Below are 53,710 nucleotides of genomic sequence, written 5' to 3'. Positions count from 1 at the left end.
TTGCCGATCTGCATGCGGATGTCGACCTTGCCGAGCTCCGGCGGATCGAGGCGGATCTCGAGACGCTTGTCGCTGCGGGCGGCGGCGCTTTGCACGGCCGCGGCGACCTGCTCGGCCGGCGCGCCGCGGGCGGTATCGGCGGCGCCGGGACCCGTCGCGGCCGCGTCGTGCAGGCCGTCCGGACCCTTTCCGGGACCGAAGGTCGGGGCGGCGCCCGGGTTGGCGCCAGAGTTGTCGCCTGGATTGGTGGCGGCATCGATGGCCGATCCGTCGGCATCCCGGTCGCCGCCGTTCCGATCGGCCGCATCCCGGTGGGCATGGCCGGCCGGCTCGGCGAGGCCGGGGCCGGCCGCGATCCTGGTACCTGCGGCCTGCGGCGCGGCCGGATCGACCGCCCTGACGTCCGATCCCTGTTCGGCCGGGTCGGTGCCGGCTTCGAGCCCGTCCGCCATCTGATGCGCGGCCTTCGCCGCCGTCTTGCCAGTCGCCGCCCCGGCGTCCGCCGGAATGGACGTCGCGCCGGGGGACGTCCCGGACGCTTCCCGTGCGGCCGTCGTGCCGCCGCCCTTCGCGGCGCCGGAAGGCCCGGTCGCGGCGGGCGCCACGACCTCAGGCGGAGACGGCGCAGCGGCTTCCGAGGCCGAACCGGCGGTCGCGGAGGCGGGAATCGAGCCGTCCGCGCCGGGGCTGGCGGCCGTGACCGGAGCGCCGGACGCTGCGCCCCGGGCGGCACCCGGGGCGAGGCTGCGAACGGTGATGCGTCCCGCGCCGGGCGGCACGCCCGGTGTGGAGGCTGCCGCCGCCGGGGCGGCGGAGGGCGCCGGTCGGTCTCCTGCGGCGGCGGACGCATCCGCCCTGGCCGAAGCGCCGGACGGCGGCGCGATCCCGTCTGCCGGGGCCGCCGCCTCGTCGACGCCGAGCGCCGCCATCAGGGCGGCGAAACTGGCGGCCGGAACCGCAGCGCCGGTTCCCGGTGTCGATGCGGCATTGACGGCCGCGGCCGGGCCGGCGCCCCCGGGTCCCATACCGCCGGGGCCCGTGGCGCCGGGGCGGATCCCGACGGGGCTTGCGGCGCCGGCATCCGGACCGCCGGCAGGCTGTATCGCCGCTCCGCCGCCGGCCGCGTCGCCGGTCGCCGCGGAGGCGGCCATGGTCTTTCCGGCATCGGCGGTCGGCGCGGTCGCGGTTTCCGGCGAACTCCCCAGCCCGGCGACGAAGAGGATCGGAACGGGCGTCTGGGCCTGCAGGGCGGAGGCCATCAGGCCCGCCTGGGCGGCCGCGGCTGCCGCATCGAGGGTCGGATCGTCGCTGCCGCCGGGGCGGCGCCGGGCATTGGCGGGAAGCTGCGGCGCCGCGCCGCCCGCCTCGGCCGCGGCCTCCGGCGCGTTCAGCGAGGCCGCGAAATTCGCCATGAAATCAAGAAATAGACCATCCGCCGTCGCGCCGCCCGCGGCCAGGGCGGTGGCGGGCGTTCCGGTCTGGGCACCGGCGGGAAGGAGCGAGATCGCAGCCAAGTCGGGTCTCCTCGGCCCATTTCGGGCTCACTGACGCAAGGTCCGCTGCAAGCCCGGGGCCACCGTGCCGCCGGGCAATAAGCTCCTGTTCCGCCAATGCTTTATCTTCAGGGTACGCTGGCGCCGCCGGGCCGTCTCGCGGTCCGCCCCGGCAATTCGTGCCTGCGCAGGCAAGACCTGCCGCCCGGCCTCTTTCCGGCTGGTGCCGGGTTTGGCTATAGTCCGGCCGTTGCGGTCCAGCCCGGACCGCCCCACATCAGCTGCGGGCCGCCCACCCATCGGCAGGCCAGATCGCCCGTTCATTGGACAATGCGACCCGCAACCGGGCCGCCGGTCATCCGGCGCGCGGCGTGACGGGCGAGGAGGAGAGAGGACCGCCCATGTTTCCTGAGCTCGACCTGCCGGGTCGCCGGGAGGAGAACCGCGTCGTCGTCGCGATGTCGGGCGGGGTGGATTCCTCCGTGGTCGCGGGCCTTCTGAAACGGGCCGGCTACGACGTCGTCGGCGTGACGCTGCAGCTCTACGACCATGGCGAGGCCACCCACCGCAAGGGCTCCTGCTGCGCCGGCCAGGACATCCTGGACGCCCGCCGCGTCGCCGAGACGCTCGGCATTCCGCACTACGTGCTCGACTACGAGGAGCGCTTCCGCGCCGCCGTGATCGACAGCTTCGCCGAGAGCTACCTGCATGGCGAGACGCCGGTGCCCTGCGTTTCGTGCAACCAGACGGTCAAGTTCTCCGACCTGCTCGACACCGCCCGCAGTCTGGGTGCGGCCGCGCTGGCGACCGGCCACTATGTCGACAGCCGGGCGCTCGGCACCGGCCACCGCGCCCTGTACCGGCCGGTCGACGAGGATCGCGACCAGAGCTACTTCCTTTACGCCACCACGCAGGAGCAGCTCGACTTCGTGCGCTTCCCGCTCGGAAGTCTGACCAAGGCGGAGACGCGCGATCTCGCCCGCGCCTTCGGGCTCGCCGTGGCCGAGAAGCACGACAGCCAGGACATCTGCTTCGTGCCGTCGGGCCGCTATGCCGACGTGATCGAGCGGCTGAAGCCGGGGGCGGCCGAGCCGGGCGAGATCGTGCATGTCGACGGCCGCGTGCTCGGCCGGCATGCCGGCATCATCCGCTTCACCGTCGGCCAGCGCCGCGGCATCGGCGTTTCGGCCGGCGAACCGCTCTACGTGGTCCATCTCGATTCGGAAACGCGCCGGGTCGTGGTCGGGCCGCGCGAGGCTCTGATGACACGAGAGCTTCATCTTCGTCAGGTCAATTGGATCGGAGACGGTACGATCGAGGCGATTCCCGCCGCCGGCGTCGAGGTCTGGGCGAAGGTGCGATCGACCCGGCCGCCGCAGCCGGCCCTGCTCGCGCGGCGTGAAGGCGACCTCGTCGTCGAACTCGCCGACGGGGAGCATGGCGTCGCGCCCGGGCAGGCCTGCGTGTTCTACGATTCGGCGGATCGTGGGGCGCGCGTGCTCGGCGGCGGAACCATCGCGCGGGTGGCGCGTAGCAGCGTTGCAGCGGGTGTCGCTTCGGGCGATCGTCTCACCACCGGCACGGCAGCCGCGTGAAGGGCCCCTATCAGCGAGAAACGCATGTCCATCCAGAACAACCGAAACACGGCCGCTGCGAAGGCCGAGGCCGCCTACGACCCGTCGATGCTCAACGGCACACCTCGCCTCGATCAGTCTTCCGTCCTCGCCGCCTATGCGCGCTGGGCGCCCTTCTATGACTTCGTCTTCAGCCGGTCCTTCGGTTTCGGCCGGTTGTTCGGCCTCGCGCGCCGCAACGCGCTCGCCCATATCAATGCCCGCCAGGGCAGCCTTCTGGAGATCGGCGTCGGCACCGGCGTGGCGCTCGGCGACTATGCCCGCCATCTGCAGGTGACCGGCATCGATCTGTCGCCCGAAATGCTGCGCGTGGCGCGCAAGAAGGTGCGCGACGAGGGCCTGACCCATGTGGTCGACCTTCTGGAGATGGACGCCAGCCGCCTGACCTTCGCGGACGGAACCTTCGACACCGCCGCGACCATGTTCACCATCACGGTGGTGCCGCATCCGGAAGCCGTGATGGCCGAGATCGAGCGCGTACTGAAGCCCGGCGGCGAGGCCCTGATCGTGTCGCACTTCGCCTCGGAGCGCGGCTGGCGGCACGGGCTGGAAAAGATCATGACGCCGCTGACCAGCCGCCTCGGCTGGCGCCCGGACTTCCCCGTCGCCCGCCTGCTCGACCGCCCCGGGCTGCGCCATGTCGAGACCCGCTCGCTGGATCCCTTCGGCGTCTTCTCGATGGTCCGCCTGCAGCGCGTCTGAGGCCATCTGACGGCGGGTGCGGGGGGCTGAAGCCACCTGCGCCCGGCTTGGCGCCGACCCGCCCCGCAGCGCCCGCGCCAAACGAGGCGGATGCTCAGTTGTGGTCGCAGTTTCGGTCCTCGGACCGCGATCCACAGCCCGGCTGCGAAACGCCGCGCAGCCGGCTTGACACCCGCCGGGCCAGTTCCTTATATCCGCCCCGTCGGCTGGGTAGCTCAGATGGTTAGAGCGGAGGATTCATAACCCTCAGGTCGGCGGTTCGATCCCGCCCCCCGCCACCACTCCCCACTTCGAAAGTCCCCGCCGCCGCGCCTGCAGCATCGGATCAGATGGCGATCCGTGACGTCATGCGGGCCGGCTCTGCCGTTGCCCCCGCCTCCCTTCTGATGCTGGTGAACTTCCTGCTGGCCGATGTCCGGGACGGCCTCGGACCCTTTCTCGGCATCTTCCTGATCGGCAAGGGCTGGACCCCGGACAGGATCGGCCTGGTCATGTCGATCGGCGGCTTCGCCGGCATGATCGCGACCACACCGCTCGGCATTCTGGCCGACGCCACGAAGCCCAAGCGGGCGGTCGTGGTGATCTGCGCCGTGCTGGTCACCGTCGCGTCGCTGGCGATGCTGCTCGTGCCGAGCATCGCGGTCGTGACGGCCGCCCAGATCGCGACCGGCATCGCCGGCCTGACGCTCGGCATCGTCGGCCAGAGCGGTCTCGCCCATCAACTGGGGCGCAACGAGGCGGCCAATCACGGCGGAAACGTGCTGGCCGCCGTGCTGGCGGGCCTGTTCGGGGCCGCCTACGGCTTGACGGCGGTCTTCGTCCTGATGGCCGGCATGGCGATCGGTTCGATTCTGGCCACCCTGGCGATTCCGCCGGCCTCGATCTGGTCATGACCGTGCAGGGCATCGGCGCGTCGCTGAGCCCGGCGCTCGCCGGGGCCATCGCGGCGCGATACGGGTTTCCGGCCGCCTTCCCGACGCTCGGTGCCTTCGCCCTGATCGGCCGGGTGCTGTGGACGGTCGGCAGGGGCAACCAGCCGGCGACCCGGGCTTCACCAAGTGCCTGAGGCGTGGGTCCTCAGGCGTCGGGCCGCCCGGCGGAGAAGTCCCGCCGACGCCGCGTCACGCCGCCTGGGTGCGGGCAAGGAACTGCTCGATGTCGCGATTGAGGCGGCCGAGCTGTTCCTCGAGGCTCTGGCGGGCCGCCGACACGGCATGGGATGCGGCGTCGGTGGTCGCCATGGCGTCGCCGATCGTCGACATGCCGTCGGACAGGCGGCGCGTATTGGTCGCGGTCTCCTGGACGGTGCGCGCGATGTCGCCGGTCGCGGCGGACTGCTCCTCGACGGCGGCGGCCATCGAGGTCGAGATCTGGCTGATCTCGGCAATCGTCTTCTCGATCTCCTGGATGCGGACCGCATTCTCCTGGGTCGCCGCCTGGATCGCCGAGGCCCGGCTGGAGATCTCGGTGGTCGCGGTCGCCGTCTGTCCGGCCAGCGCCTTGACCTCCTGGGCGACGACCGCGAAGCCGCGGCCGGCCTCGCCGGCCCGGGCGGCCTCGATCGTCGCATTGAGGGCGAGCAGGTTGGTCTGGCCGGCGATGTTGGAGATCAGATCGACCACCTCGCCGATCTCGCGGGCACGCTCGGCCAGCCCGACCACCGCCTGGCTGATCGCCTTGGTGCTTTCGGTCGCATTGCGGGCGATCGTCGCCGTCCGCATCGACTGCGCGCTGATCTCGCCGATCGAGGCCGAGAGCTCTTCGGTGGCGGCGGCGCCGGCCTGGACATTCTCGGCCGTGCGCGCGGCGGTCGCGCCGAAATCGTCGACCTGCGAGCGGGTGCGTGCCGTGACCTCGCCGAGATCCTTGGCGCTGGCGCCAAGCTGCCGGTTGGCGGCGGCGGAAACCTCCAGCGTCCGCTGCACGGAGGTCGAGAATTCCGCCACGGCGGCAGAGAGCTGCTCGCCACGGCGCTGGCGATCGGCGATCAGCACGTCCTGGTAGACCGAGATGGCGAAATCCATGTCGAGCATGACGGCCGAATGCACCGCGCGCATCATCCGCGCCAGACGCTGCGGCCGGAACCGGTTGGCGGCGATCAGGACATCCGAGATCGCGTCCAGCACGAAGGCATAGCCGCCGATATACCAGCGCGGCTCCAGCCCGATGCGGTGGTGAACCAGACCGATGGTGCGGATGCCCTCGACGTAGCTTTGATCGAAGTCGCCGCTGAACAGGCGCTTCCAGTGACCGGACTGCAGCCCGACCAGGCGCGATTGCTGCGTGCCGACCATCGCGGCCAGCCGCGGTTCGGACTTCAAATGCCGATAGAAACCTTGAAGGATATCTTCCAGCCGGGGTTCAATCACCGACCAGGACGCGCGCATGTCCGCACGTTGCTGGGCGCCGATTCTCATAAACGCAAGGCGGGCGTCGAGATCATCGGCGTTCTGCATGACCATTGTCTCCGTATGACGCATCGGTAGCGTCGGCCGCTTTCTGAGAGCAATTTGATATTCGAATATTGATAAAATCCTAAAATGCAGTGGAACCACAAGGAGATGTGGTGTCTACAACGTTTCGGGATTGATTTTGAGGTCTTATATGTCCCTGCAACTTCAGTGAAATGTCAACTTCGGGTTCCCGTCTCCGAAATTTGTGTTCGTGGAAACACCGACATCGATAAATCGATTGAAATTATTCTTTGCGTGGCCATCTGAGTTGCAACTTTTGCTATATCTTGAATGCAGCGACAGAAAACTGGGTTCGTGCAGTCTAAAGTCCATCATGTGGATCGTTCGCGCAGTGCTTCCGCCATTCCTTCGGAACCCGGCCGGCGGCAGGAAATGCTTCGGGGAATCGCGGCGTTTGCTGCGCAGGGACTTGCCGGCGCGGCGGGGCCGCGGTCCGGCCATGCCGAATTCCCAGGCGTCATGGCGGACGCCTGCGGCCGAGGTCCGAGCGGGCGTGCGGCCGCCGCGATCGTCGGACGGCCGGAACCGTCTTCAGCCGGCGAGGGGCCCCGCACGAGACGGACTGATGCCGGCCGCAGCCAATGGGATTGATCGCCCGTAGGCTGGTCCGGTCGCGGCGGTCGACGCTTCGGGCCGACCCTCCGGGCGCCGGCGCGGGTCCGGAGGATCGGTGGCAGCGCTCAGACGATCCCGGCGATCCGGTCTTGGGCCGCCGGAACGCGGGCGCAGGCTGCGTCCCGCGTTCCGGCATGGCCGGCCATCAATGGCCCATATGCTTTTCGGTGCTGCCCTGGGCGCCGATCGCCTCGACCTGGAACTCGACCTGCACGGGGCCGGCCTTCTCGAAGACCAGTGTCGCCTTGACGGTCTCGCCCTGCTTGAGCGGGCGCTTCAACTCCATCAGCATCACGTGATAGCCGCCGGGCTTCAGTTCCACGGTCTTGCCCGGGGCGATCTCGAGCCCCTTGTCGAGGGCGCGCATCTTCATGATGCCGTCGATCACCGCCATCTCGTGGATTTCCACCCGGCCGGCAACCTCGGCGCTGCCGGCGACCAGCCGGTCGGAAGCCTTGCCGGCATTCTTGATCTTCATGAAGCCGCCGCCGACGGTCGCGCCGCCCGGCGTCGCCCGGGCCCAGGGATGGTCGATCTGCAGATCGCCGACCTTGAAGTCGTGCGCGAAGGCCGGCGCGGCGAAGAGCGTGGCGCCGATCAGGACGGCGAGGAAGGACTTGGTCATGACGGAACTCCTTGGGTCATGGGCAGTGGTGAGAGGCGCCGCGGGCGACAGGCCGTCCGCCGGCGGGTTGCCTTCGGTTACCGAAGGCCGGTGGCGGTGACGATGACGAGACTGACCAGTGCCGACGCGGCGCCGATCTCTGCGAACAGGATCACACCCGGATAGCCGAACTCGAGCGCCACGATCAGGAACAATTCGACCAGGATCGCCGCATAGCTGAGCAGCAGCTTCTCGGTCCTGCCGAACGGCTCGAAGGCCATGCGGGCGGAGGGCGGCTTCGGCGCGTCGCTGGCCGGGAGGGCCGGGCTGTCGGTTGCGATCATGCTCTCTCCTTCAGTCCAGGGGGGCCGCATGCCGCAGCGGACCGGGGCGCGGGGCAAGGGCTATGGGTGGGGTCAACGCGGCGTCTCCTCTGAAATCATGCGGCGTGGCCGAGTGTGGCGGGAATGCCTGTGCGACGCGGCGGTCGGGACTCGCGCGCCGACGGGGTCGGCAGCGCCGCCGCGGCCGCGATGCCGTAGCGATCGAGAATCTCGAACCGGGACTGATCCTGGATCAGGAGCAGACCCTCGCGCTGGAAAGAGGACAGGGTGCGGCTGACCGTCTCGATGACGAGGCCGAGCCAGTCCCCCAGATCCTGCCGGGTCAGCGGGCAGTGGAACGGGCCGTCGCCCACGCCGAGCACGGCCTGCAGCCGGATCAACCCGGAGGCGACGCGCTCGCGGGCGGATTTCCGGCCAAGCAGAAAGGCGTGGTCGCGCTGGCGCGAAAGGGCGCGGGTGGCCTGCTCGTAGAGCGCCATGGCGTCGTCGGCCGGCGCCGGCTCGGCACGCCGGGCGCGCAGGCGCACCCGCGTCACCGCCTCTGCGCCGCAGACATGGATCAGGCCGGAATCGAGCCCGATGGCGTCGCCGGGGCCGAGCAGATCGACGATTTGGCGGCGACCGTCGCCGAGCGACTTGGTCAGGGCGACGCAACCGGTCACGATCGTCGTGATGCCATGCTTCCGGTCGCCTTCGCCATGCAGGACGGTCCGGGGCGCGAATTCGCGGACGGGGCCGAGCCCCAGGACGCGACTGTCCCGAACGGCGTCCTCGCCGGTGCGGGCGGGCGACAGGGCCGAGGCGCCGATGACGTTCGGCGGCAGGCCTGCCAAGTCGGTTTCACGTTCTCGCAACATTTGTGTCTCTCGAAAGGGCGGCGCGCACGCGGCCGCCAGCGACAAGGGTCCCCCGAACAACGGGGACGGCTTCGGACGGAGGACCGAGGCCGGTCGGAGGACCGCGCTGGCGGTACGAGGCGACGCGGACCGGGAGCGACGGCGCGTCGGGGAGCGGGGCGGCGGGATGGGCGCCGCGGACGGGTGGGAAGCCAAGGCCGGCGATCGGCGGCAGGCCGGGTGCCGCGCTGAGCCGGCAGGCGTCGCAGAGCGTCCGGGCGGACTTGCCGGGGCTGTCCGGATCGCCGCACAGGGTCGGCACTGTCCCGTCCGGCAGGGCAAATTGCGCCCGCTCCGAGGCCGTAGCGATGTCGAACCTGGCCGGGTTGTGGCCGAAGCCGGCGAGCGTCGCCGCCAGCGCATAGGCGAGCAGGACCGTCCGGGCGAGCCAGGACGGAAGCGGGCCGCCGATGCGGAGGGGGGCACGTCGCGATGCCGTCATGGCGGCCCCCGCAGGGCATCGGTGCCGCGCGGCATGGCGCGCAGGGCGGCAACGGTCGTGAAGCCGTCGGCGGCCGCGGTCAGGCGGGCCTCGACGCCGTAGACGGCGGCGATCATGGCAGCATCGATGACCGATGCCGGCGTGCCGGCTGCGAAGACCCGGCCATGCGTCAGCACGACGGCATGGTCGGCGTAGCGCAGCGCCGCGTTGAGATCGTGAATGGTCACGACCGTGGTCAGGCCGCGCCGACGGGTCTCGCGCCGGACGAGGTCGAGCAGTTCGAGCTGGTTGCGCAGGTCGAGCGCGCTGGTCGGCTCGTCGAGCAGGATCACCGCCGGTTCGCGGGCCAAAACTTGGGCAAGCTGGACGAGTTGGCGCTGCCCGCCGCTCAGCGTCCCGAACAGGCGCCCGGCGTGATCGGCCATGCCGACCGACCCGAGCGCGGCGGCAACGGCGGCGAGGTCGGCCTCGCCGACCCGGTATCCGATCCGTCCGATCCGTCCGAGCAGCACCACTTCGAGCACGGTGAGCACCGGTCGTACCGCGAAATCCTGCGGCATGTAGCCGACGGCATGGTCGCCGGGGCGCGGGCCGCCGTCGAAGGTGATCCGTCCGGAATGGGGGATCAGGCCGGCGACGGCGCGCATCAGCGTGCTCTTGCCGGACCCGTTCGGGCCGAGCAGGGCGGTCACCTCGCCGGGCGCGGCCATCGCCGATACCGCGTTCAGCACCGGTGCGCCGCCGAGATGGACCGTGAGAGCCTGCGTGGCGATCCTCACCAATAGGCCCTCCGGGTGCCGACGACGAGCCACAGGAAGAAGGGCACGCCGACCAGGGCGGTGACGATCCCGATCGGGAAGATGGCGCCCGGCATGACCGTCTTGCTGGCGATCGAGGCGGCCGACAGCAGCAGCGCGCCGAACAGGGCGGAGGCCGGCAGCAGGTAGCGCTGGTCCTCGCCGATCAGCATGCGTGCGGCATGCGGGGCGACCAGGCCGACGAAGCCGATCGTGCCGACGAAGGCGACCGCGACCGCCGTCAGGAGCGAGACCAGGGCCAGAATGCGCAGCCGCAGCCCATCGACCCGGACGCCGAGCGCGCGCGCCCGCTCGTCGCCGAGCTTCAGGGCGGTCAGCCGCCAGACATCGCGCGCCAGGATAGGGACCGTCATGGCCAGCACCAGGCTGACCGCGGCGAGCTTGTCCCAGGTCGCCTTCAGGAGGCTGCCGAACAGCCAGAACACGATCTGCTGCAACGCCTCCGGCGAGGCGACGAACTGGAGGAGCGCCAGCAGCGCCTGGAACAGGAACAGGATTGCCACGCCGGCCAGCACCAGCACCTCGGCGGTCGCGCCGCGCATCCGCCCGACGCCATAGACGCCCGAGGCGGCCAACCCGGCGAACACGAAGGCACCGACCGGGATGGCGCGCGCCTCGGCGAGCGGCAGCAATCCGCCGAAGACGATCATCAGCGCCGCCCCGAAGCCGGCGCCGGCGGCGATGCCGAGCGTATAGGAGGAGGCGAGCGGATTGTTGAGGATGGTCTGCATCAGCGCGCCGGTCAGCCCGAGCGCCGCGCCGACCGCGATCGCCATCAGGGCGATCGGCAGCCGGATGGTCCACACGATGGTGTCGACCATCCGGTCGCCGCCGCGCCCGAGCACCGACAGGACCACGTCGCCGACCGGCAGGAAGGCCGGACCGGTGGCGATGTCGAGCATGGCCGAGACGACCAGCGCGCCGGCGCCCGCCGCCAGGACGGCCCGTCGCCGCCGCGCCAGGCTGCGGTAGACGGCGCCGAGCTCGCCGGCCGCGGCCGCAGTCGCGATCGTCCCGTCGGTTGCCGTGTCGGGCGTGGTCGAGGCGAGCGTCATGGCGCGAGCTTGAGCGCCCAGGTGCCGGAGAAGGGCACCGGGAGATATTTGGCGTGGTAGGCGGCAAGCTCGGCGAGCGGGTCGACATCGGCGAAGGCCGCCGGATAGAGCCGCTTGGCGATATACTGCTGCGCCGTGTAGTCGTAGAGGGTCCGGGCGAGGCCGTGTTCCAGTGCATGGATCTCGCCGGCCTTGATCGCCTTCAGCTCGGCCCAGCCGGGCCGGGCCGCATAGGGGGCCAGGCTGGCGCGCGTGATCTCCGGGGTCGCGTCGTAGCCGAGCCGGACCGCGTTCGGGCGGCCGACCCAGGACGATCCGCCGATGAAGATGAAGTCCGGATTGGCGGCAAGGACATATTCCGGATTGAGCGGGCCGTAGGGTCCCGGGATGCGGCCGTTGGTGATGTTCTCGGCGCCGAGATTGTCGAGGATGCGGCCCCACATGGTGCCGTTGTAGCTGTTGCCGACGGTGGCGGCACCCGTCTGGCCGATCTCGACATAGACCTTCGGCTTCGGGCCCTTCGGCAGGGAGGCGATGCGCCGCTGGATGTCGGCCATCTTGGTTTCGTAGAGGCTGGCCAATTCATCGGCGCGCGCATCGGCGCCCATCACGGCCCCGATCGCGCGGGTCGAGGCGGCATGTCGCTCGGTGATCTGGGCGTTGTAGTCGAAGGCGACGATCCTGATGCCGGCCGCCTCGATCTGCGCCCGCGCCGTCGCGGTGGCCTCCCAGGAGATCTGCGGCATCAGCAGCACGTCGGGCTTCAGCGCGATCACCTTCTCGGCCGAGAAGGTCCCCTCGTCGGTGCTGCCGACATCCGGCTTTTCGGCGATCTCGGGGATCTTCGCGACGTAGCGCGACCAGATGGCCGGCCGCCAGCCGGCCCAGACGGCACGGTTGATGCCGACCACGCGCTTCCAGCCCTCAGCCCCGGCGATGGCCGTGAACTCCTCGTAGTTGAACATCACCACCACGCGGCCGGCGGGGGCATCGATGGTCACCTCCCGGCCGAGCGCGTCCTTGATGGTGCGCGTCGCGGCCAGCGCCGGCTCGGCGAGCGCGAGGGCCAGGAGGGCGGCGGCGGCGAGGCCGGCGGCGGCGCGGCGCAGGCGCGCGAAGGGCAGGGCGGGCCTGCCGGGATCGGCGGAGGGGATCACGGACGTATCTCCAGTTCGGTCTCGAGCGTGGTCTTCTCGAAATCGCTGATCAGGATCTCGATCTCGGCCGTCCACCGGCCGGCCAGCGGTAGCGGCAGAGCCTCGACATGCCAGCGGCCGTCCGGCGCGAGCCGGGCCTGGCGCCGGACCGGTTCGATCACGGCGGCTTCGTTGCGCAGCGCGATCGTGACCTCGCGCGCCGCCAGCGGGCCGAAATCGCCGGTCATCAGCATGATCGCGGCCGAATTGACGCCGCGCCGCCCGGGCGTCACGGAGACATCCGCCATGGCGGCCGCGGTATGGACATGCACCGACAGGCCGGCGCGATCGGCGGCGTGGAGCGCGCGCGGCGGCGGCGTCAGGCGCCAGCCGGCGACGAGGGCGAGCACGAGAAGGCCGATCGTCACCTCGAGGCGGATGGAGCGGATCAGGGCAAGGCGTGGCGAGCGTCTGGCCGTCGCAAGGCGCGGCGTCAGGATCTGGCGGTTGTAGGCCGCGAGCGCCAGGAGGCTCCCGACGCCGACGAGCTTCAGGGCGAGCAACCGGCCATAGGGGGTCTCGACGAAAGCCTGGAGGCCTTCCATCTGCACCACGGCGAGGCCGAGCCCGGTCGCTGCGAGAAGCGCGACCAGCACCACCGCCGTCCGGGAGAAGCGCTCGACCAGCGGCAGCGGATCGGCGGCGCGGTCGGCGAGTGCGCCGCCGAGCGGAACCAGGGCACCGAGCCAGTAGAGCGCCGCCGCGGCATGGACGAACACCGCCAGACCCATGAAGGGCCGCGGTTCCGCCATCGCGGCGTGGCCGGTCGCCGCGAAGGAGCCGGCCGCGACCAGCCAGGCCAGTCCGGCCAGCAGGGCCGCCAGGGCGGGCCGCGCCGGACCTGCGGCCGTCGCCAGGAACGCCAGCAGGCCGCTGCCCGCGGCCAGGATCGCCGCCGGTGCGACGCTCGTGGCGAGAGCGGCCCGCCAGGCCGCCGGCGTCGCGACGGCTCCGAAGGACCCGCCGAGCACGTCGGCGCCCTGCAGGGCGAAGCCGAGGCCGGCGGCCGGAACGACGGCAAGGGCCGCGATCCCGACGATCCGCCGCATGCCGGCGAGCGAACGGGCGGCCCGGCCGGTCAGTACCGTAAAGACGGTGCCGCCGACCCCGAGGGTCATCAGCACCGTGACCAGGAAGCGGATCGCGACCTGCGAGGCCGCGAAGGCCGCCGGCCGGGCGTCCGCATCGAGCGCCGGCCGCACGCCGGGCGTCCCGATCGAAAAGCCGACCGAGCCGCCGACCGGATGGCCGTCGCTGGAGACGATCCGCCAGGACACGAGATAGCTGCCCTTGCGTCCGAGCGGCGGCAGGGCGGCGGCGACGGTCGCGTCCTGCGCCGTCGCCGTCAGATCGGTGATGACGCCGTCCGGACCGACCAGGCCGACCCGGACCGGTGCGACCGGTTCGTTGAAGGTCAGCCGGACGGTGTCCGGCGCGGTGGCGACGACGGCGCCGTCCGCCGGGCTGCTCGCGATCAGCTGCGCATGCGCCCGCGCGGTCCCGGCGCCCGGGCCGAGCCACAGGACGAGGAGCGCGAGCACGAGCGCGAGGCGGGCCATGGCGGGGCGCCGTCGGTCGGTCACGGCGTGGCCGGCAGCAGCTTGACGCCGGGCGCCGGGAATTTCAGGTCGTCCGACGACTGCCCGGCGGCCGGGATCTCGATCCAGCGTTCGGCCGCGGCCTCGCATTCCTGCACGGCCGGGAAGTAGAACATGGTATCCGGCTTCAGATCCTTGACGAAGCTGCCGCGGAAGACGAATTCTTCATAGTGCTCGTCGAGCAGCTTGCCGGTCCAGACCACTTCGGTGACGCCCTCGCTCAGCGGCGTGCCGTAGTAGTCGTAGGTCTTGGCATACTTGCCCTTGATGGTTTCCAGCGTCCAGCCGGCCTTGGGCATCGGCTTCACGGCGATGAAGCCTTCAGGGATCTTGACCCGGACTTTCAGGGTCGGAGCGCCGGCGCAGCCATGCGGCACGCGCAGCACCGCCTTGTAGGTCGAGCCGACCTTGGCCTCGCGGCCCTCCAGAGTGGCGTGGGCGAGAGCCGAGGAGGCGGCGGCGACGCTGAACAGCGCGCCGAGGATCAGAGACTTGTACGTCATGAGGTCAATCCGTCCATTGTCATGATCGAGGGGCGAGATTGGCGTGCGGGGGACTGCCGGCCGGTGCCGCCGCACGCCTGCGGCTGCGCGTCAGCGGACGAGCAGCGCCGGAGCCGTCACGGTCGTGATGCGGGGCGGAAATCCGGCCACGCTCAGCGCCGCCGCAAAGGCAGCCAGGAAGTCCCGGCGCTCGGCCGGGGACAGGTCGCGGGCGATCTCGTCGCGCCGGCTGCGATGCAGCAGAAAGAGATTGCGGCAGCCGTAGTCGGGATCGTCGCGGCATTCGATCGCGAGGCCCCAGGCCGGCCAGACCTCAGGGCCGGCCGAACCGCGCTGGCCTTGCCGTGCGACGACGACCGTCGCGCCGCGGATGGCGATGCGCTCGGATCGGTCCATATCGGCACGGCAGGCATAGATCGCGAAGGCCAGGAACACGGCGTCGAACAGCACGAAGGCGCCGGCCATCCAGGCGCCGAGGGCCACGAAGGCGATCTGGATGGCGCAGGACACCAGCGCCACGGCGGCCAGGAGAAGAACGAAGCCGCGCTCGCCGAGCGAGCGGTGCGGCGTGATGACGGCATCGAAGAGGACGGCTCCGGATTCCGCAGCGGAGCTGCCGTCCGCCGGCCGGATCGCGGCTGCGGGTGCAAGAGATGTCATGATCTGGATATCCACCCTGGACCCGGGATGCGCGCTGCGCGGCGGGTCGGACGCGTTTTCGCCGGCACGCCGTGGCGGCCGGCGGTTCCGGTCAGGCGAGGGTGGTCGGGGGGCCGCGCGAAACCGGGCGGCAGACGGTCGCGGCGATTCGCTGCGCTTCGGCAACGGTCTCCGTCACGCTGCGGCCGCCGAGCGCGAGCGCCGGTCCGGCCGGCGGTGTCGCGGCCATGCCGGGGGCGTCCGTCAGGCGGCAGGCGTCGCAAAGGCTCCCGCTGCCGGTCTTGCCGGTGGCATCGTCGTCGCCCTTGCAGAAGCTCTGCGCGAGGCCGCCCGGCAGCGCATAGGCGGAGGCGGCGGACGGGGACGAGAACGCGGTGTCGAAACCGGTCATCCGGTGCGAGAAGCCGAGCATCAGCATCGCCAGCGCATAAAGCGCCACGACGCAGAGCCGGAGCCGTCTCGACCGAAGGGTTTCGAACATGGCCGCGAGACTTGCCGAACTCGCCGGCCCCTGTCAATTCGGCAAAATGCCCGGTGCAACATGGCTGCCCGACGGCCGGAGCCGGTCAGGCCGTTCCGCGCCCGCGACGCGGGCCGGCCGGCCGCCATCCGTGAGACCGCGTGCGCCGGACCGGCCGTCCGCACCGCGCGGCGCTGCCGCCGGTCGGGTTGACGACCCCGGGGCGCCGCAGCATGGTCGCGCGCAACCAGCCTGCGGCGCCGTTCGCTCCGTCGGCGGACACGGCGTGGAACCCCGGACCCGTCCATCCGCCCGCCCGCCCGGCGCGGCGGCCGGATAGGGGATGACGGTCCGGGAGCGAGACAAGGAGGTATCGATGCTTCCCTTTGCGATCCCCTATCCGTCGATCGATCCGGTCGCCGTCCAACTCGGCCCGGTCGCGATCCGGTGGTACGCGCTCGCCTATATCGTCGGCATCCTGCTCGGCTGGTGGTATTCGCGCCGGCTGGTCTCGGAGGATCGCATCTGGGGCCGCGTGCCGCGGCCGACACCGTTGGAGATGGACGACTTCATCCTCTACGCGACCGTCGGTATCGTCATCGGCGGCCGCGTCGGCTATGTCCTCTTTTATAATCCAAGCTATTATCTCTACCATCCGATCGAAGCCTTGCAGGTCTGGAAAGGCGGCATGTCGTTCCATGGCGGCTTTCTCGGCTCCATGGTGGCGATGTGGATGTTCCAGCGCGGCCGCGAATTCTCGATCTGGTCCCTGTTCGACATCTTCACCGCGTCGGCGACCTTCGGCCTGTTCTTCGGGCGGGTGGCGAACTTCATCAATGCCGAACTCTGGGGGCGGACCAGCGATGTCGCCTGGGCGATGGTCTTCCCGACCGGCGGCCCCGATCCGCGCCATCCGAGCCAGCTCTACGAGGCGGCCCTGGAGGGCGTCCTGCTGTTCGTCGTGCTGCGGCTCCTGACCCATCGGGGCCTCTGGCTGCAGAAGCCCGGCTTTGTCGCGGGCGCCTTCACGGCCGGCTACGGCCTCGCCCGCTTCTTCGTGGAATATTTCCGCGAGCCGGACGCCCATCTCGGCTATCTCTGGAACGTCATCACGATGGGCCAGATCCTGTCGCTGCCGATGGTCGTGATCGGCTGCGGCGTCATGCTGTTTGCGGCCCGGCGCCGCTGAAGCCGAGGGCGGTCGCTGACCGTCGCGGCAGCCGGTTAGGCCGGGTTCGACCGGTGGAGCGACATCAGTTCGTCGATCTGCTCGCGCGGCGGGGTGCGGTGGGGCAGGAACAGCGCAAGGCTGCCGACCTCATGCTCGAGGCGGCCGACTTGCTCCATGACGTGGTAGTTCGGCCGCGGCCGGTAGTCGTGCACCAGGATGTGCGCGTCGCGCTTCGCACGCCGCAGGATCTGCAGGAAGCAGGCGATCCGGAAGCGCCCGTCGACCAGATAGAGGTCGAAATCCGTCCGACCGAGCCGGCCCCACGGCTCCTTGTGATAGGCCGGCCAGGACTTGCGGGTCGTGCCGTCGCTCGGGTAGCCCAGCCCGCGGACCGGCCCGATATCGACCAGGATCGGATGGATGCGCTGGCGACCGTCGCCGGCTTCGCGCAGCACCCGGCCGATCCAGAGCGGGTCGCTCTCCACCGTCGCGACCTTCTCGACCATCTGGCTGGCCAGAACGGTGCTGCCGCCCGAGCCGAACTCCATATAGCGCCGTGCGAGACGGAGTTCCGCCTTGAAGAAGGCCAGTTCAGGCGATGACATCCGAACTTTCATGATACCCGCTCAATTGCGTAGGATTGAGCCGTCGTATCAGTCTATCCTGACCGTCACCCGACGGAAGCATGCCAGTCGTACGAACTGAGAGGAGCTTTCGCCGCGGGCCATGACCAGTCCGAGCCAGACCGCCAGTCCGACCCCGCTCGAGCACCGGATCAAGGCGCAGATCCGGCTGGCCGGCCCGATGTCGATCGCCGACTACATGGCGATCGCGCTCGGCGATCCGGAACACGGCTACTACATGGCGCGCGAGGTCTTCGGCGCGGGCGGCGACTTCGTCACCGCGCCGGAGGTGAGCCAGATGTTCGGCGAACTGATCGGGCTGTGGGCGGTCGATGCCTGGCTGAAGCTCGGCCGGCCCGATCCGGTTCGGCTGGTCGAACTCGGCCCCGGCCGCGGCACCCTGATGGCGGATGCCGTGCGGGCGGCCCGGGTGCGGCCGGACTTCATCGCCGCCGCGCGCCTGCATCTGGTCGAGACCTCGCAGCGCCTGCGCGCGCGCCAGCGCCAGACGCTCGCCGCCGCGCCGCTTGTCCCCCACTGGCACGATCGCGCCGACGAGGTGCCCGAAGGCCCGGCAATCGTGGTCGCGAACGAATTCTTCGATGCCCTGCCGATCCGGCAGTATCAGCGCAGCCAGGGCCTCTGGCGCGAGCGGGTGGTCGGGCTCGATGCCGAGGGCGCCTTGCAGATCGGCCTCGGGACCGGCCTGCTGCCGGTCGAGGCGGTGCCGGCCCGGCTGCGCGGCGCGCCCGACGGCTCGGTCCTGGAGACCAACGCGGTCGCGGCGGCCGTGATGGAAGGGCTTGCCGGCCGCATCCGCCGCGACGGCGGGTTCCTCCTGGCGATCGACTACGGCTATCGCGAGACCGCGATCGGCGACAGCTTCCAGGCGGTGCGCGCCCATGCGCCCGTCGATCCGCTCGCCCGCCCGGGCGAGGCGGACCTGACCGCGCATGTCGATTTCGAGGCCCTGGCCGGCGCGGCGCGGCGGGCCGGCGCCACGGTGTTCGGGCCGCTGCCGCAGGGCGATTTCCTGCTCCGCCTCGGCCTCGCCGAGCGCGCCGGCCGCCTCGGCGCCGACAAGGACCAGGCGACCCGCGAGCGCATCACCGCCGAGGTCACCCGCCTGGTCGCAGCCGACGAGATGGGCGACCTGTTCAAGGCGATGGCGATCGCCGCGCCCGGACTGGTGCCGGCGCCCTGGGGGTGATCGGCGGCCGGTTCAGTGATGCGCACCGTCGACCCAGCGGATCGTCAAGGCGCCGGACTCCGCTGCCGGGACGCATCGGAGGTTGATCCCGCGGAGGGCGGAACCGTCCGGCCTGTCGTCGCGCATGAACACGGTGGTGCCGCAGAGGTTGCAGGAGAAATGCCGGTTGGGATGCCGATGAAAGCGGTATTGGCCGATGTCGTTCGCCCCGGAGTGCAAGGTGAAGCACGCATCCGGAACGAAGGTCAGCAGGATGTCCATCTGCCGGCAGCGCTGACAGGGACAGGCGACAGCCGTCTGCGGCAATTCCGCCGCGACCGAGAAGGTGACCGTCCCGCAGCGGCAGCGCCCTTGATAGCTCATGCCAACCCGCCCCTCCGGATCGCTCCCCGCAAGTATCGACGATGTGGCGGCGCCCGTCGCCCGGTCAACCGTCGCGCCCGTGATACCTGCCGTCATTTGACGACCCGCCCTCGGATCGGCACCATCCGGCCGCTTCGGCCCCCGGGCCTGCCGACCAGGAGAGCTTCGTGATCCGTGCCCCCGCCCTCGATGCCCTGCCGGGCATCGCCCACGGCTATTTCACGCGCCAAGGCGGCGTCTCGACCGGCATCTACGGGAGCCTGAATATCGGCCTCGGCTCGGCCGACGACCGCGAATCGGTGATTGAGAATCGCGGCCGCGTCGCCGACCGGCTCGGCGTGGCGCGCGACCGGTTGGCCATGCCCTATCAGATCCATTCCCCCGACGTGATTGTGGTCGAGGACAGCTGGGGTCCCGGCCAGGGCCCGAAGGCGGATGCCGTGGTGACTGCGCGGCCGGGTGTCGCGGTCGGCGTCTCGACGGCCGATTGCGGGCCGATCCTGTTCGCCGACGCCGAGGCGCGTGTCGTCGGTGCCGCGCATGCCGGCTGGAAGGGCGCCTTCGGCGGCGTGCTGGAGGCGACGCTCGACGCCATGCAGGGGCTCGGCGCGCGGCGCGACCGGATCGTCGCCGTGCTCGGCCCGACCATCTCGGCGGCCGCCTACGAGGTCGGCCCGGAATTCGTCACCCGCTTCGTCGCGGCCGATCCCGACAATGCCGGCCATTTCCGGCCGTCGGACAAGCCGGACCACGCCATGTTCGACCTGCCGGCCTATATCGTCCGGCGGCTTCGTTCCGCCGGCGTGGCGCAAGCCGAGAATCTCGATCTCTGCACCTATGCCGACGAGGCGCGGTTCTTTTCCTACCGGCGCATGACTCATCGCGGCGAGCCGGACTACGGCCGCCTCGTCTCGGCCATTACGATCCGTCCCTGACCTCCGGACGGCCCCTCATCGATTACGGGAGAACGCCATGGCTTTGCATTTCAGCCGGGACGAATTCGCTGCCCGCGAGGCCCGCACGCTCGAGGCCATGAAGGCGCGCAAGCTCGACGCGATGCTGATCTTCGCCCAGGAATCGAGCTACTGGCTGACCGGCTACGACACCTTCGGCTTCTGCTTCTTCCAGTGCCTGGTGCTGAAGTCCGACGGCCGCAAGGCGCTCCTGACCCGCTCGGCCGACCTGCGCCAGGCGCGCCATACCTCGATCATCGAGGATATCCGCATCTGGGTCGACCGCGGCGAGGCGAGCCCGATCGTGCAGCTGAAGGACATGCTGTTCGATCTCGAATTGCTCGGCTGCCGGCTCGGTGTCGAATACGACACCCACGGACTGACCGCCCGCAACGGCCGCCTGTTCGACGACAATTTGTCGACCTTCGCCGATCTGGTCGATGCCTCGGATCTGATCCCGGCCCTGCGCGCGGTCAAGTCGCCGGCCGAGATCGTCTATGTCCGCGAGGCGGCCCGGCTTGCCGATCTCGCCTACGAGGCGGCGCTGGCGGAGATCCGCCCGGGCGCCGACGAGGGCCGCATCCTGTCGGCCATGCAGGGCGCGATCTTCGACGGCGGCGGCGACTATCCGGCCAACGAGTTCATCATCGGTTCCGGCGCCGACGCGCTGCTCTGCCGCTACAAGGCCGGCCGCCGGGCGCTGTCCGAGCGCGACCAGATCACCCTCGAATGGGCCGGCGTCTACCGCCACTACCACGTCGCCATGATGCGCACCGTCTGCACCGGCGAACCGACCGACCGGCACCGCGAACTGCACGAGGCCGCCGTCGCCGCGCTTGCCGCGGTCGAGGCGGAGCTTCGGCCCGGCCGGACCTTCGGCGACGTGTTCGATGCCCATGCCCGGGTCTTCGACGAGCGTGGCCTGTTCGAGCACCGGCTGAATGCCTGCGGCTATTCGCTCGGTGCCCGCTTCACGCCGAGCTGGATGGACATGCCGATGTTCTATCGCGGCAATCCGGCGCCGATCCTGCCCAACATGGTTCTGTTCACGCATATGATCCTGATGGATTCCGCGACCAACACGGCCATGTGCCTCGGCCGCACCTGCCTGACCACCGAGGCCGACCCGGAGCCGCTGTCCGTCGCCTCGCTCGATCTGATCTCCCGGACATGACGGCGGCACCCAAAGGCGGGCGCCGGAGTTCTGGACCGCGCGGCAAGTGGGTTGTAGAGATGTCCGGCCGAGCCTGCCGTCCGTCGATCCGAGGGTGATGCCATCATGACCGCGTCCTTCCGCCCGCCGAACCGCCGGCGCGCCCTCGGACTGATGTTGGCTCATGGCGCCGCATGGGCGGCTGCGGCGGTCCTGCCGGCCGCGCTGATGACGGTCGGTCCGGCGGCCTCGGCCCTCGATTTCTCCGGTGCGGCCGCCCCGCTGCCACCGCATCCGAGTTCGCCGGCGGCCGACGGCGTCCGGCTGCTGGTCCTGCCCTTCGAGGGCATTCCGACCACGACCGGCGACGCCATCTATCGTGAAATGCGGCGCAAGGCGTCCAAGCGCAAATATTCGCTGGCCATGCAGCTGAGCGATCCGGCGAGCTTCCGGGTGCTGATCTATTTCAGCGCCGTGACCACCGGTTCGGGCACTACCATCCTCTATCGGATCGACATCTTCGACCCGGCCGGCCGTCCGGTGACCCGTCTGTTCGGCGAGGAACTCGGCCCTACCGCGACCGGCGATCCCTGGTCGGGCGTCGACAAGAAGACCGTCGAACATCTTGCCGGCCGTCTCGGCGAGCAACTGCAGGCCTGGGTCACCCGCTCGTCCGACTGACCCGGCCGGACGGTCCCGACCTCCGCATCGACGCCGATCGGCTGTTGCCCGGCGGCGGCATGGCTGTTTTCCTCCGCTTTCAGGGCTCCCGCAACGTCGCGACGGTTTACGCAGGCGAACGGGGTTGCTATGAGGCCCGCGCCGGGCGGGCCTTTCGACGCCGAAGGAAAGCGATCCACCGCGACCGGCCATGCGGCCGACGGCCGGTTCAGAGGGCAGGTTCCATGAAACTCGTGTGCGGCAATTCGAACCGCAGTCTCGCTGAAGCCATCGGCAACTATCTTGAGGTTCCGCTGTCGAATTGCCTGGTGCGCCGCTTCGCCGACCAGGAAATCTTCGTCGAGGTGCAGGAGAATGTCCGCGGCGAGGACGTCTTCGTGATCCAGTCGACGAGCTATCCGGCCAACGACCACCTGATGGAGCTGTTGATCATCACCGACGCGCTGAAGCGCTCGTCGGCTAAGCGGATCACCGCCGTGCTGCCCTATTTCGGCTATGCGCGCCAGGATCGCCGTGCCTCCGGCCGCACGCCGATCTCGGCCAAGCTGGTCGCCAATCTGATCACCCATGCGGGCGTCAACCGCGTCCTGACCCTCGACCTGCATGCCGGCCAGATCCAGGGCTTCTTCGACATTCCGACCGACAATCTCTATGGCGCGCCGGTGATGATGCGCGACATCAAGGAGCGCTACCCGCTCGACAACACGGTCGTGGTCTCGCCCGACGTCGGCGGCGTGGTGCGCGCCCGCGCGCTCGCCAAGCGCATCGATGCCCAGTTGGCCATCGTCGACAAGCGGCGCGAGCGGCCGGGCGAGTCCGAAGTCATGAACGTCATCGGCAATGTTGACGGCCGGTCCTGCATCCTGGTCGACGACATCGTCGATTCCGGCGGCACCCTGGTCAATGCGGCGGAAGCGCTGCTCGCACGCGGCGCCAAGGACGTGACCGCCTACATCACTCACGGCGTGCTGTCCGGCGGTGCCGTGGCCCGCATCGCCCAGTCGCGGCTGAAGGAACTGGTCATCACCGACTCGATCCAGCCGACCGAGGCCGTCAAGGCGGCGCCGAACATCCGCGTCATCTCCATCGCCCCGCTGATGGGCGAGGCGATCGCCCGCACCGCGCAGGAAAAGTCGGTCTCCAGCCTTTTCGACTGAGCCCTGTTTCCGCCCGGATCGACGCCCTATTCTGGCGTCGACCGAGGAGGACGCCATGGCCAGCGAGAAGCAGAAGCAGAAGATCGTCGAAGCGCTGCTGGCGCTGTGCGCCGAGCGCGATTTCGCGCGGATCGGGCTCGCCGAGATTGCCGCCGGGGCGGACGTGACGCTCGCCCAATTGCGTGCCGCCTATGACGGCAAGATGGCCATCCTGGCCGATTTCGCCCGGCGCATCGATGCCGCGGTGCTGGCCGGCGACGATCCCGGCATGGCCGGCGAGCCGGCGCGCGAACGCCTGTTCGACGTGGTCATGCGTCGGTTCGACGCGCTGACGCCGCACAAGGCCGGTGTGGCCGGACTGATGAAGGCCGCGCGGCGCGATCCGTTGCTGGCTGCCGCCCTGAACCGGATCGCACTGACCTCGCAGCGCTGGATGTTGACCGCGGCCGGCCTCGACCGCGGCGGCCTGCCCGGTCTGGCGCGGGCCCAGGCGCTGGCGCTCGCCTATGCGCAGGTGCTGCCGGTCTGGCTCGAAGAGACCGATCCCGGCCTGCCCAAGACCATGGCGGCGCTCGACACCCAGCTGAAGCGACTGGAGCGGGCCGGCGCGATGCTCGGCCGCGTCGAATCGGCGCTCTGCCGCCTGTCGGGACGCCGGCGCGCAGCCGAGGCGCCGATCGCGCATCCAGACGGCGGCGCGGAGGCTGCGGTATCGGCCGCCGGCTGACCGCCGGCAAGGGCGACCGGCTGACCGCCCGCGCCACGTCCTGGCCATTCTGCGGCCGGTTTTTCCGGCGAGGCTCGCCGCCGATCGTCGCCCAGCCGAGGAGAACCGGATGGTCCAGCCAACCGATCCGCTCGTCGCCGCCAATCGCTTCGGGCTCGGCCCGCGGCCCGGCGAGCTTGCCCGCATCGCCGCCGACCCGCGTGGTCATGTCGAGGCACAACTCGCTGACCCGACCGCGGCGCGACTGACCGCTCCAGACCTGATGGCGTCCGACCGGGCCATGCGCGCATCGCGCGCGGCCGAGCGCGTCCGGCAGGCCGAGCGGGCCCGCGTCGCCGAGGCGGGGTCTGCCGCGGGCGGCAAGGCGCCTCCGGGGCCGTCGCCGGCGGCCGTTCCGGCGATGAACCGCAATCCGGCTCCCGCCATGGCCGCCGGTCCGGCGCCCGCCATGATGGCCGACGGCAAGCCGGCCGCCGCCGCCAAGCCGGCACTTCCGATCGAGGCCGAGATCTTCCGCCAGGAGCAGATCGCGCGGTTGACGCGCTTCTGCGACACCGCGACGCCGCTCCTGGAGCGGCTGGTCCTGTTCTGGTCAAACCATTTCGCGGTCTCCGAGACCAAGGGCAACCCGGTCAGGGTCACGGTCGGCGCGATGGAGCGCGAGGCGATCCGCCCGCATGTGCTCGGCCGCTTCGCCGACATGCTGAAGGCGGTCGAGACCCATCCGGCCATGCTGGTCTATCTCGACAACAACCAGTCGGTCGGGCCGCAATCGCTCAACGGGCGCAATTCCAAGCGCGGCCTCAACGAGAATCTCGCCCGCGAGATCATGGAGTTGCACACGCTCGGCGTCGCCGGCGGCTATGCGCAGGCCGACGTGACCGCGCTTGCCCGTGTGCTGACCGGCTGGACGGTCGCCAATCCGGACGAGGACGATTTCCACGGCGGACGCTTTGCCTTCGCGCCGGGACGGCACGAGCCCGGCACCCATCGGGTGGTCGGGCGGGACTATCCGGAGAGTGGCCACGTGCAGGGCCTGGCGGTGCTCGACGATCTCGCCCGCCATCCGGCGACGGCGCGCCATCTCGCCTTCAAGCTCACCCGCCATTTCGTCGACGATCAGCCGCCGGCCGACCTGGTCGAGCGGCTCGCCCGGGTCTGGCGCGACAGCGACGGCGATCTGGCCGCCGTCACGCGGGCGCTCGTGACGGCGCCGGAGGCCTGGCACGCGAAGGCCGGGAAGCTGCGTGCGCCGATCGAATTCGTGGTCGCGATGCAGCGGGCGATCGGCCGGCCGGCCGATGTCGGGGTCGCCAACGGGGCGCTCGTCGCGCTCGGTCAGCCGACCTGGGCGCCGCCCGGCCCGGACGGCTGGTCCGACGAGGCGGCCGCCTGGGCCTCGCCGGCGGGGCTCTCGACCCGGCTCGATCTCGCCGTCCAGTTCGCCCGCCATGCCGGCGACCGCGAGCCGGCCGGCCTCGCCGCCGACCTGTGGGGCGCGGCACTGCCTGAGGCGACGCGCGTCGCGATCCGGCGGGCGGAGAGCCGCCAGCAGGCGATCGCCCTGTTGTTCGCCAGCCCTGAATTCCAGCGGAGGTGATCACGATGCCCGATCCGACCTGCCCGGATGCCGCCTTCGCCCTGTCCCGCCGCGGCTTCCTCGCCGGCGCGGCGACGCTGTCCGTATGGCCCTTCCTGCCACGCTTCGCCGCCGCCGCGCCGGGCGGGCGCGATCCCCGCCTGATCGTGGTCGTGCTGCGCGGCGCCATGGACGGCCTCTCGGCGGTCGCCCCGGTCGGCGATCCCGCCTATGCGGCGCTGCGCGGCACCATCGCGCTCGGCCTCGACGGCCCCAATCCGGCGCTCGGCCTCGACGGTTTCTTCGCGCTGCATCCGGCCATGCCGACCTTCGCCCGGCTCTACAAGGCCGGCAAGGCGATGGTGGTGCATGCGGTCGCCTCGCCCTATCGCGAGCGGTCGCATTTCGACGGCCAGGACGTGCTCGAAAGCGGGCTCGGCGGCGTCGGCCGGACCGACAGCGGCTGGCTCAATCGCGCATTGCAGGTCCTGCCGGCCGGCGAGCGCATCGTCCGGGCTGGCGGCCTCGGCGTCGGCACCATGACGCCGCTGATCATGCGCGGCGCCGCCCCGGTGCTCGGCTGGTCGCCCCAGGTGCTGCCGCAGGCGAGCGACGATTTCGCCGCCCGCGTGCTCGATCTCTATCGCCACACCGACGGCGGGCTGGCCGAGACGCTGGAGCGCGGCCTCGCCACCGACAAGCTCGCCGCCCAGGCCGGGATGGGCGAGGCCCGATCGCGCGCGGGGGCGGCGACCGCGGAGGGCATGAAGCTGGTCGCGGCCGGTGCGGCCCGCCTGCTCGCCGCCGCCGATGGTCCGCGCCTCGCCGCGCTCTCCTTCGACGGCTGGGACACGCATGCCAACGAGGGCGGCGCCACAGGGCGCCTCGCCCAGTTGCTCGGCGGGCTCGACGGCGCCTTCGCGGCCCTGGAATCCGGCCTCGGCCCGGCCTGGCGCGACACGGCGGTGTTGGTGGCGACCGAATTCGGCCGTACCGCCGCGGTCAACGGCACGGTCGGCACCGACCACGGCACGGCGACGGTCGCCTTCCTGGCCGGCGGCGCCATCAAGGGCGGCCGCATCCTGACCGACTGGCCGGGCCTCAGGCCGGCCGATCTCTACGAGGCGCGCGACCTGAAGCCGACCACCGACCTGCGCGCCATCGCCAAGGGCCTGCTCGCCGACCACCTCGGCCTGTCGCGGACGCTGCTCGACACGTCCGTGTTCCCGGACAGCGCCGCCGTAGCCCCGACATCCGGGCTGATCGGATAGATCATCCTGGAATGCGGACCACCGCGCGCAGCCCGCCGAGCGGGCTGCTCGGTTTCAGCCGGGAATGCGGATCACCGCGCGCAGCCCGCCGAGCGGGCTGCTATCCAGCTTCACGTCGCCGCCATGGCCGCGGATGATGTCGCGCGTGATGGCGAGGCCGAGCCCGGTGCCGCCCTCGTCCTGGTTGCGTGCCTGGTCGAGCCGGTAGAAGGGGCGGAACACGTTCTCGCGCTCCGCCTCCGGCACGCCGGGGCCGTCATCGTCGATCGCGACGGTCAGGTAGCCGCGGGCGTGGCGCGCGGTCACCTCGACGCGCTCGGCGTAGCGGCAGGCATTGCCGACCAGATTGCCGAGCGCGCGCTTGAACGCATTCGGCCGCACGATCACCAGCGGCGGCCCGTCGAAGCTCTGGCGCACCGTGAAGCCGGCGCGGTCCGCCTCGATCTCGATGGCGCGCAGCATCTCGGCCATGTCGGTCGGCACGGCCTCCTCGTCGCCTTCCCCGCGCGCGAAGGCCAGATAGGCCTCCAGCATGGCCTGCATCTCGGCAATGTCGCCTTCCAGCGCCTCGATCTCGGGACCCGATCCCAGAAAAGCCAGTTGCAGGCGGAAGCGGGTCAGCACCGTGCGCATGTCGTGGCTGACGCCGGCCAGCATGGTGGTGCGCTGCTCGATCTGGCGCTCGATGCGCCGGCGCATGGCCAGGAAGGCCTCGGCCGCCTTGCGCACCTCGCGCGCGCCGCGCGGGCGGAAATCCGGCGGCGGGCGGCCCTTGCCGAAGCTCTCGGCCGCCGCGGCGAGCTGCTGGATCGGACGGATCTGGTTGCGCAGGAACAGGATGGCGATACCGAGCAGGACCACCGAAGTGCCGACCATCCAGAGCAGAAAGATGTGGGTGTTGGAGGCATAGGCCTGCCCGCGCCGGGCCAGAACGCGCAGCACCTTGTCGGAGATCTGGATGCGGATTTCGATCAGGTCCGAACGGCCGACCGTATCGATCCAGAACGGTCGCTTGATCAGCCGCACGATCTCCTCCGAAAGCGCCGTGTCGAGCAGCGAGAAGAAGGGCTTCGGCATGGGCGGCGGCAGGGGATCGTTGGGCAGCACCGCGATCGAGAGCGAGAAGTCGCGTCGCGCGATCTCGGTGATCCGGTCGTAGTTGGCATCCTGCGGAAAGGACTCGATCACCGCGATGGTCGCCGCGATGTCGCGGGTCACGGCTTCAGACAGTCGCCGCGTCACCAGCTGCCAGTGCCGCTCCATGAACACATAGGCGACCACGGTCTGCAGGATCAGCATCGGCAGCACGACGATCAGCAGGGAGCGGGCATAGAGGCCCTTGGGCATGCGGTCGGCCACGGCGCGGGCGACCCGGCGCCACAGGCCGGCCGCGCTCCTGGCGGCCCCCGAGGCCGTCCTGACCAGCCGCATGGTGCTTTTGCCGATCGCCGACATGACGCCGTCAATCGGTCACGAGGCGATAGCCCAGCCCGCGCACGGTCTGCAGATAGACCGGGTTGGCGGGATCGGCCTCGATCTTGCGCCGGAGGCGGTTGATCTGCACATCGGCCGTCCGGTCGCCGAGACTGTTGTCCGAGCCGACGATCTCGTGGCGGGGGATGGTCTCGCCGGGCCGCTCGGCGAAGATGCGCATCAGCTGTCGCTCGCGGTCGGTGAGACGGATCGGATCGTCGCCGCGGCGCAATTCCTGGCGCTCGAGGTGGAACGAGAAGGCGCCGAAGCGCACTTCGCCGCTCTTCGGCTTGGCCGCCGACGAACCGCGCTTCAGGATATTGTTGATGCGCAGGATCAGTTCGCGCGGGTCGAACGGCTTGGCGACATAGTCGTCGGCGCCGAGTTCCAGGCCGCGGATGCGGTTGTCGGTCTCGGTGCGCGCGGTCAGCATCAGGATCGGCACCTCCGAGGTCCGGCGGATCGCGGCGGTCAGGTCCATGCCGCTCTCGCCGGGCATCATCACGTCGAGGATCAGGAGGTCGAAATCGAAGGCCTCCAGCTTGCGCCGCGCCTCGGCGGCACTTTCGGCGACGGTGACGCGGAAGCCCTGGTCGCCGAGATAGCGCGACAGCAGGGTGCGGATGCGGCTGTCGTCGTCGACGACGAGCAGATGCGGGGCCTCGTCGGCCAGCGGTGCCGGGCGCGGCGTTTCCATCAGGCGGTCTCCGGCGCGGGATGCGGGCGGACGAGACGTCCGGACGCCCGCGGTGCGCGCATTGGGTCTCGTTCGGGGGCAGGGCGGGACCGGAGTGGCGGTCGCGTCATGTCCGTGCGACGAAGCGTGCCGTCTCGGCGCGCTCCTCGGCATTGATCATCAGGCGCAGGAACTCCCGGGCGGCGGCGGCGCCTTCGGGGCCGAGCGCTGCGAGGGCCGCGGCGATGCGGGTCGATTGCGGCGCGGCCAGTCGCAGCGCCAGGTCCCGGCCGCGCGCCGTGGCGAACAGCAGGCGCTGCCGCCGATCGCTTTCGCCGGTCTGCTGCTCGACATAGCCGGCCTCGATCAGTTCCCGCAGCACCCGCCCGAGGCTCTGCTTGGTGATCTTCAGGATGTTCAGAAGCTCGGCGACCGGCATGCCGGGATTGCGGTTGACGAAATGCAGCACCCGGTGATGCGCGCGCCCGAAATCGAACGCGTCCAGGATCGCGTCGGGGTCGCCGATGAAGTCGCGATAGGCGAAGAACAGGAGTTCGATCATCTCCCATTGCGGCTCGCCGGCCGTCGGGGCCGATACGGCGGCACCGGCATCTGGGCCGCTGCCGTCGATCGCCGCGGCGGCGGTCCGATCGGGCGCGGAGGCTGTCGTCGAGAAATTTATGTCAGCCATATTGACTTATTTCGTTCCATTCGTTACTTCCGGCGGCGTCTCGACGAAAGGATCGTGCCCGAGGCCGGCCAGGCCGGTCGGTCGCGGCCGGGCCGTCGATCCCCGGCGGAGGGCCCGGAAGGGCAATCCCGCGGGTGGCGCGACGGTCGTCGTCGGTGCAAGATATCGGCAGGCCGTCCGCAAAGCAAAGCGCGGGCCGAAGGGCAAGGGCCCCGGCTCGGGAGGAGCCGGCGCCGGACCGCGTCCGATCCCGCGCAAGGCCGTCATGGCCCGGCGGAACGGATCGGCCACCCGACGGCGGCAGGCGACAACAAGGATCCGGAGAACGACATGGCACTGCCTTTCGATCAGCTCGACGGCGTCATCTGGTACGACGGTCACTTCGTGCCGTGGAAGGACGCCAAGGTGCATGTGCTGACCCACGGCCTGCACTACGGCTCCTGCGTGTTCGAAGGGCAGCGTGCCTATGGCGGCGTGGTCTTCAAGCAGACCGAACATCATGAGCGCCTGCACAACTCCGCCGAGATCCTGGGCTTCAAGCTGCCCTATTCGGTCGACGAGCTGAACCGCGCCTGCGAGGAACTGCTCGTCCGCATGGGCCTGGTCGACGCCTATGTGCGCCCGGTCGCCTGGCGTGGATCGGAGATGATGGGCGTGTCGGCCCAGTCCAACACGATCCATGTCGCCATCGCGGCCTGGCAGTGGCCGAGCTACTTCAAACCGGAAGAGCGCGCCCGCGGCATCCGCCTGGACATCGCCGAATATCGCCGCCCGGACCCGGCCACCGCGCCGTCGAAATCGAAGGCCGCCGGCCTCTACATGATCTGCACGATCTCCAAGCATGCCGCCGAGAACAAGGGCTATGCCGACGCGCTGATGTGGGACTACGAGGGCTATGTGGCCGAGGCCACCGGCGCCAACGTGTTCTTCGTCCAGGACGGCAAGCTGCACACCCCGCTCGCCGACCGCTTCCTCAACGGCATCACCCGCCAGACCGTGCTCGACCTCGCTCGCCGCCGTGGCATCGAAGTGATCGAGCGCCGCATCAAGCCGGAGGAACTGTCCGGCTTCACCGAATGCTTCCTGACCGGCACCGCCGCGGAAGTCACGCCGGTGTCCGAGGTCGGCCCCTACACGTTCAAGCCCGGCGAGATCACGCTCGGCCTGATGAACGACTATTTCGCCGAGGTCCAGCCGAAGCGCGCCGCGGCGGAGTGATGGTCAGGTGGTAAACGAGATCGACGGCGGAGGTGGGACCGATGGCACCGCCTCCGCCGGGATTTGAGTGGGATCCCGAGAAAGCCCGGCTCAATGCGGCCAAGCATGGGATCTCTTTTGAACTGGCTGTCACGATCTTTGATGGTTGGGTTTTCAGTTTCGATGATGACCGCTTCGACTACGGCGAAGTTCGCGTGACAGCCTATGGGCTGTGCCGCGGAGTCGAAATCATGGTAGTCTATACGGAGCGGAGTGACAGGCGCCGTGTGATCTCGGCGCGGCGGGCAACCAGATATGAGCGAAACCAATATTGGGAGGCCTATCGGGACGCACACGGATGAGGCGTGGAATCGATTTCGCGATCTCTCGGATGAAGAGATCCGGGCAGCCATCGCCGATGATCCCGATACCTACGAGCCGTCGCCGGAGATGCTGGCGAACGCCCGTCGCCAGTTTGCGAAGACCGTGACGGTGCATCTCGATCGGGCTCTGGTCGAGCGCCTGGGGGCCGGACCGGATCTCGACGACCGTATCAACACCATTCTGCGCGAAGCGCTCGAGCGGCTGGACGCAGCTTGACCCTACGAACGCGCCTTGGCGCGGCCGATCTTCGCGCCCAGCACGAAGCCGGCGATCAGGCCGAGCGGGGCGAAGTAGAGGAAGGGCACGTAGGCACAGAAGCCTTCGAAGCAGCTTGTGCCCATCATGGCGGTGAAGCCGAAGCCGGCCAGCGTGAAGACCAGTCCGCCGATGACCATGAACAGGATGCCATAGCCGAGCGCGGCGCGGATCTCGCGCAGGCTCTCGACGGTGACCGGCGGACGCTCCTGGCCGGGAGGCTTGGCCCCGTCGCCGAGGGCCATGCGGGCATCGGGCCCCGGCATGCCGCCGCCGCGCGGCGCGTCGTCGGGCGCTGCCGTCGTGGACCCGGCCGAAGCGCTGGTGGCGCGGTCGTCCGCCGTCACGGCGCCTCTCCGCCCCAGCGCGCCGCGGCCGCGTCGTCGGCCTCGCGCGCGTCGACCCACCCGCCCTCGCGGCCGTCGGCATGGTGCTCCTTCTTCCAGAAGGGGGCGCGGGTCTTCAGGAAGTCCATCAGGAAGGCGGCGGCTTCGAAGGCGGCCTGTCGGTGCGACGACGTGGCGACGACCAGCACGATCGGGGCGCCGGGGGCAATCTTGCCGTATCGGTGGATTGCGGCGAGCCCGAGCACCGGCCAGCGCGCCGCCGCCGCCTCGGCGACCCGCCGGATCTCGGTTTCGGCCATGCCCGGATAGTGTTCGAGTTCGAGTGCCGCCAGACTGCCGCCCTCGGAGCGGCACAGGCCCTGGAAGGTCACGACCGCCCCGACATCGGTCCGCCCGGCCCTCAGCAGGGCGACCTCGGCCTCGGAATCGAACGGCTCGGCCTGGACACGGATGGTGATCGGGATCGCCGCCATGGCCGCCTCAACCGCCCGTCATGGGCGGGAACAGCGCGATTTCGCGTGCCCCTGCAATGTCTTCGGTCTGGCGGACATGCATCTGGTCGACGGCCAGCCGGATCACGTCCGGGCGCTCCAGGGCGTGGTCATATTCCTCGCCGCGGGTCTTCAGCCAGGCCAGCAGGTCGGCCCCGGTCCTGACATGCGCCGGCAGGTCCACGGTCTCCTCGGTCTTGCCGATCCGCTCGCGCACCCAGGCGAAATAGAGAAGCCGCAAGGCTCAATCCTCGATCAGATGGCCGATCCCGGCCCGGAAGTAGTCGTAGCCGGTATAGAGGGTGAGGATGGCGGAAATCCAGAGCAGGACGATGCCGATCTCGACCGTGTAGGGGAGGATGCGCTCGCCGGACGAGCCGACGATCAGGAAGCCGATCGCGACCAGCTGGGCGGTGGTCTTCCATTTGGCGAGCCGGGTGACCGGCACGCTGACCCTGAGTTCGGCCAGGAATTCGCGCAGGCCCGAAACGAGAATCTCGCGGCACAGGATGATCACGGCCGCGATCACGGTCCAGCCGGCGATGGTGCCGTCGTCGGTCAGGATGAGGAGGCACGACGCGACCAGCAGTTTGTCGGCGATCGGGTCGAGCATGCGTCCGAGCGCGGATTGCTGCTGCCAGGCGCGCGCCAGATAGCCGTCGAAGAAGTCCGTGATCGCCGCCGCAGCATAGATGGCGAAGGCGACCCAGCGCGACGTGAAGGTCGGCAGTTCGGGGAGGGTGAAGCAGGCCACGACCAACGGCACGGCAGCGATTCGCCCAAAGGTCAGGATGTTGGGCAGGTTCCATGCCGACATTCCCGGCGCACTCCTGCTGTCGGGGCCTTCCGGCTCAAGGCCGGTCCTGACGGAGAGAACATGGCCCGAGGCTCCCCGTCAACGCCGCCGTAGCGCAGGTCCGCCCGGCTTCAGGTCGCGTCGGATCGGGGAGGCTTGCGCGCGGGCTTGGATGCCAGTCCGATCCGGCGGGCCAGCCGGCGCCAGAAGCGGACGAAGGCAGACGGCGCCGGCCTGTCCTTGACCGTCGCCATTCTCTTCGGGCTCGCTTCGACCGCCGGCTTCTCCTGAGGTTTCGGCTTCGGAGTCTCCTGCGGCCTCGCCGGCTCGGAAGCGACCGGGTCCGTGTCGGGCGTGAAGTGCAAAAGCTCGCCCAGCAGGCCGGGCAGCCGGCCGTCCCGCCACATCGCAGACAACGGATTGTGTCCGGCCTCGTCCGGGATCGGCCGGAGTCGCGCACCGAAATGCTCGCCGAGCCAATAGGCCACCTTCGAATCGGTACGGTTCAAGGCACTGAACACCGCCAGGGTCGGGGGTGTCCGGCCGGCCATGCAGGCGCAGAGCGGATCGAAGGCCTCGGTCGGCCGCCCGACCTTGAGCCGGTTGATGTGCCAGGGCGTCGCTGCGGAAATGGCGACCACCTCCTCGACTCCCCCGAGCAATCCGTAGCGGATGGCCGGAAGCCCACCCATCGAGGTCCCGATCGCCACATGCCGGCGGTAGCGGTCCGGCCGGAGGTCGGCGTTCAGGCGCCGGACCAGGTCGGGGAAGCTGTCGGCATAGTCCACCGTTCCGGCGACGAAATGATCATGGCCGGGATCGTAGCAGATCACGAGATCGAAGAGTTCCGCCGGCAGGGTCTGCAGCAGAACCAGATTGGGCAACATCAGCCGCGGCTTCAGGCCGGTGAAGGCGACCAGGAGGGTCTTCCGGTCGTCCGGCACGGAGGAATCGGCGAATTTCAGGACATGAGGCCCCAGCGGGTGCCGGGCATAGGGTTGTGCGTTCCGGGCGGTAATATGCTTGGTCACCTGCCGGTTGCGGTAGTGCGGCAGCACCTCCGGAAGGATCTCCGCCAGCAGATCGCCGAGCGCGAGATATTCGTGCGGGGTGAGGGCATCGTCCGCCTCCGCGAAGCGGACGGCGAGTTCCGATGGCGTCCGGGCCGCCTTGAACCGGGCTATATAGGCTGGAAGGGCGAAGGCGTCGCTCACGCGGCCTCGAGGCGGCCTGCGACATGGTCGACGAAGGCCGACAGGGTGTCGAGCCGGCCCAGCACGGCCGGATCGAGTTCGAGCCCCGTTGCGGTCTCGATCTCCATGCACCATTCGATCCCGGTCAGGCTGTCGAGCCCGAGTTCGGACAGCGCCACATCGCCGGCGGGGTCGTTCAGCCGCGTCGAAAGTCCGCTGTTGTCGAACGTTCCCATCGCCTTCTGGAGGGCATCGACTACGATCTGCCGGGCTTCGATGCTCATTCGTCGATCCTTACGAGAAAGCGAACAGGATAGGCGAAGACCTCGTCTTCGCGCAAAGCGTAGTCGACGATCTCCACCCGGGTCGTGGTCTCCGCGAAGACTTGCCCGATGCAGCGCCAGATGTCGAGGGACAACGGTCGGCCAAGGCAGGTATGCGCGCCGACGCCGAAAATCTTGGCCCGATCGCGTGTTTCGCCGGTCTGCGTGAAGGGGGCGAGGAAAACCCGGAACTTCTCGCCGATCGCAAAAGTCCTGCCGGCGATCTCGACCGGCTCGACAACGAAGCGTTCCGTATACGGCACACCGGTGTCCGGCATCATCTCCGGAAAGGCGACGGCCGCCAACGGAACCGGCCCGGCTTCCTTCAGCAGCGCGTAAAGGCTGGTGCCGAGCGAGCCGGTCAGGGCGTCGCGCCCGAGAATCAGCAGCGCCATGCTCCGGCCGACATCGTCGCTGCCGGGATCCTGGCCGAGCACGTCGGCGATATGTTGGCGCAGGCGGCCCATTTCGGCTTCCATGCGCCGGCGCCGCGCCATGCCGACGCCGCGTCCGAAGATCTGCGATGCGGTCGGGGCCTGATCGGCGCCAATGTCGTCGAGGCCGGTCACCGCCGACAGAAGGTCGATCACGAAGGGCTCGATGACGGCCTGCATCAGGTCGATCGTGCCCGGCTGCTTCAAGGCACCGAAATGGCGGGCGACCAGGGCCGGTGCGACGGCATCGAGCGGCCCGCGGCGGGTGGCGAGGTGGCCGGCGATGCCGCGCCGGGCCTTGGCGTGTTCGGCGGCGTGGAGGCAGAGCGGGATATGCGAGTAGGCGAAGCGCAGGTTGTCGAAGGCGACGCCGAAATGCTCGCCAAGCTTGCGGTAGAGTTCGCCGTAAGGCGGCGCCGACAGGCCGGGATGGGCGAGCACGGTCTCCGCGAGCCCGGTGGATTCGACCATCCAGGCCTGGAGACCCTCGTCCCAGCGCAAGCCACATTCCACTTCCGCGATATCGCCCATGATTGCCTCTCGCCGTCGGTTCCTTATTAGCTGACCGGGAGTGGGATCGGAAGCGCCGCGCATTGCTCGGGCCGTGTCCGGCAACCCGTTACGGGTCACGCATCCTCATGGAAATGATCGTGGATTGCCTCGGCGAGGCTTTCCGAAATGCCGTCGACCTGCATCAGATCCTCCATGGCGGCCTTCGAGATCGCCTTGATGGTGCCGAAATGGCGCAGCAGGGCGCGCTTGCGGGTCGGGCCGACGCCGGCAATCTCGTCGAGCGCCGATTGGCCGATTGCCTTGGAACGCTTTGCACGATGGGTGCCGATGGCGAAGCGATGCGCCTCGTCGCGCAGGCGCTGCACGAAATAGAGCACGGCGTCGCGCTCCGGCAGCATGAAGTCGGGCCGGCCGGGGATGAAGAATCGCTCGCGCCCGGCATCCCGATCCGGTCCCTTGGCGATGCCGACCAACGGCACGTCCTCGAGGATGCCGAGATCGGCGAGAACCTGGCGGGCGGCCTCCAACTGGCCCTTGCCGCCATCGACGAAGACCAGATCCGGCCAGGCCCCGAAGCCCTGCTCGTCGCGTGGCGCTTCGGCCTTAGCACCAGCTTCGCGCACCAGGCGTGCGAAACGGCGGGTCAGCACCTCGCGCATCATGCCGTAGTCGTCGCCGGGCGTCAGGTCGGTCGAGCGGATGTTGAACTTGCGGTACTGGTTCTTCACGAAGCCGTCGGGCCCGGCCACGATCATGGCGCCGACCGCGTTCGTCCCCATGATGTGGCTGTTGTCGTAGACCTCGACCCGCTTGGGCGCCTCGGCAAGGCCGAAGGCGGTCCCGAGCCCGGCGAGCAGGCGCGCCTGGCTGGACGATTCGGCCAGCCGGCGCCCGAGCGCCTCGCGGGCGTTGAGCAGGGCGTGCTCGACCAGGTCCTTCTTCTCGCCGCGCTTGGGCACCGCGACCTCGACCCGCGCGCCGGCACGTTCGCACAGAGCCTGCTCCAGCAGTTCGCGCTCCTCGAGATCGTGGCTGAGCAGGATCAATCGCGGCACCGGCTTGTCGTCGTAGAACTGGGCGACGAAGGATTCCAGGATCTCCGCCTCGGACAGCGACTTGTCGGCGCGCGGGAAATAGGCCCGGTTGCCCCAGTTCTGGCCGGTGCGGAAGAAGAATACCTGGATGCAGGTCTGCGCGCCTTCATGGTGGGCGGCGAAGACATCCGCCTCCTCCACGGTCTGCGGATTGATGCCCTGGTGCGACTGGACGTGGCTCAATGCGGCCAGCCGATCGCGGCAGACGGCAGCGCGCTCGAAATCGAGCGCATCGGACGCCTGCTCCATGGCGGCGGCCAGATCCGCCTTCACGGCCTGGCTGCGCCCCGACAGGAAGGCCTTGGCCTCGGCGACCAGTTCGGCGTAGCCGGCGGCGTCGATCTCGCCGGTGCAGGGGGCGGCGCAGCGCTTGATCTGGAACAGCAGGCAGGGGCGGGTGCGGGTCTCGTAGACGGAATCCGAGCAGGTTCGGATCAGGAAGGCCTTCTGCAGGGCATTGATCGTGCGCCCGACGGCGCCGGCCGAGGCGAAGGGGCCGAAATAGCTGCCCTTGCGCTTGCGCGCGCCGCGATGCTTGACAAGCGACGGCGCCGCATGATCTTCGGCAACGAGAATATACGGAAAGCTCTTGTCGTCGCGCAGAAGGACGTTGAACCGCGGCCGCAGCCGTTTGATCAGGTTGGCTTCCAGCAGAAGCGCCTCGGTCTCCGTCCGGGTCTGGACGAATTCCATGGTCGACGTCTCGCGGATCATGCGCAGGATGCGCGCCGACAGGCCGGCGCCGCGGGCGTAGTTGGAGACGCGCTTCTTCAGGTTCCGCGCCTTGCCGACATAGAGCACGTCGCCCTTGCGGTCGATCATGCGATAGACGCCCGGCTCGTTGGGCAGGCGCTTGACCAGATCGGCAATGACCTCGGCCCCATGGGCCGCGGTTGCCGGTTCGGTCGTCTCGGAGGGGGCGGGCTCTTCGGTCATGGGCATCTTGGTCGCGCCGGACCGGATTCGGGCGGCGAGGGAGCGTCTGGTCGGCTCCTTCTATATGGCCCGTCCGCGGCTGCAAGACACGCCCGGCCCTGCGTCAGGCGCAGTTCCTTAACGGCGGAGCCGTGTTGGCGGACCTCACATGATCGTGACCAGCTGTCAAATGTTGAGGAAATGTTATCAGAGCTCCATTCTTCTGCCGCATTCGGTAACGAACGTGGCGAAGTCGTGACTAAGTCAGGAACCAAGTGACGACTTCACGGTTTGTTAGTCTCATGTGTGTCATGACCGTGATATGCCATCCCGAGACGCGAGGGAACTCGGCGGGGCGTATGGTTAACGTGGGGTTAGCCACGCGCATCCATGGAGTTGTTGCAAATTTGCACTCGTGCCACGTCGCGGGCTGTGCCTATAGTCGCGACATCGAAATCTGGTGGGAGTACTGAAAATGATGAAGTTTCGTCTGCTCGGCGCGGTGCTGGGTCTGGCCCTGACAGCCGGAGCCGCCTCTGCCGCGGACCTCTATCGCGCTCCGGCGCCGGTCGCCGTTCCGGTGGCCCCGACCCTGCTGCCGGCCTATATGTGGACCGGCGCCTATGTCGGTCTGCAGACCGGCTACGGCACGGGCGATGTCGGCAAGCTGAAGTCGGACCCGAACGGCTGGCTCGCCGGCGTTCATGCCGGTGCCAACTGGCAGATGAACATGCTGGTGGCCGGCATCGACGGCAGCTGGTCCTGGAGCAACATGAGCTCCAAGTCGGCCGACATCAATTGGACCGGCGACGTCCGCGGCCGCCTCGGCGTCGCGTTCGACCGCTTCCATGTGTTCGGCACCGCCGGCTTCGCTTTCGCCGACGTGGACGCCGGCGTGAAGAAGAAGAACAGCGGCCGCGTCGAGACCGGCTGGACCGCGGGTCTCGGTGCCGAATACGCGATCACCAACAACTGGATCGCCGGCGTCGAGTACAAGTATGCGGATTACGGCAAGATCGGTGGCAAGGGCGGCGCCGACCTGAGCACCAACGTGTTCCAGGTCCGTCTCAGCTACAAGTTCTGATTCGGAATTCCGGATCGGTTGCTGACTGCGAAGGGGGTGGCGGAAACGCCGCCCCCTTTTTATGCCGAGAATGGGCGCCCGCCGGTTGGTTGGCGATGCAGTGTTGCCATCCTGCACTTGCGCAGTCTGTCATCTCTGTCAGTCTGTGAAGCGAGAAATCCACGATTCTTCGGGTGCGAGGCCGTTATGATGAAGCGTTTCCTGTCCGGTTTGGCCATGCTGGCCGCATCGACCGCCCTGGCCAGTGCCGCCGATCTCGGCGTCAAGCCGGTCGTCGTGCCGGTCACGCCGACCCTGGTGTCGGCCTATACCTGGAGCGGGCTCTATGTCGGCGCCCAGGTCGGCTACAGCTGGAATGCCGACGACTGGCGCAACGTTCCGGGCGGCCCGAATGCCGAGGGATGGCTGGCCGGCGGCCATGTCGGCTACAACATGCAGTTCAACATGCTGGTGGTCGGCGTCGAAGGCAGCCTGGCCTGGTCGAACGCCAGCGGTTCTGGCCGCTGCGGCCCGGGCAACATTTTCCGCTGCGGCACCGATCACAACTGGACCGGTGATCTGCGCGCCCGCGCCGGTCTGGCGGCCGATCGCGCTCTGTTCTACGTCGCCGGCGGTATCGCGGCGGACGAAGTTGAAGCGTCGGCCAAGCTCCTGGTGTTCCCGGGCGGTTCGGCTTCGAAGAAGGAAACCATGGTCGGCTACACCATCGGTGGCGGCGCCGAGTTCGCGGTGACCAACAACTGGATCCTGGGCGCGGAGTACAAGTACTCCGATCTCGGCACGTTGAACTTCAACGGCGCCAAGATCGATGTCGTGACCCACAAGGCCGTGGTCCGGGCCAGCTACAAGTTCTGATCGATCGCGGGGGCGATGGAATGTTGAGGCCGGCGCTTGCGCCGGCCTTTGCATGTCTGAGGCTCTGGGGCAGTGCCTCGCCACGGACCGGCTCTGCGGACCGTGCAATCCCGGGCCATGGTCGCCACGGTTGCGGCTTGCTGGTGGATGCAGTCGTGGGCGACGGTGTGTTGCGGGACCCGGTCCCGCGGCATCGCCCCGCGACAGGCCGCTATTCCGCGATGCCGACCACATCCGGCGTCCGCCAGGCCAGATGCTGGCCGCCGTCCAGGCAGATCATCTGCCCGGTGATCGACGGGGTCTCCCACAGATATCGGATGGTCCGCCCGAACTCGGCGAGATCCGGGCCGACCCCCAGCGGCACCGCCGCCGTCTGCCGGTCGAAATCGTCGCCGGACTGGCGGATATTCGCAAGCGTCGGGCCGGGACCGATCGCATTGACCCGGATGCGCGGGGCGAGCGCCTGGGCCATGGTCCGCGTGGCCATGTGCAGCGCCGATTTGGACAGCATATAGGAAAAGAACTGCGGCGTCGGCTTGAGCACGCGCTGGTCGACGAGATTGACGATATGGCCGCCGACCCCTTCCGGCAGCCGCGATACGAAGGCGTCGGCGAGCAGACAGGGGGCGATCAGGTTGACGCGTAGCTGGCGCTCGAACAGGTCCGGATCGAGCGTGCCGATCTCGTCCTTCTCGAACATCGACGCGTTGTTAATCAGGAGATCGATCGGCCCGAGCCGGTCGGCCGCGGCGCCGACGATGCGATAGACGGACTGAATGTCGGCCAGATCGCCGCTGACCACCTCCGCCCGCCCGCCATCGTCCCGAATCGAGGCCGCCAGCTGCTCGGCCTGTTCCCGCCCGGTCAGGCAATGGATGGCGACGCCCCAGCCGTGACCGGCCAGGTCCCGCGCGATCGCGGCCCCGATGCGGCGCCCGGCGCCGGTGATCAGGGCATTGCGGGGGGGAGGGAAGTGCATCATCGCGCGGCTCCTCGATGCGACGCCGTGGGTGGCCGACGGCAGCTCCAATCGGCCCATCTACGCGCCGGCGCGGCCGGCGGATCGCCAGCCGCCGCCTCCTTTACGGTTCATCAACCGGAAAGGCGGCCGTCAGCCGGGTGCCGCATTCACCGAGAGATCGACGCGAAGCCTCCACATTCCTTCCGAAGACGCGCCGCAAACGACGCCTAGCCATAGCCAACCCGGGTCGTAGGGCGGCCAAGCCGACGCGACGACCGGAGTGGATGGCGTTCCCCGCCGGGGACCGCTCCGGACCGGCCGATTGCCGTGCGATCGGTCCGGTCGATCGTCGACGGCGATCCGGGCAGATGTCACGAGGATCCATCATGACCAAACTTTACCTGCGCGCTGCACCTGCGGCCCTCGCGCTCGGCCTGACCGGCGGCGCCGCTTCGGCCGCCGACCTCTCCCGCGCTCCCGCGCCGGCCCCGGTCGCCGCGCCGGCCTATCCGGACAACATCGTCTCCTATGGGTTCAACTGGACCGGCGCCTATGTGGGCGCCAATGTCGGCGGGCGCACCATGTCGACGTCGCTCGGTTCCGGGCGCGGGTCGATCGACACCAAGTCGGCGGTCGGCGGTCTGCAGGCCGGCTACCTGTTCCAGACCGGCAATTTCGTCTACGGCCTGGAAGCCGATTTCGGCTACGGCCAGAACAGCGGCTCGAAGAGCGTACCGGGCGGCCGCGTCACCTCGGCGCTCGACTGGACCGCGTCGGGACGCGCCCGCCTGGGCTATGCCTTCGATCGGCTGCTCGTCTACGGTACCGGCGGCATTGCCGGCGCCGATCTCGAATCTGAGGGTCGCGGCGGCGGCAACCGGTCGAAGAAGACCGATACCCTGATCGGCTGGACCGCCGGCGGCGGTCTCGAATATGCGGTCACCAAAAACATCTCGCTGCGCGCCGAATATCTCTATTCGGACTACGGCACTTCGAATGTCAGCTATGCCGGCACGGGCATCAAGGGCGGCAAGCAGGACATCACGTCGAATCTCGGCCGGCTCGGCGTGAACTTCAAGTTCTGATCCCCGGCACGGCAACGGCGTCGCCTGCGGCGCCGTTTCGCCTTCAGCTTTCCTTCGTCGCAAGCGCCGGCGCCGGCGGGTGCGGCGGAACAAGGCCCAAGGCCGCCAGCAGATGCGGCGCGGCCAGCAGGTTGGCCTGCAGGACCTCGATCGGCTCGAAGGGAACCGGCTCGCCGCCGGTCAGCGCCGCCGCCATCCGCTCCACGGTCAGTTCCGAGATCGGAATCACCGGCGTGCCGGCCATCGCCGCCATCGCGGTCACGGCTTCGTCCTGGCGCGACGGCCAGACCATGCTCGGCTTCAGGGCGATCACTGGCCGGCCGGCGGTCAGCGCTTCCGACAGCATGGCCATGGAATCCTCGGTGACCAGCGTGCCGTCGAGCCCCAACACCTCGTTGGGCGAACCCGGCATGGCCGGATCATACTCGATGAACTTGTGCAGATCCCCGCTTTTGACCAGCGATTTCAGGAACTTGCGGGCGGCCCGCGGGGTCCGGCGGGAGGTTGTCGCCCACCATTCTATGCCGAGATCGCGCCGCGTCTCGGCGATCAGGCGTGCCAACTGGCGCCAGTCCCGGGTCGTGAAGCGGTGCGTGCGGGTCTCGCCGCCGAGCATCAGGCCGAGGCGCGCGCCGCGCAGGTCCTCCGGTCCGGTCAGGCGCCGCGGCAGCGGGAAATCCTTCCGGCTGACCGGATTGAGCACCGGCGCATAGACGTGGCGCGGCTCGTAGGCATCGCGCGGGCAGGGCGTGACGACCATGTCCATCTCGTCGAGATAGCGGCGGTCGTGGATGCCGGCATAGACGAAGCGGGCACCGAACAGGCGCGCGATCAGCAGCCCCGGAACGACGTTGCGGTGACCGGAGGCGATCACGATGTCGGGCGGGTCGAGCGTTTCGACTTCGAAGTCGTAGAGCAGGCCGAGCACGAGACTGGCCGGCAGGTGCAGGCGGTAGGCGATCGTCGGAATGATCCGGCGCGAGAACCAATGGAAGTTCGGGAATACGTTGCGCACTTCCAGCGGGGCGATCCGCGCCAGGGCGCTGGCGACGCCCTCGCATTGGCGGAAATGGCCCGGACGGTTGTCCCTGACGATATAGACCAGCATGGAAATCGGACTCGGGGGTTCGGGCCGCCGCGCGGTCAGCGCGGCTTGACGTAGCGGGCGAGGAAGAACTCCATCCGATCGAAGGCGAGGGCGACGACGGCGTCGTCGACCTTGCGGTCGGTCTGCTCGTTCATAAACGAGGCGGTCTGGCCCTCATAGACATACTGTTCGTACACCTTCGAATGGCCCATCAGCTTGCGTTCGGCCGGTTCGACCAGAGCCATGGTGCGTTCGTCGAGCGCGGCATAGTGCAATTGCAGCGGAACCTTGATGGCCGGGATCTGCTCGCCCGTCGGCGGCGCCATGTAAAACAGCACCAAGGCCTTCACGGGGCCCGGATCGGCGGCGATCGCGGCGCAGCCGGCGGCGCCCCAGCCGAGCGCGACGAGTGCGACCGTGCCGGAACTCTGCGGCTGGGCGGCCAGAAAGTCGACCGACGAGCGAATCAGCGCCGTGACGTTGGCGGGCGTCAGATTGTTCAGCTTGGTGCGCGCGGCCTTGTCGTCCGGCGACCCATAGAGGGTCACGAAGCTCGGAACGAAGACCATGTAGCCCTGGCGTGCCAGCCGGCGGGCCAGGCGCGTGCAACTGACCGCGCCGCTCGTCTCCGGGATGACGACGATCGCCGGCATCTTCGCAAGGGCAGCCTGGTGCACGAGGAGGCCCGTGCAGCGTCCGCCCGCGACCGCATAGTCGACAGTGCGCTCCGCGAGCCCTTCCGACTGGGCGCCGGCCCCGCGGCCCAGGACGGGCAGTACGGCGGCGGCGGCAAGGCCGGCGAGGAGGCTCCGGCGGCCGGGCAGGGCCGGGGCCCTGGAGCGATCGATCGTCAAATCCGTGACCTTGGCTGGGGATCGAATCCCGACAGTCGCGTCCCGCGGATGTCGAGGTCCGACCATGCGATCATGAGAGTGGCGGTCCGCTTTCGCGAGACGGACGGAACGCAGCCGCCCCGCTCGTAACACCGGCAGAATGCGGCCGCAGCGCGCGGCACGGCGCCGCGAACCGGGCCGTCCCCGGCCGACAACGAGGTTCGTTCCACGAAACCGGCGCGAATTCAAGGCCGCCGTCGTCCCGGCAAGGACCATGAGGGGCAGTCGTTTCACCGACCATTAACCTGAACGAGTCCATACCTCGATGGTGCTTCCCGGCTTCCCGGGGAGAGAGCAGTCAAGGAACGTTGTCATGTCTCGCGTCTCGTTCGTCGCTCTGATGGCGGCTGTTGCCGTCCTGTCCGCGACCGCGGCCGAAGCGGCCGACATCTATGGCGGTTCGGCGCCCCCGCCGGTCCAGCCCTATGGCGGCAGTGCCTACCTGCCGTCGTCCCCGTCGAACTGGAATGGCGCCTATCTGGGTGCCCAGGGCGGCATGGCCTGGGGTTCCGCCCGCAACAAGGTCAAGGGCGTCTCGACGCGCTCGGCCGATACCAGCGGCGGCAATGTCGGCCTCTATGGCGGCGTCAATGCCAATGTCGGCGCCAACTTCGTGGTCGGCGCCGAAGCCGACATCAACTATTCCGGCGAGAACGGCACGTCCGTCAATGGCGGCAAGGCCTATCGCGCCGGATCCGACTGGAACGGCACGGTGCGCGGTCGCGTCGGCGTGGCCTTCGACCGGATCATGCCCTATGCGACCGGCGGCATCGCCTTCGTCGACAACGGCGTGCGCGGCAACGGCAATTCGTCCTCGTCGACCGAGGTCGGCATGGCCCTCGGCGCCGGCGTCGAAGGCAAGATCACCGACCGGGTCAGCGCCAAGCTCGAATACATGTATCTCGGCACGCCCGACGGCTCGCACACGCTCGGCAAGCAGAAGGTCGAAAGCGACCAGTCGAGCAACATCCTGCGGCTCGGCGCGGCCTACAAGTTCTGATCACCGATCGCGATCCGCCGGCCGATCCTTGATCGGACCGCCGGCGGCTTCGATCTTGCGGCGGCCCGGGTCCTGCCCGATGCCGCGAAACGGACGGGGCGGCGACGCTCCGTCCGTTTCCGTTTCGGCGGCGTAGGGCCAGTCGCCGGCGGATCGGGATCAGGGCTTGACGCGGGTCGCCTCGAAGGCCGGATTGCGCGCCGCGAAGGCGTCCAGGTAGGCAACCAGCTTCGGATGCGCGGCGCGCCACCGGCCCTCGAAGCGCAGGTCCAGATAACCGAGCGCGCAGGCGACGGCGATCTCTCCGACCGTCAGGACACCGTCGGCAGCCGGCGGCGCCTCCTCCAGCACGGCCAGCACCCGCTCGACCTTGGCGGCCTGGTAGGTGAGCCAGGCGGGGCTGCGCTCGGTCTCGCTGCGGAACCGGATCTCGTAGACCTGCAGCAGGGCGGCATCCATCAGGCCGTCGGCGAGCGCCTGCAGGCGCAACGCCGCGAAGCGGGCCGTCGTCTCGACCGGAATGATCCCGCCGCCGCCGGCCAGCGTGTCGAGATATTCGAGGATCACGCGGCTGTCATAGAGCGCGGTCCCGTCCTCCAGGACGAGGCACGGGATCTTGCCGAGCGGATTCTGCCGGCGCAGCGAATCGGAGGGATCATTGGTGTCGGCGATCTCGATCGTGATCCGGTCGGAGAGGCCGAGCAGAGCCGCGGCGACCTTCACCTTGCGGCCGAACGGGGAGGGCATGGAGGAGCGCAGGACGAGCATCGGGACTTTCCTGTGGGCGTGAAGGCGTGGGATCGACCGCCGGGCGTCGCGCGGCCGGGACCGGCGGTGCGACCCGGGACCCGGGACGCCCGCCGGCGAGGGCGGCCCGCATCACCGGATGGCTGCCGGCGGGGCGGAAGATGTCACCCGTCGTCGGTCTCCTGGCAAGTCCCGTCCGGCGCATGGCCGCATGTCGGTTTGTCGGAAAATCCGCTTCAAATCGAGCGACCGTCCGCAACGGACCGGCAATTCGCCGGGCGCAGGGTGTCCCCGTCAGGCCCAGTGCCGGGACCGGGATCATGGTCAAGCTGCCCGCGCTCATTCTCGCCGTCTATGCCGCCGGAGCCCCGCTGCCCGCGAGCCTCGTGCCGGAGCCGTTGTCCGGCGGCCTTCGGGAGTTCCACCAAACGATCAATGCCGGCGTCTCGGAGGCGTTGCACGCCTTCGTGGCCCGCGATGTCTTCGGCCTCGCCCGGATCGGCATGCCGGCTCGGCGCGGGTGAACCGCCGGCGGCTCAGCGCGGCGGGAAAACCTTCGGCCAGTCGGCCGGGTTCCGGCTGCGTCCGCAATCCGGCGCGTAGCGGTATTCCTCCATGGCGAAGCCGTAATCCTTCCAGCGCCAGACGCCGCGGCCGCCGCACCCCGCATCCGAGCGCGCCGCCGAACGGGCGGTCAGCCGCGCCTCGCCGGGCTCGAAGGCGATGTTCGGCAGCAGGTCGGTGCCGCGCCAGCCGAAGACCGGGTCGTAGAGGGCGAAGAAGAGCGGGGTCATGCCGCCGATCTCGCCGGATTCGAGTACCCAGAGCTTGTAGGAGACCTGGCCGCCCGATGAAGCGCAGGGGATGCCGTAGAGCATCGCCGTGCGCGAGAGAGGGCCGATCACCGGGGCGAGCGGCTTCAGCAGGGGGGATTGCGGATCCTCGCAATCGCTCGCCGTCCGATGGCGCTCCAGGAGCCGTGCCGGCAGTCCCTGGCGCATGATCAGCGCGGCCTTGCCGATCGGGGGCGGCGGCGGCAGGGCACGGCCCGGTGCGATGCCTTCGCGCCGGGCCTTGCGGTCCAGCAGCGCATCGGTCCGGTCGATCACGGCCGCGAGCCCGTCGAGCCGGAAATCGGCGTCGTGGGGCGCGCCGGTCACGTCCAGATATTCGATGCGCAGCCGCCGCCCCGGACCGCCCCCCTGAAGGATGGCGTCGATCGTCTTGGCATCCAGTAGCCAGAAGGCCTCCGGGCGTTCGAAGCCGGCATAGCCGCGCTCCGGCGTCAGCGTACCGAGCGGACGGTTGTCGAGCCGCAGGGTAATCGGCCGCTCGCGGTCCGGGATCGCGGTCTGTGACGCAAATCCGAGGGCAATGCGATCGTCGCCCGCAAAACGCCCGAAGGTGAGGGCCTGAAGCCCGAACAGCGACGGCAGGCTGGCCCGGCAGGTGCCGGCCTCGCAGTTCAGGGCCCAGCCCTGCACGGTCTCCTCGGCGGCTCGAACGGGGGCTGCGGCCAGCGCCGTCACGGCCAGAACCGACGCGATCGCGATCGTGGCCGCCGCCGTTCTGCGGGGCGGTCGGAAGTCCGCGGCGGCTGCGCTCATCGGGCGCGGATGGCCGGCATGTAGACGCGGTCCCGACGGCAGGCCTTGCGATCCACCTCCGGGCAGGCGCGGAACTGGCTCAGGTCCTTGCTGAAGCAGATCTGCACCTCGCGCAGGCGGCGATCGTCGCAGGAGATGGCGATCTCGTTGCGGTCGAGTTCCTTGTTGGCGGCCAGGAAGGCCTCCTCGACCGCCTTCACGTCGACCATCAGGGGTTCGCGCGGGGCCTGGTAGTCGGCCGGCACGATGATCCGGTCGAATGCCTTGCGGGTGGCCTTGAAGTAGTCGGCCGGCGTCAGGCCCGAGCAGGTGCCGTGCGAGCGCCATTCGTGGATGACGAGGCCGAAGGCCGGGAAGATGTCGAGCTGGTCGCGGATCAGCCGGTCGGGCAGGCGTCCGGCGTTGTCCGGGCAATTGCGCGGATAGCCGCGCTCATATTGCGGCCAAAGCCCATGCACGACGAAGGCGAAGGGGCGGGCGCATTGCTGATCCCGCCGCTGGTCGCCCTGCGCTTCGCAGTAGCTGGGCGACCAGGACAGCGATAGGACCCAGAAATCGAACCGGCCGGGCTCGTCGCCGGCCCGGGCCGGCCCAAGGCTCCAGGCAACCGCGCAGGCCGCGAGGCAGGCGGCCCGTCCGGCCGTACGGCCGATCCGCTCAAGCCATCGCGCCATGGCTCACCACCAATACCGGACGGCGCGGCAGTTGCCGTCCTGGACCCGCCAGCGATCGTAGCCCTGGACGCAGAATTCGACATTCCAGGACAGACCGAGGAAACCGTAATTCTGCTCAATCAGATAGTAGAGCGTCTTCGGCCGCGGACCGTCGTTGAGATAGGCATGGGCATAGCAGTAGCGCCGCAGCACGGGGCCGGAATTGAGATTGCCGAAATGGCTCTGCCGGATGCGATCGACCTGCTGGATGGCGAGGCCCCGGTGCAGCACGTTGGCGTCCAAATGGACGAATTTTTCGCGGATCGTCTCCACGACGCCGGCATCCCCGCAGGCCGGCACGTCGCTGGGGGCAACCATCGCGTCGAGAAGCCCGGCCCGGGCCGACGGAGCTGGCAGGCCCGTCGCCGCAACGGCGGCGATCGCCAGGGTGGCGGCGCGGAGACGCCCGGACGAAACGAGGCGGGATAGGCGCGACATGACGGAATCCTCAGGCTTGGCGGCGTCGGCCGAGACTGCGGGAGGGTGTCGGGCAAATCAAGCGTGCAGCTACCGGCGGGATACGGTTCTCGGGCGGTGCGGCTACTCGGCCACGAGCCAGTCGACCCGCCCGCCGGCACCGCGACCCGTGGCCAGCCATTCGGCGAGTGCGGGCACCAGGCGACCGAGTTCCGCCTCCAGCGTCCAGGGCGGATTGACGAGGATCAGCCCGCTGCCGGTCAGGGAACGGCCCGGCTCGACCTGCGCGGTGCGCAATTCGACCCGCAGAATCTTGCGGATGCCGGTTTCGATCAGTATCCGATGAAAGGCGCCGGTCTCGGCCTCGTCCTTGATCGGATACCAAAGCGCGAAGACGCCCCCGGCGAAACGCCGCAAGCCGTCGACGAGGCCGTCGGCAAGACGCCGGAACTCGTCCGGCTGCTCGAAGGGCGGATCGACCAGGATCGCACCGCGCCGCTCCTTGGGCGGCAGGAAGCTCTTCAGCGCCAGCCAGCCGTCCAGTTCGATCGTCTTGACCTGCACGTCGCCGGCGAAGAGCGTCGAGAGGCGGGTGAAATCGGCAGGGTGCAGTTCGGTCAATGTCAGCCGGTCGACCTTGCGCAGCATGTGCCGGGCGATCATCGGCGAGCCCGGATAGACCGTCAGTCGGGCGGGTTCGAAGGCGGCACCGGGGACGACCTGCTCGATGCCGTTGGCCGCGGCGATCGCGGCCAGCCAGGGCGCGAGCAGGGCGGCGCTGTCGGGGTCGAGCGGCGCTCGCAGGATGCGGCCGATGCCGTTGCGCCATTCCCCGGTCTTCTGCGCCTCCGGGCCCGAGAGATCGTAGAGGCCGGTGCCGGCATGGGTGTCGAGCAGACGGAAGGGCGTCTCCTTCTTCTGCAGATGCACGATGATGCGGGCCAGCACGGCGTGCTTCAGTACATCGGCGAAGTTTCCGGCGTGATAGACGTGGCGGTAGTTCATCGGCGGATCAACGGTTCATCTGGTGGGTTGAAGACGAGGCGACGTGAATTTTCGACCCGGACCGGCGACGGCCTGGATCGAGGGCCGGGCCGGGGCGTGGAGGGCCGGGCCGGGGAGCGGCGGTCTCGGCACGGGCAAACAGCAAGGAACCCGATAGAGGCTCGGCGGGTTTCGAGGTGGGCGGCTTCGAGGTAGGCGGATGCGAGTGGGCGGAGTTCGGCCGGCGGGCTGACGGGGCGCGCGCCGCATCCGATTGCCAGGGGAGGGGCGGGCGGCGAGACGGAGGCATCCCGCCACGAGAGGTTGGTGGGATGGATCGCAGGCCAGAGGGCAATCCCGGCATTCGCCGCTCGCGGCTACCAGATTGAATCGACCGTTCGATCAAAGAACCGGTGGATCGGATGCATGAGACGGGCGGGATGCGTCCGCTTCGATCGAGCCACGGGGCTGGTGCGGTGGACGGCCGAGCACGCTGCCCCCAAGGCCCCCGGGGCGAGGCTCCCGATCCGTGCGGGCGGCCGGATCGCAGCGATTGCGCAGTCGTGACGCCCTTCCCGGGGGAACGGGCCGGGCGCAGCCGGGACAAAGCCGTGGCCGCCCGGATCGGCAGGACGCGTCGGCGTCGGCGCGATGGTCCGGATCGGCGCGGCGCCGCAGTGTCGACACGCAGGCGGGCATTGGGCCGGGAGGCGGCGGGTCGGGGCGAAATGAAAACCCGCGCCATGCGGACATGGCGCGGGCGGATTCATCCCGAGACAGCAATCCCGGGCGGGACGATATCAGTCGTCCAGCATCGGCTGGTCGTCGCCGTCGCCGCCGGCGCCACCTTCGAGCACCTGCAGGTTGACGGCCTTCGGACCCTTGCCGCGCTTATCCGGCTCGGTCTCGAACGAGATCTTCTGACCCTTGTCGAGCACGCCCAGGCCGGAACGCTCCACGGCGCTCACATGGACGAACACGTCCGCACCGCCCTCGTCGGGGGTGATGAAGCCGTAGCCCTTCTCGGCGTTGAAGAACTTCACGGTGCCGTTCTGGCGCGGGCCGCGATCGACCGGAGGACGCGGACGGAAACCGCCCTCGCCACCGCCGGCTTCCTCGCCCTCGAAGCGCCGACGCGGACGGAAGCCGCCGCCGCCGCCGAAGCCGCCGCCAGGGCCACCGCCACCGCCACCGCCACCGAAGCCGCCGCGGTCGCCACCGCCGAAGCCACCACCGCCGAAGCCGCCGCGGTCACCACCGCCGCCGCCGAAACCGCCCTGATCGCCGAACTCGCGCCGCCCACGGCCACCGAAACCGCCACGATCACCGCCACCGCCGCCGAAACCGCCGCGATCGCCACCACCGAAACCCTCGTCGCGGCCGCCGAAGCCGCCCCGATCACGCCCGCCGCCGAAGCCGCCGCGATCACCGCCTCCACCGCGACCGCCGAAACCACGATCCCTCATTCCAAGCCCTTTCCCGCGGGGACATCCCCGAAGACACAAAAAACCTCACGCCGCGCGAGGCCGATTCCAGGCAGTCACGTTCCCGCGTCGGGACAGATGTTGCGCGTTTTCGCAATGAACCGGCCGCGCCGACCGTCTCGCCCAAGTTCCGAACCGCCACCAATGAACTTTATGAACGAGACCTGTTAAAAGGGCAAGGCCGGGTCCCGTTTTTCTGTCGAACCTGCAGACTCGAGCCTGTCAACTCTCGGACAATTCGAAGCGCTTCCGTGGCTGCGTGGTATCGGACCGGCGCAGGTCTTCAACTGCGCGGTTTCAGCGGTGCCGATGCGAAAAGAACCGAAAGCTGCTTGGACCAGATCACAACCGCCTTGAACTGTGCGGGATCGATCCCTTCCGGCAGGGTATAGATCTGGTCGCCCTTGACGCTGCGGAGTGTGCCAAGCGAGACCGACTTGGTCTTATTCACATCTGCGGACTTCTTCGGGTCCGGATGCGGCACCAGGAGTATTTCCAGGGCCGGTCCGGCCGAGGTGGCGAAGCCGGTCAGCTTCAGTTGGAAGCCGCGCTCGGTCTTGGCCAGATCGACCGCGCCGCTGCCCTTGCGGCCCGGGTCGCCGTCGTGGAACCGGCCCTGCAGGCTGGTGACCGGGATGGCGGCGACCTTCGCGGGCGCCTTGCCGCGGTTGCCCTTCGCCGGCTGGGCATCGCCGTCGCGCGACGGCGTGCCGGTCGCTGCCGGGCCCGGCGCGGCGATTGCGGCCGGATCCGCGGCCGCCTCGGCGGCCGGCGCACGCATGGGGCCGGGGACCGCCGCCGGAACGGTTTCGGCGGCGCCGGCCGGCGTCTGGCCGCGACCGAACACAATGGGGGCTCCGAAGGCCACGGAAAGACAGCAGACGAGGCTGACGACCGCGATGGTGCTGGCGCGCATGGCCGGACTCCGGAGCTCCGATTCGAGGGCGTGAAAGTTGGTTAAGGAAGCGTTGGCGACTTGGCCGCAGCCTTCGATCCCGATGGCGTATCAGAACAACATTTCCGGCATGAGCCATGGATGCCGCCGGCACCCGCTTCTTGGATCAAATTTTCGTGTGCGGTCGGAAAACCGCCCCAAAGTGCCGTTTGCCGACCCTTCGGCGCAGCGGAGCCGGCGCGGCCGCCTGTGGAAGGTGGGGATGGTCCGGAGCCTTTCAACCCGCCCGCCCGGCCTGTGATGCAGATCGAATCGACGGCGTGGTTTCCCTTGCCGGGCGTGCGCCCTAAGACAGGGACGTACAGCCGGAGCCCGACATGTCCGAAGACCAAGACCCGCCGTTTCGCATCGCCCTCGTTCCCGTCACCGACTTCCAGCAGAACTGCTCGATCCTCGTCGAGACGGCCACCGGCATCGGCGCGGTGGTCGATCCGGGCGGCGACGTGCCGCGCATCCTGGCCGGCATCGGGCAGATGAACGCCCGCATCGAAAAGATCCTGCTGACGCACGGCCATCTCGACCATGCGGGCGGTGCGGCCGCCCTGAAGGCCGCGCTCGAGGCCCGCCAGGGCGGACCGGTCCCGATCGTCGGGCCGCACCGCGCCGAGGCCGCGATCCTGGCCAACATCCCGACTTCCGCGGCGAAATGGGGCCTGAGCGGATACGAGGCCGCCACGCCCGACCAGTGGCTCGAGGAGGGCGACCGGGTCACGGTTGGTTCGATCGGCTTCGACGTGCTGCACTGCCCGGGCCATTCGCCCGGCAGCGTGATCTACGTGCAGCGCGAGGCCGGCTTCATCCTGATGGGCGATGTCCTGTTCCAGGGCTCGATCGGCCGCACCGATCTCCCCTTCGGCGACCACGCCACGCTGATCCGGTCGATCCGCGACAAGGTGCTGCCGCTCGGCGACCATTTCGTCTTCCTGCCCGGCCATGGCGGCATGAGCCGGATCGGCGACGAAAGGGTCTCCAATCCCTTCATCCAGGATTGAGCCAAGCCCGGCGGCGCGGCTGCGGCCGGGCTGCCGTCACTTGACCGGCAGGTAGCCGCCCGCGACGCTGCCGCGCTCGGTGCAGGCCGGGAAGGGCGCGCCCGGCTTGCCGCCGTCCGGCACCTCGACGGAGACCTGCAGCGCGCCGGCCTTGCGGGCGATCCGCACGGTCCAGCCGACGGCGGTCTCCCGGGATTCCGCCGCAAGATCGGGCCGGCCGCCCCTGGCGGTGCCGGTGAAGCGGCAGGTCCACAGGCCGCCGGGATCGCGGGCGTCGATTTCGACGATCCAGCTGCCGGCATCGCCCCGGCGCACCACCAGCCGGCCGCGGGCGTTGGCCCAGTCGCCGGCGAAGTCGGCGCGCGGCGTCGGGTCGATCGAGGCCAGGAAGGCGGAGCGCGCGGCGAGCGCCGTCGCCAGACCGGCGCGGTCGCCCTGCAGATCGTTGCGGTCGGCCAGGAAGGCGGCTTGGTCTTCGCGCAGGATCTTCGCCGTGACCAGATCGAGCCGGCGCAGCAGGCCGGCGATGGTGCCGGCGATCTCCAGGTCCCGGGCCGAGAGCCCGGCATCGGCGCAGATGGCGCGCTCGGTCGCGTTATGAGCCTTGGTGCAATCGAAGGAGGCCGGCGCGGCCAGGGCCGGGGCGGCGCCGGGGCCGCAGGAGACGGAACCGGCAAGGAAGCAGGCCGCAAGAAGGCCGGCGGAGGCGGAGCGGATCATGGATGGATCTCGACGGGCACGGGATCGTTGCCGTCGCCGGGGTCGTAGGTCCAGCGGCCCCGGCCGGCTTCTTCCGAATAGACCAGTTTCGTGTCGGTTCCCAGCTTCCGCGACAGTTCGAAGCCGGTTCCGTCCGCATCGAGGCTGTAGAGCCAGGCCGGCGGGGTGCCGGTGTCGAAGCGGATCAGCGCGCCGATATCCTCGGCGACCAGCCCGTCCGGCACCTGTCCGGCCAGATCGCCGGCATAGCGCGGCAGGGCGCCGCGCTCGCGGCGATAGCTCTCGACCAGCGCGACGATCGGCGCGGCCGCGGCGGCGGCCTCGCGCCATCGGGACTGGTCGGCGCTGCGGTCGCCATGGCCGAGCAGCACCAAGGCCGCGCCGGCCAGGAGGACGCAGACGACGAGGGCCATGACGGCGATGCGGCGCAGGGACGGCAACATGGGCGAAGGCTAGCATGGTTCGGATCCGGTCCCCAATCCGCCCGGGCCTCGGATCGGGGTTGCAGCGCCGGCATGGTGAATGGCGCTGCGGGACCGTGCCGAGGCGTGCGATCCTGCCCGAATTTCGCCCCGTCGGCCGCGCAGGCTGCGCATCCGACCGCTCCGTCGCCCGATCGGGTCGGCGGGCGGCTCTCGCGGGGCGGGCTGCGAAGCGCGCGGCCCCGACCCGTCCACCATCCCGGCCGAGCCGGAAGGAGCGATCGCCATGACCGGCGTCCAGGCATTCATGACGACGGCCCTGCTCGCCACAGGTTTCGCCCTGGCCGGTCCGGCAGTCCTGCCGGCCCTGGGTCCGTCTGCGATCGGGCTCTCCGGGGTCGGGCAGGCCCAGGCCGCCGCCCCGGAGGCGAAGCCCGCAGCGCAGCTGGCGAGCCCGGTCGAGGACTTCAACCGCACGCTCGGCGAGGTCAAGAAGTCGCTCGGCGACCTGACCGGCCGGATCGAGCAGTCGACCAAGGA

The 53,710-nt window shown here is 69.6% G+C and carries 61 protein-coding genes and 1 tRNA gene (2 of these 62 running past the window's edge); 25 read left to right on the top strand and 37 right to left on the bottom strand.

From position 1 onward, the window contains the following. Positions 1–1,514, bottom strand: partial view of a flagellar hook-length control protein FliK gene (locus tag KL771_RS07235; RefSeq protein WP_261967877.1) — the 5' portion only. The gene continues 301 nt to the left of window position 1, outside the view; 1,514 of the gene's 1,815 nt are visible here — the first part of the coding sequence; its start codon is at positions 1,512–1,514; the stop codon falls past the left edge of the window. A gap of 380 nt (positions 1,515–1,894) precedes the next feature. Between KL771_RS07235 and mnmA the strand changes: the two genes are divergently transcribed. From mnmA to KL771_RS07210, 5 genes are all read left to right on the top strand, one after another. Then, positions 1,895–3,088, top strand: coding sequence for a tRNA 2-thiouridine(34) synthase MnmA (mnmA, locus tag KL771_RS07230; RefSeq protein WP_261967876.1), 1,194 nt, complete (start codon positions 1,895–1,897; stop codon positions 3,086–3,088). A 24-nt stretch (positions 3,089–3,112) separates the two neighbouring features. Beyond that, positions 3,113–3,829, top strand: coding sequence for a class I SAM-dependent methyltransferase (locus KL771_RS07225; protein ID WP_261967875.1), 717 nt, complete (start codon positions 3,113–3,115; stop codon positions 3,827–3,829). 204 nt (positions 3,830–4,033) lie between these two features. Beyond that, positions 4,034–4,110 (top strand) — tRNA-Met (locus KL771_RS07220). 48 nt (positions 4,111–4,158) lie between these two features. Next, positions 4,159–4,722, top strand: coding sequence for an MFS transporter (locus KL771_RS07215; protein WP_261967874.1), 564 nt, complete (start codon positions 4,159–4,161; stop codon positions 4,720–4,722). Continuing rightward, positions 4,719–4,895: a hypothetical protein gene (locus KL771_RS07210; protein ID WP_261967873.1), complete on the top strand. Its 177-nt coding sequence runs from the start codon at positions 4,719–4,721 to the stop codon at positions 4,893–4,895. The genes KL771_RS07215 and KL771_RS07210 overlap by 4 nt, the downstream gene beginning before the upstream one ends. A gap of 55 nt (positions 4,896–4,950) precedes the next feature. On the opposite strand, the gene KL771_RS07205 is transcribed toward KL771_RS07210, so the two are convergent. The 11 genes from KL771_RS07205 to KL771_RS07155 all read right to left on the bottom strand — a co-directional run bounded on the left by KL771_RS07205 (position 4,951) and on the right by KL771_RS07155 (position 15,515). Continuing rightward, positions 4,951–6,285: a globin-coupled sensor protein gene (locus KL771_RS07205; RefSeq protein ID WP_261967872.1), complete on the bottom strand. Its 1,335-nt coding sequence runs from the start codon at positions 6,283–6,285 to the stop codon at positions 4,951–4,953. Between the two features lie 778 nt (positions 6,286–7,063). Beyond that, positions 7,064–7,543 (bottom strand): copper chaperone PCu(A)C, encoded by a 480-nt coding sequence (locus KL771_RS07200; protein WP_261967871.1) that lies wholly within the window; start codon positions 7,541–7,543, stop codon positions 7,064–7,066. A gap of 77 nt (positions 7,544–7,620) precedes the next feature. Then, positions 7,621–7,866 carry a hypothetical protein gene (locus tag KL771_RS07195; protein ID WP_261967870.1) on the bottom strand — a complete coding sequence of 82 codons (246 nt, stop codon included), beginning with the start codon at positions 7,864–7,866 and terminating at the stop codon, positions 7,621–7,623. A gap of 95 nt (positions 7,867–7,961) precedes the next feature. Continuing rightward, the gene (locus tag KL771_RS07190; protein ID WP_261967869.1) at positions 7,962–8,723 is read right to left on the bottom strand and encodes a helix-turn-helix domain-containing protein; all 762 of its coding nucleotides are present in this window, start codon (positions 8,721–8,723) and stop codon (positions 7,962–7,964) included. 477 nt (positions 8,724–9,200) lie between these two features. Then, positions 9,201–9,983, bottom strand: coding sequence for an ABC transporter ATP-binding protein (locus KL771_RS07185; RefSeq protein ID WP_261967868.1), 783 nt, complete (start codon positions 9,981–9,983; stop codon positions 9,201–9,203). Then, positions 9,980–11,077 (bottom strand): FecCD family ABC transporter permease, encoded by a 1,098-nt coding sequence (locus KL771_RS07180; RefSeq protein WP_261967867.1) that lies wholly within the window; start codon positions 11,075–11,077, stop codon positions 9,980–9,982. The genes KL771_RS07185 and KL771_RS07180 overlap by 4 nt, the downstream gene beginning before the upstream one ends. Continuing rightward, complete coding sequence (locus KL771_RS07175) at positions 11,074–12,234, bottom strand: ABC transporter substrate-binding protein (RefSeq protein WP_261967866.1); 1,161 nt, start codon at positions 12,232–12,234, stop codon at positions 11,074–11,076. The genes KL771_RS07180 and KL771_RS07175 overlap by 4 nt, the downstream gene beginning before the upstream one ends. Further along, positions 12,231–13,832 (bottom strand): copper resistance CopC/CopD family protein, encoded by a 1,602-nt coding sequence (locus KL771_RS07170; RefSeq protein WP_261967865.1) that lies wholly within the window; start codon positions 13,830–13,832, stop codon positions 12,231–12,233. Before KL771_RS07170 ends, KL771_RS07175 begins: the two co-directional genes overlap by 4 nt. A 20-nt stretch (positions 13,833–13,852) precedes the next feature. Beyond that, positions 13,853–14,374, bottom strand: a complete 522-nt coding sequence (locus KL771_RS07165) for a YcnI family copper-binding membrane protein (protein ID WP_261967864.1) — start codon at positions 14,372–14,374, stop codon at positions 13,853–13,855. A gap of 90 nt (positions 14,375–14,464) precedes the next feature. Then, positions 14,465–15,034 carry a DUF2244 domain-containing protein gene (locus tag KL771_RS07160; RefSeq protein ID WP_261967863.1) on the bottom strand — a complete coding sequence of 190 codons (570 nt, stop codon included), beginning with the start codon at positions 15,032–15,034 and terminating at the stop codon, positions 14,465–14,467. Between the two features lie 91 nt (positions 15,035–15,125). After that, a complete protein-coding gene (locus KL771_RS07155; protein WP_261967862.1) occupies positions 15,126–15,515 on the bottom strand; it encodes a hypothetical protein in 390 nt (129 codons plus the stop codon). Positions 15,516–15,870: 355 nt separating this feature from the next. Here KL771_RS07155 and lgt point away from each other — a divergent pair, with 355 nt between their 5' ends. Further along, a complete protein-coding gene (gene lgt, locus KL771_RS07150) occupies positions 15,871–16,683 on the top strand; it encodes a prolipoprotein diacylglyceryl transferase (protein ID WP_261967861.1) in 813 nt (270 codons plus the stop codon). A 35-nt stretch (positions 16,684–16,718) separates the two neighbouring features. Here the strand turns inward: lgt and KL771_RS07145 are convergent, their stop codons facing one another. Continuing rightward, complete coding sequence (locus KL771_RS07145; protein WP_261967860.1) at positions 16,719–17,270, bottom strand: hypothetical protein; 552 nt, start codon at positions 17,268–17,270, stop codon at positions 16,719–16,721. 121 nt (positions 17,271–17,391) lie between these two features. Here KL771_RS07145 and KL771_RS07140 point away from each other — a divergent pair, with 121 nt between their 5' ends. Next, a complete protein-coding gene (locus KL771_RS07140) occupies positions 17,392–18,498 on the top strand; it encodes a class I SAM-dependent methyltransferase (RefSeq protein ID WP_261967859.1) in 1,107 nt (368 codons plus the stop codon). Between the two features lie 12 nt (positions 18,499–18,510). Here KL771_RS07140 and KL771_RS07135 read toward each other — a convergent pair whose 3' ends face one another. Further along, positions 18,511–18,957: a GFA family protein gene (locus tag KL771_RS07135; RefSeq protein ID WP_261967858.1), complete on the bottom strand. Its 447-nt coding sequence runs from the start codon at positions 18,955–18,957 to the stop codon at positions 18,511–18,513. 71 nt (positions 18,958–19,028) lie between these two features. On the opposite strand from KL771_RS07135, the gene pgeF reads away from it, so the two are divergent. The 7 genes from pgeF to KL771_RS07100 all read left to right on the top strand — a co-directional run bounded on the left by pgeF (position 19,029) and on the right by KL771_RS07100 (position 26,382). Next, entirely contained in the window at positions 19,029–19,796 is a 768-nt protein-coding gene (pgeF, locus tag KL771_RS07130; RefSeq protein ID WP_261967857.1) for a peptidoglycan editing factor PgeF, read from the top strand. Between the two features lie 37 nt (positions 19,797–19,833). Beyond that, entirely contained in the window at positions 19,834–20,988 is a 1,155-nt protein-coding gene (locus KL771_RS07125) for a M24 family metallopeptidase (RefSeq protein WP_261967856.1), read from the top strand. A gap of 105 nt (positions 20,989–21,093) precedes the next feature. After that, positions 21,094–21,648 (top strand): hypothetical protein, encoded by a 555-nt coding sequence (locus KL771_RS07120; protein WP_261967855.1) that lies wholly within the window; start codon positions 21,094–21,096, stop codon positions 21,646–21,648. A gap of 224 nt (positions 21,649–21,872) precedes the next feature. Further along, positions 21,873–22,805, top strand: coding sequence for a ribose-phosphate pyrophosphokinase (locus tag KL771_RS07115; RefSeq protein ID WP_261967854.1), 933 nt, complete (start codon positions 21,873–21,875; stop codon positions 22,803–22,805). Positions 22,806–22,860: 55 nt separating this feature from the next. After that, positions 22,861–23,532 carry a TetR/AcrR family transcriptional regulator gene (locus tag KL771_RS07110; protein WP_261967853.1) on the top strand — a complete coding sequence of 224 codons (672 nt, stop codon included), beginning with the start codon at positions 22,861–22,863 and terminating at the stop codon, positions 23,530–23,532. Between the two features lie 109 nt (positions 23,533–23,641). After that, entirely contained in the window at positions 23,642–25,132 is a 1,491-nt protein-coding gene (locus tag KL771_RS07105) for a DUF1800 domain-containing protein (RefSeq protein WP_261967852.1), read from the top strand. 5 nt (positions 25,133–25,137) lie between these two features. Beyond that, positions 25,138–26,382, top strand: a complete 1,245-nt coding sequence (locus KL771_RS07100; protein ID WP_261967851.1) for a DUF1501 domain-containing protein — start codon at positions 25,138–25,140, stop codon at positions 26,380–26,382. 54 nt (positions 26,383–26,436) lie between these two features. Here the strand turns inward: KL771_RS07100 and KL771_RS07095 are convergent, their stop codons facing one another. The 3 genes from KL771_RS07095 to KL771_RS07085 all read right to left on the bottom strand — a co-directional run bounded on the left by KL771_RS07095 (position 26,437) and on the right by KL771_RS07085 (position 29,222). Next, complete coding sequence (locus tag KL771_RS07095) at positions 26,437–27,813, bottom strand: ATP-binding protein (RefSeq protein WP_261968088.1); 1,377 nt, start codon at positions 27,811–27,813, stop codon at positions 26,437–26,439. Between the two features lie 31 nt (positions 27,814–27,844). Then, entirely contained in the window at positions 27,845–28,552 is a 708-nt protein-coding gene (locus tag KL771_RS07090; RefSeq protein WP_261967850.1) for a response regulator, read from the bottom strand. Positions 28,553–28,658: 106 nt separating this feature from the next. Continuing rightward, complete coding sequence (locus tag KL771_RS07085; RefSeq protein WP_261967849.1) at positions 28,659–29,222, bottom strand: MarR family winged helix-turn-helix transcriptional regulator; 564 nt, start codon at positions 29,220–29,222, stop codon at positions 28,659–28,661. 330 nt (positions 29,223–29,552) lie between these two features. Between KL771_RS07085 and KL771_RS07080 the strand changes: the two genes are divergently transcribed. The 3 genes from KL771_RS07080 to KL771_RS07070 are packed head-to-tail and all read left to right on the top strand — an operon-like array spanning position 29,553 to position 31,019. After that, positions 29,553–30,440: a branched-chain amino acid aminotransferase gene (locus KL771_RS07080; RefSeq protein ID WP_261967848.1), complete on the top strand. Its 888-nt coding sequence runs from the start codon at positions 29,553–29,555 to the stop codon at positions 30,438–30,440. 41 nt (positions 30,441–30,481) lie between these two features. Next, positions 30,482–30,781 (top strand): BrnT family toxin, encoded by a 300-nt coding sequence (locus KL771_RS07075; RefSeq protein WP_261967847.1) that lies wholly within the window; start codon positions 30,482–30,484, stop codon positions 30,779–30,781. Next, the gene (locus KL771_RS07070; protein ID WP_261967846.1) at positions 30,735–31,019 is read left to right on the top strand and encodes a hypothetical protein; all 285 of its coding nucleotides are present in this window, start codon (positions 30,735–30,737) and stop codon (positions 31,017–31,019) included. The genes KL771_RS07075 and KL771_RS07070 overlap by 47 nt, the downstream gene beginning before the upstream one ends. A 2-nt stretch (positions 31,020–31,021) precedes the next feature. On the opposite strand, the gene KL771_RS07065 is transcribed toward KL771_RS07070, so the two are convergent. The 8 genes from KL771_RS07065 to uvrC all read right to left on the bottom strand — a co-directional run bounded on the left by KL771_RS07065 (position 31,022) and on the right by uvrC (position 37,191). Continuing rightward, a complete protein-coding gene (locus KL771_RS07065; protein WP_261967845.1) occupies positions 31,022–31,405 on the bottom strand; it encodes a hypothetical protein in 384 nt (127 codons plus the stop codon). After that, entirely contained in the window at positions 31,402–31,878 is a 477-nt protein-coding gene (locus KL771_RS07060) for a molybdenum cofactor biosynthesis protein MoaE (RefSeq protein ID WP_261967844.1), read from the bottom strand. The genes KL771_RS07065 and KL771_RS07060 overlap by 4 nt, the downstream gene beginning before the upstream one ends. Positions 31,879–31,885: 7 nt before the next feature. Beyond that, a complete protein-coding gene (gene moaD, locus KL771_RS07055) occupies positions 31,886–32,137 on the bottom strand; it encodes a molybdopterin converting factor subunit 1 (RefSeq protein WP_261967843.1) in 252 nt (83 codons plus the stop codon). A 3-nt stretch (positions 32,138–32,140) separates the two neighbouring features. Further along, complete coding sequence (gene pgsA / locus KL771_RS07050) at positions 32,141–32,713, bottom strand: CDP-diacylglycerol--glycerol-3-phosphate 3-phosphatidyltransferase (protein WP_261967842.1); 573 nt, start codon at positions 32,711–32,713, stop codon at positions 32,141–32,143. A 110-nt stretch (positions 32,714–32,823) separates the two neighbouring features. Next, the gene (locus KL771_RS07045) at positions 32,824–33,906 is read right to left on the bottom strand and encodes a hypothetical protein (RefSeq protein WP_261967841.1); all 1,083 of its coding nucleotides are present in this window, start codon (positions 33,904–33,906) and stop codon (positions 32,824–32,826) included. Further along, a complete protein-coding gene (locus KL771_RS07040) occupies positions 33,903–34,169 on the bottom strand; it encodes an acyl carrier protein (RefSeq protein WP_261967840.1) in 267 nt (88 codons plus the stop codon). Before KL771_RS07040 ends, KL771_RS07045 begins: the two co-directional genes overlap by 4 nt. Further along, positions 34,166–35,173, bottom strand: a complete 1,008-nt coding sequence (locus KL771_RS07035; protein ID WP_261967839.1) for a cytochrome P450 — start codon at positions 35,171–35,173, stop codon at positions 34,166–34,168. The genes KL771_RS07040 and KL771_RS07035 overlap by 4 nt, the downstream gene beginning before the upstream one ends. Positions 35,174–35,268: 95 nt before the next feature. Further along, a complete protein-coding gene (uvrC, locus tag KL771_RS07030) occupies positions 35,269–37,191 on the bottom strand; it encodes an excinuclease ABC subunit UvrC (RefSeq protein WP_261967838.1) in 1,923 nt (640 codons plus the stop codon). Positions 37,192–37,639: 448 nt separating this feature from the next. Here uvrC and KL771_RS07025 point away from each other — a divergent pair, with 448 nt between their 5' ends. Together KL771_RS07025 and KL771_RS07020 are read left to right on the top strand one after the other, a co-directional pair. Continuing rightward, on the top strand, positions 37,640–38,248 hold the full coding sequence (locus KL771_RS07025; RefSeq protein ID WP_054360617.1) for an outer membrane protein: 609 nt from the start codon (positions 37,640–37,642) through the stop codon (positions 38,246–38,248). Positions 38,249–38,434: 186 nt separating this feature from the next. Beyond that, positions 38,435–39,103 carry an outer membrane protein gene (locus KL771_RS07020; protein ID WP_261967837.1) on the top strand — a complete coding sequence of 223 codons (669 nt, stop codon included), beginning with the start codon at positions 38,435–38,437 and terminating at the stop codon, positions 39,101–39,103. Positions 39,104–39,314: 211 nt separating this feature from the next. Here the strand turns inward: KL771_RS07020 and KL771_RS07015 are convergent, their stop codons facing one another. Further along, complete coding sequence (locus tag KL771_RS07015) at positions 39,315–40,085, bottom strand: SDR family oxidoreductase (RefSeq protein WP_261967836.1); 771 nt, start codon at positions 40,083–40,085, stop codon at positions 39,315–39,317. 365 nt (positions 40,086–40,450) lie between these two features. Between KL771_RS07015 and KL771_RS07010 the strand changes: the two genes are divergently transcribed. Then, positions 40,451–41,149, top strand: a complete 699-nt coding sequence (locus KL771_RS07010; RefSeq protein ID WP_261967835.1) for an outer membrane protein — start codon at positions 40,451–40,453, stop codon at positions 41,147–41,149. A gap of 43 nt (positions 41,150–41,192) precedes the next feature. Here the strand turns inward: KL771_RS07010 and KL771_RS07005 are convergent, their stop codons facing one another. Beyond that, positions 41,193–42,257 (bottom strand): mitochondrial fission ELM1 family protein, encoded by a 1,065-nt coding sequence (locus KL771_RS07005; protein WP_261967834.1) that lies wholly within the window; start codon positions 42,255–42,257, stop codon positions 41,193–41,195. Positions 42,258–42,292: 35 nt separating this feature from the next. After that, positions 42,293–43,090, bottom strand: coding sequence for a dienelactone hydrolase family protein (locus tag KL771_RS07000; protein ID WP_261967833.1), 798 nt, complete (start codon positions 43,088–43,090; stop codon positions 42,293–42,295). 352 nt (positions 43,091–43,442) lie between these two features. Here KL771_RS07000 and KL771_RS06995 point away from each other — a divergent pair, with 352 nt between their 5' ends. Next, positions 43,443–44,129, top strand: coding sequence for an outer membrane protein (locus KL771_RS06995; RefSeq protein ID WP_261967832.1), 687 nt, complete (start codon positions 43,443–43,445; stop codon positions 44,127–44,129). Between the two features lie 159 nt (positions 44,130–44,288). On the opposite strand, the gene KL771_RS06990 is transcribed toward KL771_RS06995, so the two are convergent. Then, positions 44,289–44,897 (bottom strand): glutathione S-transferase family protein, encoded by a 609-nt coding sequence (locus KL771_RS06990; protein ID WP_261967831.1) that lies wholly within the window; start codon positions 44,895–44,897, stop codon positions 44,289–44,291. 299 nt (positions 44,898–45,196) lie between these two features. Between KL771_RS06990 and KL771_RS06985 the strand changes: the two genes are divergently transcribed. Then, complete coding sequence (locus tag KL771_RS06985; RefSeq protein ID WP_261967830.1) at positions 45,197–45,400, top strand: hypothetical protein; 204 nt, start codon at positions 45,197–45,199, stop codon at positions 45,398–45,400. Between the two features lie 12 nt (positions 45,401–45,412). On the opposite strand, the gene KL771_RS06980 is transcribed toward KL771_RS06985, so the two are convergent. The 5 genes from KL771_RS06980 to KL771_RS06960 form a co-directional block, all read right to left on the bottom strand. Next, a complete protein-coding gene (locus KL771_RS06980) occupies positions 45,413–46,483 on the bottom strand; it encodes a DUF1176 domain-containing protein (RefSeq protein ID WP_261967829.1) in 1,071 nt (356 codons plus the stop codon). Next, on the bottom strand, positions 46,480–47,157 hold the full coding sequence (locus tag KL771_RS06975) for a ribonuclease T2 (RefSeq protein ID WP_261967828.1): 678 nt from the start codon (positions 47,155–47,157) through the stop codon (positions 46,480–46,482). Before KL771_RS06975 ends, KL771_RS06980 begins: the two co-directional genes overlap by 4 nt. A 3-nt stretch (positions 47,158–47,160) precedes the next feature. Next, entirely contained in the window at positions 47,161–47,634 is a 474-nt protein-coding gene (locus KL771_RS06970; RefSeq protein ID WP_261967827.1) for a hypothetical protein, read from the bottom strand. Between the two features lie 102 nt (positions 47,635–47,736). Next, complete coding sequence (locus KL771_RS06965; RefSeq protein ID WP_261967826.1) at positions 47,737–48,618, bottom strand: 23S rRNA (adenine(2030)-N(6))-methyltransferase RlmJ; 882 nt, start codon at positions 48,616–48,618, stop codon at positions 47,737–47,739. A 779-nt stretch (positions 48,619–49,397) separates the two neighbouring features. After that, positions 49,398–49,640: a cold-shock protein gene (locus tag KL771_RS06960; protein WP_054360629.1), complete on the bottom strand. Its 243-nt coding sequence runs from the start codon at positions 49,638–49,640 to the stop codon at positions 49,398–49,400. Here KL771_RS06960 and KL771_RS06955 point away from each other — a divergent pair. After that, positions 49,566–50,252, top strand: coding sequence for a hypothetical protein (locus KL771_RS06955; RefSeq protein WP_261967825.1), 687 nt, complete (start codon positions 49,566–49,568; stop codon positions 50,250–50,252). The two genes, KL771_RS06960 and KL771_RS06955, sit on opposite strands and share 75 nt — an antisense overlap. A 112-nt stretch (positions 50,253–50,364) precedes the next feature. Here the strand turns inward: KL771_RS06955 and KL771_RS06950 are convergent, their stop codons facing one another. Continuing rightward, positions 50,365–50,997: a DM13 domain-containing protein gene (locus KL771_RS06950; protein WP_261967824.1), complete on the bottom strand. Its 633-nt coding sequence runs from the start codon at positions 50,995–50,997 to the stop codon at positions 50,365–50,367. A 356-nt stretch (positions 50,998–51,353) separates the two neighbouring features. Between KL771_RS06950 and KL771_RS06945 the strand changes: the two genes are divergently transcribed. After that, a complete protein-coding gene (locus tag KL771_RS06945; RefSeq protein WP_261967823.1) occupies positions 51,354–52,028 on the top strand; it encodes an MBL fold metallo-hydrolase in 675 nt (224 codons plus the stop codon). Positions 52,029–52,064: 36 nt separating this feature from the next. Here the strand turns inward: KL771_RS06945 and KL771_RS06940 are convergent, their stop codons facing one another. Together KL771_RS06940 and KL771_RS06935 are read right to left on the bottom strand one after the other, a co-directional pair. Continuing rightward, entirely contained in the window at positions 52,065–52,748 is a 684-nt protein-coding gene (locus KL771_RS06940) for a lysozyme inhibitor LprI family protein (RefSeq protein WP_261967822.1), read from the bottom strand. Next, complete coding sequence (locus KL771_RS06935) at positions 52,745–53,191, bottom strand: hypothetical protein (RefSeq protein WP_261967821.1); 447 nt, start codon at positions 53,189–53,191, stop codon at positions 52,745–52,747. The genes KL771_RS06940 and KL771_RS06935 overlap by 4 nt, the downstream gene beginning before the upstream one ends. A 265-nt stretch (positions 53,192–53,456) precedes the next feature. Here KL771_RS06935 and KL771_RS06930 point away from each other — a divergent pair, with 265 nt between their 5' ends. After that, positions 53,457–53,710: the 5' end (the start) of a hypothetical protein gene (locus KL771_RS06930; RefSeq protein ID WP_261967820.1), read on the top strand. It continues 445 nt past the right edge of the window; 254 of the gene's 699 nt are visible here — the first part of the coding sequence; its start codon is at positions 53,457–53,459; its stop codon lies off the right edge, out of view.

Origin of the sequence: Prosthecodimorpha staleyi, assembly GCF_018729455.1 — a bacterium.
GTDB classification, from domain to species: domain Bacteria; phylum Pseudomonadota; class Alphaproteobacteria; order Rhizobiales; family Ancalomicrobiaceae; genus Prosthecodimorpha; species Prosthecodimorpha staleyi.
This window is presented reverse-complemented; position numbering and strand designations above follow the sequence as displayed.

Excerpts from the sequence above, each read along its gene's own strand:
- KL771_RS07070 (WP_261967846.1), top strand. The coding sequence starts at position 30,735 with ATGAGCGAAACCAATATTGGGAGGCCTATCGGGACGCACACGGATGAG.
- KL771_RS07100 (WP_261967851.1), top strand. The coding sequence starts at position 25,138 with ATGCCCGATCCGACCTGCCCGGATGCCGCCTTCGCCCTGTCCCGCCGC.
- KL771_RS07145 (WP_261967860.1), bottom strand. The coding sequence starts at position 17,270 with ATGTCATCGCCTGAACTGGCCTTCTTCAAGGCGGAACTCCGTCTCGCA.
- KL771_RS07035 (WP_261967839.1), bottom strand. The coding sequence starts at position 35,173 with ATGGGCGATATCGCGGAAGTGGAATGTGGCTTGCGCTGGGACGAGGGT.
- KL771_RS06995 (WP_261967832.1), top strand. The coding sequence starts at position 43,443 with ATGTCTCGCGTCTCGTTCGTCGCTCTGATGGCGGCTGTTGCCGTCCTG.
- KL771_RS07225 (WP_261967875.1), top strand. The coding sequence starts at position 3,113 with ATGTCCATCCAGAACAACCGAAACACGGCCGCTGCGAAGGCCGAGGCC.
- KL771_RS07020 (WP_261967837.1), top strand. The coding sequence starts at position 38,435 with ATGATGAAGCGTTTCCTGTCCGGTTTGGCCATGCTGGCCGCATCGACC.
- KL771_RS07075 (WP_261967847.1), top strand. The coding sequence starts at position 30,482 with ATGGCACCGCCTCCGCCGGGATTTGAGTGGGATCCCGAGAAAGCCCGG.
- KL771_RS07205 (WP_261967872.1), bottom strand. The coding sequence starts at position 6,285 with ATGCAGAACGCCGATGATCTCGACGCCCGCCTTGCGTTTATGAGAATC.
- lgt (WP_261967861.1), top strand. The coding sequence starts at position 15,871 with ATGCTTCCCTTTGCGATCCCCTATCCGTCGATCGATCCGGTCGCCGTC.
- KL771_RS07170 (WP_261967865.1), bottom strand. The coding sequence starts at position 13,832 with ATGGCCCGCCTCGCGCTCGTGCTCGCGCTCCTCGTCCTGTGGCTCGGC.
- KL771_RS06945 (WP_261967823.1), top strand. The coding sequence starts at position 51,354 with ATGTCCGAAGACCAAGACCCGCCGTTTCGCATCGCCCTCGTTCCCGTC.
- KL771_RS06935 (WP_261967821.1), bottom strand. The coding sequence starts at position 53,191 with ATGTTGCCGTCCCTGCGCCGCATCGCCGTCATGGCCCTCGTCGTCTGC.
- KL771_RS06950 (WP_261967824.1), bottom strand. The coding sequence starts at position 50,997 with ATGCGCGCCAGCACCATCGCGGTCGTCAGCCTCGTCTGCTGTCTTTCC.
- KL771_RS06975 (WP_261967828.1), bottom strand. The coding sequence starts at position 47,157 with ATGGCGCGATGGCTTGAGCGGATCGGCCGTACGGCCGGACGGGCCGCC.
- KL771_RS06940 (WP_261967822.1), bottom strand. The coding sequence starts at position 52,748 with ATGATCCGCTCCGCCTCCGCCGGCCTTCTTGCGGCCTGCTTCCTTGCC.
- KL771_RS07140 (WP_261967859.1), top strand. The coding sequence starts at position 17,392 with ATGACCAGTCCGAGCCAGACCGCCAGTCCGACCCCGCTCGAGCACCGG.
- KL771_RS07080 (WP_261967848.1), top strand. The coding sequence starts at position 29,553 with ATGGCACTGCCTTTCGATCAGCTCGACGGCGTCATCTGGTACGACGGT.
- KL771_RS07090 (WP_261967850.1), bottom strand. The coding sequence starts at position 28,552 with ATGGAAACGCCGCGCCCGGCACCGCTGGCCGACGAGGCCCCGCATCTG.
- KL771_RS06965 (WP_261967826.1), bottom strand. The coding sequence starts at position 48,618 with ATGAACTACCGCCACGTCTATCACGCCGGAAACTTCGCCGATGTACTG.
- KL771_RS07200 (WP_261967871.1), bottom strand. The coding sequence starts at position 7,543 with ATGACCAAGTCCTTCCTCGCCGTCCTGATCGGCGCCACGCTCTTCGCC.
- KL771_RS07165 (WP_261967864.1), bottom strand. The coding sequence starts at position 14,374 with ATGACGTACAAGTCTCTGATCCTCGGCGCGCTGTTCAGCGTCGCCGCC.
- KL771_RS07010 (WP_261967835.1), top strand. The coding sequence starts at position 40,451 with ATGACCAAACTTTACCTGCGCGCTGCACCTGCGGCCCTCGCGCTCGGC.
- pgsA (WP_261967842.1), bottom strand. The coding sequence starts at position 32,713 with ATGTCGGCATGGAACCTGCCCAACATCCTGACCTTTGGGCGAATCGCT.
- KL771_RS07195 (WP_261967870.1), bottom strand. The coding sequence starts at position 7,866 with ATGATCGCAACCGACAGCCCGGCCCTCCCGGCCAGCGACGCGCCGAAG.
- KL771_RS06955 (WP_261967825.1), top strand. The coding sequence starts at position 49,566 with ATGGACGAACACGTCCGCACCGCCCTCGTCGGGGGTGATGAAGCCGTA.
- KL771_RS07040 (WP_261967840.1), bottom strand. The coding sequence starts at position 34,169 with ATGAGCATCGAAGCCCGGCAGATCGTAGTCGATGCCCTCCAGAAGGCG.
- KL771_RS07105 (WP_261967852.1), top strand. The coding sequence starts at position 23,642 with ATGGTCCAGCCAACCGATCCGCTCGTCGCCGCCAATCGCTTCGGGCTC.
- KL771_RS07095 (WP_261968088.1), bottom strand. The coding sequence starts at position 27,813 with ATGCGGCTGGTCAGGACGGCCTCGGGGGCCGCCAGGAGCGCGGCCGGC.
- KL771_RS07215 (WP_261967874.1), top strand. The coding sequence starts at position 4,159 with ATGGCGATCCGTGACGTCATGCGGGCCGGCTCTGCCGTTGCCCCCGCC.
- KL771_RS07125 (WP_261967856.1), top strand. The coding sequence starts at position 19,834 with ATGGCTTTGCATTTCAGCCGGGACGAATTCGCTGCCCGCGAGGCCCGC.
- KL771_RS06980 (WP_261967829.1), bottom strand. The coding sequence starts at position 46,483 with ATGAGCGCAGCCGCCGCGGACTTCCGACCGCCCCGCAGAACGGCGGCG.
- KL771_RS06990 (WP_261967831.1), bottom strand. The coding sequence starts at position 44,897 with ATGCTCGTCCTGCGCTCCTCCATGCCCTCCCCGTTCGGCCGCAAGGTG.
- mnmA (WP_261967876.1), top strand. The coding sequence starts at position 1,895 with ATGTTTCCTGAGCTCGACCTGCCGGGTCGCCGGGAGGAGAACCGCGTC.
- KL771_RS06970 (WP_261967827.1), bottom strand. The coding sequence starts at position 47,634 with ATGTCGCGCCTATCCCGCCTCGTTTCGTCCGGGCGTCTCCGCGCCGCC.
- KL771_RS07110 (WP_261967853.1), top strand. The coding sequence starts at position 22,861 with ATGGCCAGCGAGAAGCAGAAGCAGAAGATCGTCGAAGCGCTGCTGGCG.
- KL771_RS07210 (WP_261967873.1), top strand. The coding sequence starts at position 4,719 with ATGACCGTGCAGGGCATCGGCGCGTCGCTGAGCCCGGCGCTCGCCGGG.
- KL771_RS07180 (WP_261967867.1), bottom strand. The coding sequence starts at position 11,077 with ATGACGCTCGCCTCGACCACGCCCGACACGGCAACCGACGGGACGATC.
- uvrC (WP_261967838.1), bottom strand. The coding sequence starts at position 37,191 with ATGCCCATGACCGAAGAGCCCGCCCCCTCCGAGACGACCGAACCGGCA.
- KL771_RS07120 (WP_261967855.1), top strand. The coding sequence starts at position 21,094 with ATGACCGCGTCCTTCCGCCCGCCGAACCGCCGGCGCGCCCTCGGACTG.
- KL771_RS07060 (WP_261967844.1), bottom strand. The coding sequence starts at position 31,878 with ATGGCGGCGATCCCGATCACCATCCGTGTCCAGGCCGAGCCGTTCGAT.
- KL771_RS07115 (WP_261967854.1), top strand. The coding sequence starts at position 21,873 with ATGAAACTCGTGTGCGGCAATTCGAACCGCAGTCTCGCTGAAGCCATC.
- KL771_RS06985 (WP_261967830.1), top strand. The coding sequence starts at position 45,197 with ATGGTCAAGCTGCCCGCGCTCATTCTCGCCGTCTATGCCGCCGGAGCC.
- KL771_RS07015 (WP_261967836.1), bottom strand. The coding sequence starts at position 40,085 with ATGATGCACTTCCCTCCCCCCCGCAATGCCCTGATCACCGGCGCCGGG.
- KL771_RS07190 (WP_261967869.1), bottom strand. The coding sequence starts at position 8,723 with ATGTTGCGAGAACGTGAAACCGACTTGGCAGGCCTGCCGCCGAACGTC.
- KL771_RS07135 (WP_261967858.1), bottom strand. The coding sequence starts at position 18,957 with ATGACGGCAGGTATCACGGGCGCGACGGTTGACCGGGCGACGGGCGCC.
- KL771_RS07160 (WP_261967863.1), bottom strand. The coding sequence starts at position 15,034 with ATGACATCTCTTGCACCCGCAGCCGCGATCCGGCCGGCGGACGGCAGC.
- KL771_RS07005 (WP_261967834.1), bottom strand. The coding sequence starts at position 42,257 with ATGCTGGTCTATATCGTCAGGGACAACCGTCCGGGCCATTTCCGCCAA.
- KL771_RS07085 (WP_261967849.1), bottom strand. The coding sequence starts at position 29,222 with ATGGCTGACATAAATTTCTCGACGACAGCCTCCGCGCCCGATCGGACC.
- KL771_RS07155 (WP_261967862.1), bottom strand. The coding sequence starts at position 15,515 with ATGTTCGAAACCCTTCGGTCGAGACGGCTCCGGCTCTGCGTCGTGGCG.
- KL771_RS07025 (WP_054360617.1), top strand. The coding sequence starts at position 37,640 with ATGATGAAGTTTCGTCTGCTCGGCGCGGTGCTGGGTCTGGCCCTGACA.